This window comes from Streptomyces sp. NPDC000151, assembly GCF_040301705.1.
GTDB lineage: Bacteria > Actinomycetota > Actinomycetes > Streptomycetales > Streptomycetaceae > Streptomyces.
The window spans coordinates 1-44,184 of record NZ_JBEPFC010000049.1 but is presented as its reverse complement, the minus strand read 5'-3'; the positions used below and the strand labels follow the sequence as shown (position 1 = coordinate 44,184).

Below are 44,184 nucleotides of genomic sequence, written 5' to 3'. Positions count from 1 at the left end.
GCGCCTCTGCCGGAGGCGGCGGCGCAGGTGCCGGTGGCGGCGGCGCAGGTGCCGGTGGCGGCGGAGCGTCGGCCGCGGGTGGCGGTGCGGCGGCCGCGGGCGGTGCCGCGACGGCCGGTGCCGGAACGGCGGCGCAGGCCGCGGCGATCGCCGTACAGACCGGTGTGCAGGCAGCCAGCGAAGTCGTCAACTCGCTCGGCGACAACGACGGGAACAAGGGCCACAACGAGTAGCGGGCGCATGACGCGGGCCCGCGCCCACCTCAGTACGTGACGGCGTTTCGTCGACCGCGTCGCAGAAGCAGTGTTCGCCCGGTACGGCCCGGCGCCGCAGGGACACCTTGAAAGGAACTCCATGGCCAGCGAAGTCGCGCGTCCCACGTATGGAAACTGGCGGCGCCCCAGACGTCCGGGGCTGGGGCCGCTCGGTCTGCTGGGCACCGTCGTGACCTTCGGCGGGCTGGTGGTGGTCCTGCTGGCCTCGCTGATCTCCCTGGTAGCGGCGATCACCGTCCTGGTACCGCTCTTCTTGCTCGTCGCCCCCGTAGCCGTCCGCACCGTGGACGGCCGGAACATCTATCAGCTGCTCGCAGTACGGATCGGTTGGATGCGAAGAAAGTCCAAAGGCTCACACATCTATGTCTCCGGCCCGCTGTCGCAGCGGCCGGGCGGACGTTTCTCGCCGCCCGGGCTGCTGGCCCGGGTGAAGATGCGGGAAGGACGGGACGCGTACGACCGTCCGTTCGGAGTGCTGCACCATCCCGGCCGCAATCTCTACACGGTCGTCCTCGGGTGCGAACCCGATGGCGGCTCGCTGATCGATGCCGACCAGATCGACATCTGGGTGGCGTCCTGGGGCGACTGGCTGGCCCGGCTCTCCCACGAGCCGGGGCTGCGCGGCGCGTCCGTGGTGGTGGAGACCGCACCCGACACGGGCACCCGGCTGGCCGCCGAAGTCCTGCCCAGGCTCTCGCCCACCGCTCCGGCCGCCGCCCGCGCCGTGATGGAGGAGGTCGTGCAGCGCTACCCCTCGGCCTCCTCCGAGATGCACACCTACATCACGCTCACGTACGGGACCGTCGGCACTCGCCGCGACCCCGAGGCCGTGATCACCGACCTGGCCATGCGGCTGCCGGGCCTGCTGTCCGGACTGGTGGCGGCCGGCGGTGGCGCGGCCTTCCCGCTCTCCGCCGAGCAGATCGCGGAGACCGTCCGCGTGGCGTACGACCCGGCCATCGCCCCGGACGTGCTGACCGCGCGGGCCGAGAACACCTCCACGGGGCTGGAGTGGGAGGACGCCGGTCCGGCCGCGGCGGTGGAGTCGGTCACCTCCTACCAGCACGACTCGGGCGTCTCCCGCAGCTGGCTGCTCACCCTCGCGCCGCGCGGCACCGTACGGTCCAACGTGCTGCGTGGCCTGCTGGAGCCCGCGCCGGGGACCCGGCGGAAGCGGGTGTGCCTGGTCTACCGTCCGATCGATCCGGCGACCTCCGCCCGCATCGTCGAAGCCGACCGCCGCAACGCCCACTTCACCGCCTCCTCGGGCCGCGGCCTGGTCCAGGCCCGGGCCTCCAACGAGATGCGGGCGGCCGAGCAGACCGCCGCCGAGGAGGCCTCGGGCGCCGGACTCGTGGAGTTCTCCTTGATGCTCACGGTGACGGTCGACAACGAGGAACAGCTCGCGGACGCGGCCACGACCGTACGGAATCTTCAGGCCTCGTCCCGGGTGCTGATGCGCTCCGCCGACCGCATGCAGGCCTCCGCCTTCACCTGCACCCTCCCCGTCGGCATCCTGCCCTGGGAGCACACGCTCATCCCGCGCGAGATCCGGGAGGCGCTGTGAGCAGGAAGAACAAGTCCCAGGCGCGGCAGGCGGCGCCGCGGGTGGCTCCGCCCCGGGGCTGGTTCGGTCCCGGTGGCGGCCAGGTCGCTCACCTCGACCCGCCGTCGCTGTGGCGCGCCACCACGGTGCAGGCGTGCGGGCTGTGGCCGTTCGCGGCCGGTTCCGGCGCGCCCATGACCGGCGTGCCGCTCGGCCAGCACCTGCACACGGGCGCGACCGTCTGCGGCGACCCCATCTCGTGGTTCACCCGGGCCCGTTACATCTCCAACCCCTCCCTCTTCATGCTCGGGATGCCGGGCCTCGGGAAGTCGACGCTCGTCAACCGGATGCTCATCGGGCTGGCCGCGACCGGCGTCGTGCCGCTGGTCCTCGGCGACCTCAAGCCGGACTACGCGGACACGGTGCGGGCCCTGGGCGGCCAGGTGATCTCCATCGGGCGTGGTGTCGGCGGCATCAACGTCCTCGACCCCGGTGCCATGGGCGAGGCGGCGCAGCGGCTGGGCGGCGAGGCCGGGCGGGCGCTGGCCTCGGAGGCCCACGGCCGCGTACTCAACATGGTCGCCGCGCTGATCACCATCGTGCGCGGACAGCCCATGGGCGACCACGAGATGTCCGTGGTGTCCGCCTGCCTGCACCACCTCAGGGAGCGGACCACCGCCGGGCGTCCGCCGCTCCTTCCCGACCTGCTCAGGGTCCTCGACGAGGGGCCGGACCGGGTCCGTGCGGTCACGCTCGACCGCGGTGACATGTCGCGTTACCGGGAGGCCGTCGACCCGCTGCACCGGTCCCTGCTGGGCGTACTGGACGGCCCGCTGGGCAGTACCTTCGCCTCCGAGACCTCGACCCGCATCGACGCCAACTCGCCGGCGGTGTGCATCGACATCTCGCGCATCGGCGAGGCCGACACCCAGCTGACCGCGGCGGCGATGCTCGCGGCCTGGTCGGACGGGCTCGGCACGGTCGCCGCCGCGCACGCGCTGTCCGACGCCGGGCTGGCGCCGCGGCGCTGGTTCTTCACCGTCCTCGACGAGCTGTGGCGGCCGCTGCGCGCGGCGTCCGGCATCGTCGAGCGGATCGACGCGCTGACCCGGCTGAACCGTTCCCTGGGTCTCGGCGACGCCAAGATCACGCATACGTTGAAGGACGCGGAGGCACTGGGGAACGAGGCGGACCGGGCGAAGGCCCGCGGCTTCGTGGAACGTGCCGGAATGGTGGTCTGCGCCGGCCTGCCCAAGGCGGAGATGCAGGACCTCAGCAACATCGTCGGGCTTTCGGAGCGCGAGATCGACCTGGTGTCGTCCTGGTCCTCGCCGCCGGGCTGGGCGGGAACCGGCGGGAACGAGGAGCCGCCGGGGCGCGGCCGCTTCCTGATCAAGGTGGGCGGACGCCCCGGCATCCCGATCCGGGTGGCCATCACCGACACCGAGCGCGAACTGCACAACACCAACACGCGCTGGATCGGCGCCGGGAATCCGGTGGAAGACCTGGGGAGACGGTGATGAGCAAGCCGTACACGGGCGGGCGGAAGAGCGGCGCGGGCGCCGACGACATCCTCCCCTGGGTGATCGTCGCCGTCGCCGCCTTCTGCTTCCTCGCCTTCTTCGGCGCCTGGATCGGCGGCACGCTGGGCGCCGCGGTGTCCGGAGCGGGATGGCACCCGCCGCCCTTCTCCCTGCGGTCCATGGCCGACCTGGTGCAGCAGGGGCCGTCGGCGCTCTGGCCCGACGCACCGGCCGGAGCGGTCATCGCGGGCATCGTGGCGCTCTTCGTCCTCGCGCTCGCCCTGATCGTCGTGGTGCTCATGGCCTTGCGCGGCCGGGCGTCCAGGCCCAAGGGCCTCGCCGGACGAAAGGAGCTGGCGGCGCTGCTGCCCAAGGAGGCGGCGAAGAAAGCACGTTCGCTGCGGCCCTCGCTCGCGAGGACGGCCAAGCTCGATCCCGACGACATCGGCAATCTGCTGGGGAATCTCGAACCGAACGGCCCGGAGCTGCGTTCTTCGTACGAGGACGTGGAGCTGCACCTGATGGCACCTCGCTCCGGAAAGTCCACCGGAATCGCCGCTCCCCGTGCGCTGCGTGCGCGTGGCCCGGTCGTCCTCACCTCCAACAAGGCCGATGTCTACACGGTCACCAAGGCGGAGCGGGAACGGATCGGTACGGTGTGGACATTCGACCCGCAGGGCATCGCCCACACCCCGCGCACCATGTGGTGGGACATGCTGGCGGAGGCGTCCACCATCGAAGGGGCGATGCGGCTGGCCGGTCACTTCGTGGGTGCGGTCAACGACGACGCCTCGAAGAAGGACTTCTGGATCTCCGCGGCCCAGAACACTCTCACCGCCCTCCTGCACGCCGCGAACCGCGGTCAGCGGCAGGTCACCGATCTGCTCGGCTGGCTGGCCGACCCGGCCGACCGTACGCCGATCGACCTGCTCAACGATGCGCAGATGCCGGCCCTCGCCGCGCAGTTGCAGGGCACCATCCAGGGCGCGGTGGAGACCCGCGACGGCATCTACGAGACGGCCCGGCAGTGTGTCGCCTGCCTGCTGGATCCCCGGATCGTGGCGTGGGTGACACCGGACCCGCGGGTCGCGCAGTTCTCACCGCACCGGCACGCGCTCAGCCGCGACACCCTCTACCTGCTCTCCAAGGACGGCGGTGGTTCGGCCGCCGGTGTCATCGCGGCGCTGGCCGACTCGGTGATGCGCGCGGGGGCCATGGCGGCGGAGCGCCAGGGCGGGCGGCTGGACCCGCCGATGACCGCGGTGCTGGACGAGGCGGCCAACGTCTGCCGCATCAGCGATCTTCCCGACCTGTACTCGCACTTCGGCTCGCGCGGCATCAACGTCGTGACGCTGCTGCAGAGTTACCGGCAGGGCAGCCGCGTCTGGGGCGAAGCCGGCATGGACGCCCTGTGGAGCGCGGCGACGATCAAGCTCTTGGGCGCCGGGCTGGACGACGCCGACTTCGTGGAGAAGGTCTCCAAGCTCGTGGGCGAGCACGACGTCAGTACGGTGAGCGTCTCGCGCAGCAAGGACGGGCGTACCCGCTCGACCTCCTACCGGCAGGAGCGCGTGATGCCGGTCGACCGCATCCGCGCCCTTCCGAAGGGCACGGCGCTGCTGCTGGCGACCGGTATCCGGCCGGCCCTGATCCGGCTGCGCCCCTGGTACCAGGAGCCGGGCGCGGACCGTATTCAGGCAGCCGCCCAGGCAGAGGTACAGGCGATGACGGCACGCGCGGCGCGGACAGTGATGGAGAAACCGTGACAGCCCAGACGTTCGACGGCGGCACCGGTGGTGACGTCGACATGCAGGCCCCGCCCTTCATTCTCTACCTGGAGGGTGAGGAGTACGCGGAGGAACTCCGGCAGCTCGCCCTGTGGGTCAACGGCCTGCTGGTGCCGGTGTACGGCCGTGAGCCCCGCTCCCAGGCCCCCTGGTGTCCCCGCTGGTGGGAGCACCAGGAGGCGGTGGCCCGGCTGCACGCCCTCTGGCTCGCGTGGCAGGAGCTCACCGATCCGGCATCGGGGGCCAGCGGGCCCGCGGTGTGGCATCGCGACCACCTCGGCCCGACCATGCTCGAACTCCGCGACCCTGCGGGCCCTTTCGCGGGCTGCAAGGCCGGCGCACACCGGGCGAAGGCCGCACCGGAGGTCGACGCGTACGACGGATGACCGGGTACCGGAGCGAGGGGGCCGGATGGGCCGGACAGACCTGAGCCGGCTGGCCGCGGCCGTCCACAGGATCGTGGGCGGGACTTCGGTCGCCGAGGTACGGGAGGAGCCCGCCGGCGGCGTCGTCATCGAGCTTCGGCTCGGTGGACGCACCGTTGTGGTGGAGCACGCGCAGGGGCTGTGGCGGGTGTCGGTGGGCTTCCCGACGAGCGGGGAGTCCACTCCGCCCAGGACCCTCTTCGCCACGCTGGAGGAAGCGCTCGCCATCGCCGCACAGCTGCTCCACGAGGAAGAACCCGCCCCGAAGAAGGCGGCCGAACCGCCGTCGAGACGTCGGACGGACCCACCCTCCCGTACACCGCAGGGCGTCGCGGCCCGCACCCCCCGTCGGCTCCCACCGGGCCCGGCCCGATCCCGCTGACCAGCCCGTACAGATCCGTACAGAGAAGTGAGGACGTTCGTGCGTAGCGCAAAGGCGCTGTTGAGTGTGGTGTTGGCCGGAGCGTTCCTGGCCGGGTGCGGCGACGGGAGTACCGCCACTCCCAAGGATTCCGGGAAGAACGGCAAGAACGAGCGCGGCGGCGCGACGGCCGAACCGCTCACGGAGATCACCGCGCCCTCCGGTTACCAAGGCCGCGAGGGGTGGCAGCAGAAGCTCACCTGGCTCCCGGAGGAGCCGACCTCCGTACCGGTGGCCGCGTCGGGACCGGCCAACAGGGTCGCCTATCTGACCGCGGTCGACGAGACCGGCTACGCGGTCCAGGTGCGGAACGCCTCGTCCGGTGCCGTCGAGTGGACCGGCAAGCCGTGGAGCCCGCCGACTCCGCTGTCGGAAGTGGCCGACTCGAGCCAGTACCAGAGCGGCGACGCGGAGCTTCCCGGCCTGACGACGGTGCATCAGGACGGCCACGACTACGTGGTCGCCTGGGCTCATGGCGTCCGGGGCAGGGACGAACTGAACAACGGCAGGGAAGTCGTCGAGCTGGAGATCTTTCCCCTCGACGCTGCCGGCAAGAGCGTCGCCCCGACGCACCGTGTCTCCGTGCCCCTCAAGAACGATGACGACAGCGACCCCATCGTCAGCGCCCAGCCCGAGGACCTCCACGTCCGGGACGGCGGTGCGGGACTCGTCGTCACGTGGCACGGCTACGCGACGTTCGGCGCCTCGGTGGACATGGAGAGCGGCAAGGTCACGAGTTACGGCAACGGCAGCAAGCTGGGCGTCGATTGCGACGTCGAGGGGTGTACGGCTCAGGTCGCGGCGATCACGGCCGACGGCCCGGTCGCTACCAGCGAACTGGACGGCGGCTTCGAGGTGCCGGGGCAGTGGAGCAGCCAGGACGTGACCCCGGACGGTGCCGCCACCGGCCCCCTCCGCGCGAGCGGCAACCGCAACGGCGAGGTCGTCGGCACGATCGGTACCCGTCTCGTCGCCGAATGGGCCCCCGAGGGGGAGGACGCGGAGGACGACCGGATCTGGTCCGTGCACGACGCGAAGACCGGCCGGATCCAGGCGAGTACCGCGTGCGGCGGGCCCGATCTCACTTCGCTGGACAGCTCGGACGAGCCCGAGCCCGTGGCATCGCCCGACGGCCGGTACGTGGCGTACGGGACCGTCCTCTTCGACACCCGCGACCGCAAGGGCACCTGCCTCGCGGGCGACGAGAACCGCAAGGGCGTCCTGATCCGCGCGATCCGCGACGACGGCACCGCCTACGGCGCCGTCCCGTCCGCCGACACGGAAGGCACCGTCGCCGAGGTGCGGAGCTCTGACGGAACGGTCAAGGCCCTGCCCATCGGTACGGAGCTCCCCCTGCAGCCCCTGCGGGACTCGGGCCTCTTCGTCACCCGGAACAACGGTGCGGGGCTGCTCGTCTCAGTACTCAAGAACCGCTGAAGCACATCTCTGCAGGAGTACCCATGAATCACGCGTCCGTCCATCGCTTCACAGGCATCGTCCACTGGCGGCATCGCCGGGCCGGAGCCGCTCACTCCCTGGTCCGCGCGGCCCACGACCCGGCGGCCCGGCAGACGGTCGTCGTCGTGTCCGAACTGGCGAGCAACCCCACCGACCGAGGCGTCACCGACGACTTCGGCAGCGTGGCCGACGCCGTGGTGCCCGCGCTGCAGGATCAGCTGGCGCAGGACCTGGGGAATGTCGTCTGGATCGCCCACTTCGGGCAGTTCTCATACAACGATCCCACCGGTCCGGAGACTTTCCACCGCATCAACGTCACCGGCGATGCCGACAGCGGGCACCAGGACGACTTGCGGGGTGACAAGCCGCTGTCCGTACAGGAGGTGGACACGCTGCTCAAGGGGTGGCACCTGGATCCGGTCGCGCAGGTGCTGACCGCTCTGGGCCACCAGGGCTGACGGCTGCAGATGACCGAACACGTATCGGGCAGGGAGGTGCTGGGGCAGGCCCGTTCTCTGTACCAGCACTACAAGGATGTCGTGGAGCCCACCGGCAAGCGGGTGGCGATCATCCGTTTCGAGCCTGCCGCGACCGATCCGCCCGAATGGCAGGCGCGGCTTCAGGCCTCCAGGGTGTCCGCGGAGCAGAAGGTGAAGAGCTTCGAGCATCTGGGCTTCCGAGCGGACCACATAGTCCTGCCTCCGGATACCGACCGTGCCCGGTTCGCCGGCGTTCTGGAGCAGTGCAACCGGGATGCCGACACCCGCGCGATCATTGTGCAGTTCCCCCCGCCGGCCCACCTGATGCCGCTGGTGCAGCGGATGGACCCGCAGAAGGACATCGATGCCCTCCTGAAGGACCGGTCCCCTTACCGGGCCTGTGCCACGGCTGAAGGCATCTGCCGGGTGGTCGAGCCCTTCGCGCAGGACAACCCGACCATCGCGGTCGTGGGCGCCAAGGGGTTCGTGGGCCAGGGCGTGGTGACTCAGCTGAAGGAGAACGGCCACCGTCCCATCGAGCTCGACGCGGGGGACGACCTGACCCGGGTCCGGGACGCCGACATCGTCGTCTCGGTCACCGGCAACCCGGGCATCCTCGGGCCGGAACACCTGCGGCCGCATCACCGGCTGGTGGTCGACTCGGGGTTCGTGCCGCAGCCGGACGGCAGCGTGCGCGGTGACGTGCGCCGCGAGGCCTACGACATCCCGCAACACCTCACGCCGGTGCCCGGAGGTATCGGACCGGTGGAGATGGCCACGCTCATGGAACGGGTGGTGCGCAAGGAGGTGGATCCCCACGTCACACCGTGGCAGGTGGCGGCGAAGCCGTACCTGAACCGCGAACAGTCCGCCCAGGCACAGGCCACGAACAGCGCCGGCGCGGCGCAGGGGCCCAAGGCCCCGGTGGCCCAGGCCGCCAGGCTCAGGAGCCGGTCCATGCAGGGGCCGCAGGCCGCACCGGCGGCCGGGCAGTCGGCGGCGCGTCCGCAAGCCGCGCCGGCGCGCCCGCACATTCCCCGCCCGCCGTCGGGGCCTTCCGGCGGGCATGGCCGCTGATGCACCCGGAAGCGTACGGATCGCTCACCGCCGGTCAGGTCGCCGCGGCCGTGCAGGCGGGAGACCTCAGCGCCCGCGAGGTCGTTTCCGCCGCGCTGGCACGGATCGAGCACGTCGATCCGGATCTCCATGCGTTCACCGAGGTATGGCGGGGCGAGGCGCTCATCCGGGCGCGCGAGGTCGACCGTCTGGTGGCCGCGGGAACACGACTGCCGTTCGCGGGGGTGCCCCTGGGCGTCAAAGGCGTCCGAGGTGTGCGGTCCGTCGCCGCGCGGGCCTTGACGGCGGCGGGCTGCGTGCCGCTCGGGGCGACGTCCGTGCCAGGGCCCGGTACCCCCTGGCAGACCTGGGGGATGGGGCAGGCCGGACGCACCCGCAATCCCTGGCGCTCGGACCGGACCCCCGGCGGCTCCTCGGCCGGCTCCGCCGCCGCGGTGGCGGCCGGGCTGGTGCCGCTGGCAACAGGCAGCGACGGCGCGGGTTCGGTGCGTATCCCGGCCGCCTGGTGCGGGGTGTTCGGCTTGAAGATCACCAACGGCCTGCTCCCCTCACCGGACCGCACGGGGCTCGCCGCTCCCGGAGTGCTCACACGGTCCGCTTTGGACGCCATGGCGTACTGGCGCTGTGTGCGTGGAGACGAGCACGGCGCAGCCGGTACGGAGTTTCCCGCCACCGCCGTATGGTCCGCCGACCTGGGCTTTGCCGAGCCGGACCCGGAGCCGGCCGCGATCGCCCACCGCGCGGCAGGGCGGCTGGCCGAGGCAGGAGTCGTACGGCTGGCCGAGGACGGCACGGTGGATCTTGTCGACCCGGGGCGTGCCTGGCTCTCCCTGCGCGCACCTGGCGAGGCCCCGGCCGCCGCGGCGGCGGTCCGGGCCGACAACGACCTTCGTCTCTCGGCGGTCTTCGCACGGGCCCAGCTCCTGCTGACTCCGGTCACCCCGAATCAGCCGCATGGTCATGATGGGCCGGGTGATCGCTACAGCACGGCACTGACCTGGGCGTTCAACCTCAGTGGGCACCCAGCGGTGAGCATCCCGGCGGGCTTCGGTACGGATGGCTGTCCGGTAGGCCTGCAAGTCGTGGCGGCACACGGATCCGAGCGCCTGCTTCTCGATGTCGCCCATGCGGCGGAGACGCATGCCGGTCTGTGTCCGCGCCTGGCCAAGCCGTGACATCGCAGCTGGATCGGGTGCCGAACGCTGATCACCCAGAGGAATCGCGGCCTCCTGTAAATACCGCAAAGGGGGATATTAAGCCCTTGGGCAGGTGACCCCCATCACTTTTCGTGAACCTCTGCGCATGAGGAACACATAAGGGGGGAGGGGTCGATGTTGCTGGCGTGACCAGCGGGCACAAACGGCAAGTGGAAGTGAAGGGCTGAGCGGACGTGTCGGCAATCGAGACCATTCACGTAGACGGGGTGTGGCGTGGCGCCGCATCCGACGCCACGCGGGAGGTCCTCGACCCCGCCGATGCGACGGTACTGGCAGTCGTGTCGGAAGGCGGCGTCGAGGACGTGGACGCGGCGGTCGCCGCCGCGTCCCGGGCATTCGGCGGCGGGGCCGGTGAGTGGCCGCGCACGGCTGCCGCCGAGCGGGCCGCGCTGCTGCGCCGCGTCGCGGATCTCCTGCAGCGGGACCGCGAGGAGATCGCGCTGATCGAGAGCCGGGACACCGGCAAGACCCTGGAAGAGGGCCGGGTCGACGTCGACGACGTCACCAACGCCTTCCGGTACTTCGCCGACCTCGTGATGAACGAGAGCGGCGGGCGGGTCGTGGACGCGGGCAGCGAGGACGTGCACAGCGTCGTCGTGTACGAGCCGGTGGGCGTGTGCGCGATGATCACGCCCTGGAACTACCCGCTGCTGCAGGCCAGCTGGAAGGTCGCCCCCGCGCTGGCGGCCGGCAACACCTTCGTGATCAAGCCCAGCGAGGTCACGCCGATGTCCACCGTGCATCTGGTGAAGCTGCTGGTGGAGGCCGGGCTGCCGGCCGGTGTCGCGAACATCGTCACGGGCGCGGGCGTGCCCGTGGGGCAGCGGCTCGCCGAGCACCCGGACGTGGACCTGTTCTCGTTCACCGGTGGGCTGGTCAGCGGTACGAAGGCGGGCGCGGCCGCGATCTCCGGCGCCAAGAAGGTCGCGCTGGAGCTGGGCGGCAAGAACCCCAACGTGGTCTTCGCGGACGCCTGCTCCACGGACGAGGAGTTCGACACCGCCGTCGACCAGGCGCTGAACGCCGCCTTCATCCACAGCGGCCAGGTCTGCTCGGCCGGTGCCCGGCTGATCGTCCAGGCCTCGGTCAAGGACCGCTTCGTCGCCGAGCTGGCCCGCCGCGCCGAGCGCATCAAGCTCGGCCGGGGCACCGAAGAGGGCGTCGAGTGCGGCCCGCTCGTCTCCCAGCAGCAGCTGGACAAGGTCGAGGCGTACGTCGAGTCCGCGATGGAGGAGGGCGCACGGCTGCGCTGCGGCGGTTCCCGCCCCAAGCCGTCCGATGTCCGCCCCGAGGGCGGCTACTTCTACCTGCCGACCGTCCTGGACAACTGCCACCGCGGCATGAAGGTCGTCCGCGAGGAGACCTTCGGGCCGATCCTGACGGTGGAGACCTTCACCACCGAGGACGAGGCCGTCGAGCTCGCCAACGACACTGAGTACGGCCTGGCCGGTGCGGTGTGGTCCGGCGACACCGCGCGCGCCCGCCGCGTCGCGGCGCGGCTGCGCCACGGCACCGTCTGGATCAACGACTACCACCCCTACCTCCCGCAGGCGGAGTGGGGCGGCATGGGCAAGTCCGGCGTCGGCCGCGAGCTGGGCCCGGCCGGCCTGGACGAGTACCGCGAGAGCAAGCACATCTACGAGAACCTGCGCCCGGAGCCGGTGCGCTGGTTCGCGGGCTGACGAGTCCGCGGTGACCGGGCGGGCGGCGGCACCCCGCAGCCCGCCCGGCCACCCGCTGTCCGCCCCTCCGAAGCGGGCCCGGCCACCCCATCTCCCGAAGGCCCGGCCCGCCCCCCGTACTTCCCCGGCCGCGACGAAGCGGCCCAGCGGATCCGCAGCCCCGCCGAGCGCACCCGCTCCCAAGCACTGCGCAGCCGCTCGAACTTTGGAAAACACAAGGAGCTACCCATGTCTCCCGCAGCAGCGAAGAAGATGTCCGCGGACTATGTGATCGTCGGCGGTGGCACCGCAGGATCGGTGATCGCCTCCCGCCTGACCGAGGACCCCGACGTCACCGTCGCCGTCATCGAGGGCGGCCCCTCCGACATCGACCGCGAGGACGTGCTGACGCTGCGCAAGTGGCTCGGCCTGCTCGGCGGCGAGCTGGACTACGAGTACACGACCACCGAGCAGCCGCGCGGCAACTCGCACATCCTGCACAGCCGCGCCAAGGTCCTCGGCGGCTGCTCGTCGCACAACACCCTGATCTCCTTCAAGCCGCTGCCGTCCGACTGGGACGAGTGGGAGGAGGCGGGCGCCGCCGGCTGGAACGCCAAGGCGATGGACCCGTACTTCGGCAAGCTCCGCAACAACATCGTGCGGGTGGCGAAGAAGGACCAGAACCAGATCGCGACGGACTGGATCGAGGCCGTCAAGGACGCCCTGGATGTTCCCGAGGTCGTGGGCTTCAACGATCAGCCGTTCGAGGAGGGTGTCGGGTTCTTCGATCTCTCCTACCACCCGGAGAACAACAAGCGGTCGTCCGCTTCGGTCGCCTACCTGCACCCGCACATGGAGGCCGGTGACCGGCCGAACCTGACGCTGCTGCTGGAGACCTGGGCGTACAAGCTGGAGCTGGACGGTACGACGGCGCGCGGCGTGCACGTCCGTACCAAGGACGGCGAGGAGATCTACCTGGAGGCCGGGCGCGAGGTGCTGGTCTGCGCCGGCGCGGTGGACACCCCGCGGCTGCTGCTGCACTCCGGCATCGGTCCGAAGAAGGACCTGGAGGCGCTGGGCATCGAGTGCGTGCTCGACCTGCCGGGCGTCGGCGAGAACCTGATCGACCACCCCGAGTCGGTCATCGTCTGGGAGACCAATGGTCCGCTCCCCGGCAACTCCGCGATGGACTCCGACGCGGGCCTGTTCGTGAAGCGGGACCCGGACCACAAGGGCCCGGACCTGATGTTCCACTTCTACCAGATCCCCTTCACCGACAACCCCGAGCGGATGGGCTACGAACGCCCCGAGCACGGCGTGTCGATGACCCCGAACATCCCCAAGTCCCGCGCGCGCGGCCGTCTTTACCTGACCTCCGCCGACCCCGAGGTCAAGCCCGCGCTGGACTTCAAGTACTTCGAGGACGAGGGCGACTACGACGGGCAGACCCTCGTCGACGGCATCAAGCTGGCGCGGAAGGTCGCGCAGGCCGAGCCGTTCGCCAAGTGGCTCAAGCGCGAGGTCTTCCCCGGCCCCGACGTCACCGACGACGCGGAGATCAGCGAACTGGTCCGCAAGGCCGCACACACCGTGTACCACCCGGCCGGTACCTGCAAGATGGGTGCCATCGACGACGAACTGGCTGTCGTCGACCCGCAGTTGAAGATCCGCGGTCTGAACGGTATCCGTATCGCGGACGCGTCCGTCTTCCCGACGATGCCCGCCGTGAACCCGATGATCGGCGTGCTGATGGTGGGGGAGAAGTGCGCCGAAATCCTCACCGAGACCCCGACCCAGGGAGGTGATGCGTGATGGCCAGCACCGTCGTCGACGCATCCGGCACCGAGAAGTCCCCCACCACGCCCACCGGTTCGCAGGCGGAGCAGGACGCGGTCTTCGCGGTCCGTCACCTGTGGAAGGTCTTCGGGCCCAAGGCCGAGAAGGTGCCGGAGGACGCCTCCCTCACCGAGCTCTCCGCGCAGGAGCTGCGCGAGCAGACCGGCTGCACCGCCGCCGTCCGTGACGTCTCCTTCGACGTCAGGAAGGGCGAGGTCTTCGTCGTCATGGGCCTCTCCGGGTCCGGCAAGTCCACCCTGGTCCGCTGCCTGACCCGGCTCATCGAGCCGACCAGCGGCGACCTGGAGATGGACGGCGAGGACGTGCGCGGCATGGACCGGTCCGCGCTGCGCGAGCTGCGCCGGCACCGCGCCGCCATGGTCTTCCAGCACTTCGGCCTGCTCCCGCACCGCTCGGTGCTGGACAACGTCGCGTACGGCCTGGAGATCCAGGGCGTCGGCAAGGCCGAACGCCGCGCCAAGGCCATGGAGACGATCGAGAAGGTCGGCCTCGACGGCCTGGAGCAGCGCAAGCCCGGCCAGCTCTCCGGCGGTCAGCAGCAGCGCGTCGGCCTGGCCCGCGCGCTCACCGTCGACCCCGAGATCCTGCTCTTCGACGAGCCCTTCAGCGCGCTGGACCCGCTCATCCGGCGCGACATGCAGGAGGAGGTCATCCGCCTGCACAAGGAGGAGGGCCGCACGATGGTCTTCATCACCCACGACCTCGCCGAGGCCCTGCTGCTCGGCGACCGCATCGCCCTGATGCGGGACGGGAAGATCGTCCAGCTCGGCACCCCCGAGGAGATCGTCGGCTCGCCGGCCGACGAGTACGTACGCGACTTCGTCCGCGACGTGCCCCGCGAGCAGGTGCTGACCGTGCGCCGCGCCATGCGGCCCGCCGAGTCCGGCGAGGCCGAGGACGGCGCCGCGCTCGCCCCCGACACGCTGATCTCCGACGCCATCGAGGCCGTGGTCCGCTCCGGCGGCGCGGCGCGCGTCGTCGAGGACGGCCGCTGCCTGGGCATCGTGGACCACGAGTGCCTGCTCAACGTCGTGGCCCGGCTCGACGAGGACGCGCCCGACAAGGGCGTCGCCGACCACGGGAAGGCGGTCGCCTGATGCACCCCCGTACCGTCCCCACGGTCCCCGTGACGCTGAACCTCAGAGCCCGCCCCGCGGCCGCCCGGCCGCTGACCCTGCGAGGGCTGCGTGCAGTGGCCCGCCGGTACTGGCACGAAGCGCAGCGCGCCGCCGCGCTGAACGTGCCCACCGGTACCGCGAAGCGGGGGCGCGTGTGAGTGCCGCCACGACCAGCCCCGCGACCACCGCACCGGCCGCCGCCTCGCCGCGCGCGGCCCGCCTCACCGCCTCCCTGCGCCACGGCGCCCTCGGCAAGCTGCTGATCCTCGCCGTCGCCGCGGCCGTCCTCGCCCCCCTCGTCAACGCCAAGTGGGCGAGCGGCGTCTGGCCGCACGCGCTGACCGTCGACCTCACCGGTCCGTTCGGCGACGCCAGCACCTGGATCGTGGACAACCGCGATTCTCACTGGCTCTTCGTCTACTTCCTCGGCCACCTCAGCAACGCCGCGGTCATCTCCGTACGCGCTGTCTACCTCCTCCTGCTCACCCTGGGCTGGACCGGCGTGACCGCCCTCGTCACCCTCGTCGCCTGGCGCGTCGCCGGCCTGCGCATCGCCGCGACCGCGCTGATCTCCCTGCTGGTCAGTGGCGTCCTCGGGATGTGGGTGCCGACCATGCAGACCATCGCGCTGATGGCCGTCTCGGTGCTCGCCTCGATCGCCGTGGGCGCGCTGCTCGGCCTCATCGGCGGCCTCTCGGACCGGATGTTCCGCATCCTGCGGCCGGTCCTGGACACCATGCAGGTGCTGCCCGCGTTCGCGTATCTGCTGCCGTTCGTCATGGTCTTCGGCATGGGCGTCCCCGCGGCGCTGCTCGCCACCGTGATCTACGCGGCCCCGCCGATGGCCCGGCTCACCGCCCTCGGCCTGCGCGGCGCCGACGCCGGTGTGCTGGAGGCCGTCGCCTCGCTCGGCGCGACCGGCCGGCAGCGGCTGCTGACCGCCCGGCTGCCGCTGGCCCGCAAGGAACTGCTGCTCGGCATCAACCAGACGATCATGATGGCGCTGTCCATGGTCGTGATCGCCTCGATGATCGGCGCGGCCGGTCTCGGTGACCGCGTGTACCAGGCGCTGGCCTCCGTCGACGTCGGTGCCGCGCTCGCCGCCTCCATCCCGATCGTCCTGCTGGCCGTCGTCATGGACCGCACCACCGCGAAGGCCGGCGAGCGGCTCGGCGCCGATCAGGGCAGCGGCCCCGCCTGGCTGCGCGGCCGGTTCGTCTGGCCCGCCGTCGCCGTCGTCACCGCGCTCGCGGCCGTCGTGGGCCGGGTCACCGGCTCGCTGGTCTGGCCGACCGCCTCGGTGGTCGACATCGCCCCGCCGGTGAACAACTTCAAGGAGTGGATGGTCGACCACCTCTACTCCGGCATCCCCGTCATCGGCGGCACCGCCGACTGGGCCGCGGCCTTCACCTCCTGGGTGCTCAACCCGCTGCGCGACGGCCTCACGGCGCTGCCCTGGTGGGGCGCGCTGCTGATCGTCGCCGCGCTGGCCTGGCTGATCGGTACCTGGCGTACGGCGCTGACCGCGACGCTCGCCCTGGCAGTCATCGGCGTCCTGGGCGTCTGGGTGCCGTCCATGAACACCCTCTCGCAGGTGCTGGCCGCCCTGGTCGTCACGCTCGTCGTCGGTGTCGGCGTGGGTGTACTGGCCGCCGGCAGCGCCCGTATGGAGGCGATCCTGCGCCCGGTCCTGGACGTCTGCCAGACCATGCCGCAGTTCGTGTATCTGATCCCGGTGGTCGCGCTGTTCGGCGTGGGCCGCGCCCCGGCCTCCGCGGCGGCCGTCGTCTACGCGCTGCCCGCCGTCATCCGCATCACCACCCAGGGCCTGCGCCAGGTCAGCCCGGCCGCCATGGAGTCCGCGCGCTCGCTCGGCGCCACCCGCTGGCAGCAGCTGCGCCAGGTCCAGCTCCCGCTGGCCCGCCCCGCGCTGCTCCTGGCGGTCAACCAGGGCGTCGTGCTCGTCCTCGCCGTCGTCATCATCGGCGGCCTGGTGGGCGGTGGCGCGCTCGGTTACGACGTGGTCGCCGGTCTGGCCAAGGGCGACCTGGGCCTCGGCATGATCGCCGGTATCGCGATCGTCGGCCTGGGCCTGATGGTCGACCGGGTCACCCAGCCGACCGAACGCCGCGCGCAGAAGGGAGCCTGAGCCATGTTCCGTACGGGCACCATGCGTCCGCGGACGCTCACGAAGGCCGCCGGCGCGACCGCGCTGGCCGGGGCGCTGCTGCTGTCCCTCAGCGGCTGCGGCAAGGCCGACATGACCAAGCAGACCTCCCCGTTCGCGGCGGCGGCCGGCACCAAGACGGTCACGCTGTCGGTGCAGACGTGGGTGGGCGCGCAGTCCAATGTGGCGGTCGCCAAGTACCTGCTGGAGCACGAGCTGGGCTACCGGGTCGACACCGTGCAGGTGGACGAGACCCCGGCCTGGGACGCGCTCAGCCAGGGCCGCGTCGACGCCATCATGGAGGACTGGGGCCACCCCGACCAGGAGAAGCTGTACATCGACGACAAGAAGACCGTCGCCCGCGGCGGCGATCTGGGCGTCGAAGGACACATCGGCTGGTGGGTCCCCAAGTACTGGGCGGACAAGCACCCGGACGTACTGAACTGGAAGAACCTCAACAAGTACGCCAAGCAGCTGAAGACCGCCGAGAGCGGCGACAAGGGCCAGCTGATGGACGGCTCGCCGTCCTATGTCACCAATGACAAGGCCCTGGTGAAGAACCTCAAGCTGGATTACGAGGTGGTCTTCGCCGGGTCCGAGGCGGCCCAGATCACGCAGATGCAGCAGTTCGCCAAGGAGAAGAAGCCCTTCCTGACGTACTGGTACGAGCCGCACTGGCTCTTCAACCAGCTGCCGCTGAAGGAAGTCAAGCTTCCGAAGTACACGAAGGACTGCGCGGACAAGGGCACGAAGGATCCGACCACGATCGACTGTGCCTATCCGAAGACTCCGCTGAAGAAGTTCTTCAACGCGGACTTCGCCAAGGGCAACAGCTCGGCCGCGAAGTTCCTGAAGAACTTCAAGTGGACGGTGGACGACCAGAATTACGTCTCGGAGCTCATCGCCGACAAGCACATGCCCGCGGACGAAGCGGCCGCGAGCTGGGTGAAGAAGAACCCGGACATCTGGAAGAAGTGGATTCCGCGGAAGTGACCCGTTGAGAAGCGGCGCTGCCGCGAGTATGCGGTGAGCGAGTGCGCGGTAAGCGGCCGGGCGTCCCTCATGGGGTGCCCGGCCGTCGCCATTCCGCGGCGGTCAGCGCGTATTCGACATCACCGTGTTCGGCACCCGGCAGCGGGTCGGCCCATTCCTCGTGGAACGTACGGACATACCGCAGCCCGCATTTCTCCATCACCCGCCGGGACCCGGTGTTCACCGCCATCGTTGTGGCCGTCACGCGCTCGACGCCCAGCTCCGCGAAGCCCTTGCGGAGCAGCGCCCGGGAGCCCTCCGTCGCGTAACCCCGCCCCCAGGCGGCGCGCCGGAGCCGGTATCCCAGCTCGACCTCGTCCGTACGGCCGTCCCGCACGGGCCGGAATTCGAACCAGCCGAGAAATGCCGCGGTGGTCCGTTCCTCGGCGACCCAGTATCCGAAAGGAGCGGGGCGCGCATACTGCGCGACGAGCACCTCGGGCGCCGGCTGACCGCTGTCCAGAAATCGCATGACTTCGGGATCTGCGTGCAGCTCACGCAGATTGTCCAGGTCCGCCCCGGTGAAAGCGCGCAAACGCAGCCGTTCCGTCTCCAGTAAGACGTGCATCACAGTCCCCTACTCGCGCGTCAACCACTCCTTGGCGGCATAGTAGGGGCCCGCCCCTGAATGGGGGCATGACAAAACAGTGGTTACCAGGGGGAGCACAACTCCATGCCATCCATACGCCGTACCGCAGCAGCCGCCGTGGCGGTCGCCGCGCTGCTCGTCACCGCCACCGCCTGCGGGCCCGAGGACACCAAGGCCGCGGGCCAGGACAGCGCGGCGGAGAACGGCGGCACGTCCGGGGGGCCCAAGCTCCCCAACGGCCTGCCCCACAGCCTGGACTCGCTGAAGAAGTGGGAACAGGGCGGCTGGAAGGACTGGGACAAGGACACCTGGGCCCGCAAGGCGTCCGAGTTCGCCAACCCGGTCATCAAGGACCTGTGGAAGCCGTCCCGGATGGCGAAGGCCGCGGACGCCCCCGCGGTGACCTCGCAGAGCACCGGCACGGGCAGCGGTCCGAGCTCCACCGACCCCGAGCCGCGCCCGGTGACCGCGCAGCAGGTCGAGCGCCCGTACCACCAGCACATGGCGCCCATCGGGAAGATCTTCTTCGACAGCCCCGACGGCCCGATGGTCTGCTCCGGCACCGTCGTCGCCGACCCGGCCAACCCGGGGAAGTCCAACCTGGTGTGGACCGCGGGCCACTGCGTGCACTCCGGCAGGGACGGCGGCTGGATGCGCAACATCGTCTTCGTGCCCTCGTACAACGACAACGGGCTGCCCGCGAAGCAGGTCTCCGCCTCCTCGCAGCAGAACGTCACCCCGTACGGCACCTGGTGGGCGGACTGGTCGCAGACCTCCTCGCAGTGGATCGACGGTGGCGGCCACAGCGGCAACGCCGCGTCCGCCTACGACTTCGCCGTGCTGCACGTGAAGCCGGAGGACGGCGGCGGCAAGTCCCTGGAGGAGACCGTCGGCGCCTCCGTACCGGTCTGGTTCGGCGCCCCCTCGGGCAGCGGCGTGACCGGCCTCGGCTCCACGAAGGCCATCGGCTACCCGGCGGCGCCCCCGTACGACGGCGCGAAGATGATGAACTGCCTCGACCGCCCGGTGCGGCTGACGATGGCCCAGGGCACCCCCGCCATGCACTGGATCGGCTGCACCATGACGGGCGGCACCTCCGGCGGCGGCTGGCTCACCGACCACAACGGCGAACTCTCCCTGGTCTCCAACAGCTCCATCGGCTCCCTGGACCACACCTGGCTGGCCGGCCCGCACCTCGGCGCGGAAGCGAAGGGCGTCTTCGACGCGATCAGCAAGAAGTACGCGGGACAGTGACGGGCCGCGGGGCGCGGTAGGCACGAGACGCGGCCGCCTCCGTACGGACTCGTACGGAGGCGGCCGCGCCTTGCGTTCAGCTGCCCGACCGCAGCTCCGTCGCCACCGCGCGCAGTGTCTCCATGGCCCGGTGCTGGAGTCCGCCGCCGAAGGTGACGCGGGAGGCGCCGGCGGCGCCCAGGGCGCGGGGGGACGGGCCGTTCGGCACCGCGAGGGCGTTGACCGGTGCGCCGATGGCGTCGGCCAGCTCGGCCAGCAGCTCCGGCGGGGCGAGGATCGGGTACACGCAGTCGGCGCCCGCGGCGACGTACCGCAGACCGCGCGCCACGGCCGGTGCGGCCCCGGTCTCCCCGCGCAGGAAGGTGTCGATACGGGCGTTGATCACCAGCGCGTCCCCGGCGGCGGACCGCACCTCGGCCAGCCACTCGGCCTGCCGCTCGGGATCGCGCAGGGTGCCGGTCGCCGCGTCCGAGTCCTCCAGATTGCAGCCCACCGCGCCCGCGTCCAGCAGCCGTTCGACCAGCTCCTTGGCGGGCAGGCCGTACCCGGCCTCCACGTCTGCGGTGACCGGCACGTCGACGGCCCGGGTGATCCGGGCGATCGCCGCGAACATCTCGTCCGGCGGGGTGTGCCCGTCCCCGTACCCCAGCGACTCGCCGATCCCCGCGCTCGGCGTGGCCAGCGCCTCGAACCCGGCCTCAGCGAAGACCCGCGCGCTCGCCGCGTCCCACGGGCCGGGCAGTACGAGCGGGTTCTCCGGCGCCCGGCGCAGGTGCAGGGCGCGCAGCGCCGCGGCGCTCACGCGAGGGACTCGGGGGTCAGCCGGCAGGTCACGCCGAAGCGGTTCCAGGCGTTGATGGTGGTGATCAGGGCGAGCAGCCGGGCCAGTTCGGCCTCCTCGAAGTGCGCGGCGGCCCGCTCGTACACCTCGTCCGGCACGTATCCGTCGGTGAGCACGGTGACGGCCTCGGTGAGCGCGAGCGCCGCCCGCTCCTTCTCCGTGTACGCGCCGGCGGCCTCCTCCCAGGCGCTCAGGAAGTAGATCCGCTGCTCGGTCTCGCCTGCCTTGCGGGCGTCCGTGATGTGCATGTCGATGCAGTACGCGCAGTGGTTGAGCTGCGAGGCGCGGATCTTGACCAGCTCGACCAGCGTGGGGTCGAGGCCCTTCCTGGCGGCCGTCTCCAGGCGGACCATGGCCTGGAAGACATCGGGGGCGAGCTCCGCCCAGTTCAGGCGGGGGCCGGACGCGCCGGCGCCCCCGCCCGTCGTCGTGTTCGTCGTCATGGGCCCGACCGTACGACGCTCCTGGCCGCTGGGTAGGGTCCTTCCCGGCCTTCGCCGGGGAATTCGCCCTGTCGGGGCGATCGCCCGCCGCCCGCCGAGGAGTTCACCATGACCGTGCGCCCCGTCACCCTCGTCACCGGCGGCAGCCGCGGCATCGGTGCCGCCACCTGCATTCGGCTGGCCGCCGCGGGCCACGACCTGGCGCTGTCCTACGTACAGGACGCCGGGGCCGCCGAGCGTACCGCCGAGGGGGTACGCGCCGCCGGGGCCCGCTGCGTCGTCGTGCGGACCGACACCGCCGAAGAGGCCGACGTGGACCGGCTGTTCGACGCGGCGGCCGAGCGGCTCGGCCCGGTCACCGGGCTGGTGAACAACGCGGGCGTGACCGGACCGCTCGGCAGGCTCGCCGACGCCGACACCGCCGTGCTCCGCCGCGTCCTGGACGTCAACGTCCTCGGCGCGCTGCTCTGCTGCCGCCGCGCCGCCCAGGTCATGGCCCCGCGCCGGACCGGCGCCATCGTCAACGTCTCCTCGGCCGCCGCCACCCTCGGCAGCCCCGGCGACTACGTCCACTACGCCGCCTCGAAGGCGGCCCTCGACGCGCTGACCGTCGGGCTCGCCAAGGAACTCGGCCCCGACGGCATCCGCGTCAACGCCGTGGCCCCCGGCATCACCGACACCGACATGCACGCCGCCATGGGCGCCCCCGACCGCGCCGCCCAGGCGGCCCCCGGCATCCCCCTCGGCCGCGCCGGCGCCCCCGACGAGATCGCCGCCGCCATCACCTGGCTGCTCTCCCCGGACGCCTCGTACACCACGGGCACGGTCCTGCGGGTGGCCGGCGGGCGGTGAGCCTGGAGGCCGTCGCGGACCGAGGCCGGGATGGGGATCAGTTGTTGATCATGTCCCGGGTCTGGGCGTACACCGTCGCGTCGCTGAGCAGCTCGGTGTGGCCGAGGCAGGCGGTCTCGGTGTTGGACGCTCCGGACAGCGCCACGGAACTGTCCGGATTGATCACCGTGTCGCACGGTGACCACCAGGTCGCGTACCGGGGCGACCCGGGGGTTTCGTCGCCCGAGTTGAGGGTGTTCAGGAAGCCGGAGCCGATGCGCATCTCGGTACAGGAAGTGTCGAAGCAGCTGTTGGCGCTGTCGGTCCCGTGGTTCGGACCGCCCAGTGACACCCAGGCGTCGGTCTTGGATGCCCCGCCGAGGTTCTTCAGGTAGTAGCGCGAGGCAAGCCCTCCCATGGAGTGGCTGACGATGTCGACCTTGGCGGCACCGGTGGCGGCGAGCAAATGATCGACTTCAGTGGCGAGTTGCTGGGCGGTGGTGGCGTTCGACTGCCGAGAGTCGTACGACCACTGGTCCAGGTAGGAGGACGGCCAGCCGTCGGTTCTGAAGCGGTCGGCCATGGTGTTCCAGTTGCTGCCGTTGCCGCTGTAACCGTGCACGAAGAGGACCGGGTTGCTGGAGGAGCCGAAGGCGGAGGCGCTCGACGCCGCGGCGGGACCGGCTGCCTGGAGGGCGACGAGGGCGCCGGTCGCGGCGACAGCCATGGCCACGAGGGATTTCTTCACGGGGAGTCTCCCGGAGTGGGTGCGGAAAGCGCTCAGGAGCGCATCAGGCGCGGAGGGGGACAGCGCTGGGCAATCGCAATTTCCCGGGTCACGGGAGATTCCTGCGGGACACGCGGGGGCATTCCGTGGGGACGGTTCGCCGCAGCCGCGTGGGGAGGACACCGGTGCCGTTCGAGGGGTGGCGTGAGCCTACTGGCGCGTAGGGAACAACCGTCAAGACGCGCGCGCCGAGTTCTTCTCGTCGGCCGGCCGGGCGGACTACGGCCACTGAGTACATCGGACTCGATCATCTAGGCTGGCGGGAGCACGACAATCGCTTCTACGGGGGACGACGCACCATGGCGGAAAAGGCACGGCGGAGGCTGCGGTCGAGCACGGTGATCCTGGGTGGGATGGGCGCGCTGGCCGCGGCCCTCACCTCCTGCGGTTCCGAGCCCGACAAGCGCTGCGTGGACCGCAGCAGTTACGACGCGCTCAACGGATACCGCATCGTCGATTCCAAGAACTGCACGAGCCACGGCAGCACGGGCGGCAAGGGCGGATCCTCGGGCGGCATGAAGAGCGGCGGGTACGGCTCCGGCCGCCCGGTCGACGGGCAGTGGTACTACGACGCCGACGTGGACGGCCGGCGGGCCGACTACGGGACGTTCAGCCGGAGCCAGGCCGTGGACCGGGGCGGTTTCGGCTGCTCGGGCTCCGGCGGCTCGCACAGCGGCGGTTACCACGGCTCCTTCGGCGGCTGAGCGGGCGAGCGGACGAGCGGACCAGGACCATGCGACGCCACCTCATCGACCCCCGCCCCGACTGGCAGGAGACGGTCGAAGCGCAAGGGGTGATCTACCCCCTGACCCGGTTCCCGGACGACTCGCTGCGTCCGTACTGGGACGAGAGCGCGTACTACGAGTTCGACCTCCCCGAGGTCGAGGCCCTGGAAGAGGTCGTCGAGGAGCTGCACGGCATGTGCCTGGCCGCGGCCGCGCACATCGTCGAGCACCGGCGCTTCGCCGACCTCGGCATCACCGACCCGCGGCTGTGCGCCCTGATCGCCGAGTCCTGGTACCGCCGAGCCGAACTCCCTTCCGTGTACGGGCGGTTCGACCTGCGCTACGACGGGCGTGGACAGCCGGCGAAGATGCTGGAGTACAACGCCGACACCCCCACCTCCCTCGTCGAGGCGGCCAGTGCCCAGTGGTTCTGGATGGAGGACCGCTTCCCCGGCGCCGACCAGTGGAACTCGCTGCATGAACGGCTGGTGGAGGCATGGCGGCGGCAGGCGAAGCTGCTGCCGCCGGGCGCCCCCGTGCACTTCGCGCACTCGGCCGGTGACGAGCTGGGCGAGGACCTGATGACCGTCGCCTATCTGGAGGAGACCGCCCAGCAGGCCGGCCTGGAAACGGTCGCGATCTCCATGGAGGAGATCGGCTGGGACCCGCTCTCGGGCCGCTTCGTCGACCAGCGGCTGAAGTTCATCCGCTCCTGCTTCAAGCTCTACCCGTGGGAGTGGCTGGCCGCCGACCGCTTCGGCCCGCAGGTCCTGGACACCCTCGACAACGGCGGCGGAACCGGCTCCACCCTCTGGATCGAGCCGGCCTGGAAGATGCTCCTCTCCAACAAGGCGCTGCTGGCCGTCCTGTGGGAGCTGTTCCCCGGCCACCCGAATCTGCTGCCCGCCTACCTCGACGGCCCGCGCGACATGGCCGGTACGACGGGGTACGTCGCCAAGCCGCTGCTCGGCCGCGAGGGCGCGGGCGTCACCGTCCACGGACCGGGCGCCGAGGACACCGCCGTCCGGGAGGAGCCGGTCTGTTACCAGGAACTGGCCCCGCTGCCCGACTTCGACGGCAACCGTGTCGTGCTCGGCGCGTGGGTCGTCGAGGACGAGGCGGCGGGCCTGGGCATCCGCGAGTCGTCGGGGCTGGTCACGGACGAGTACGCCCGCTTCCTGCCGCACGTGATCCGCTAGGGGTGTCTTACGGAGCAGGCCGGACTCTCCGTGGCAGTGGCCGCTGCGCTCCGTGACGCCAGCCGGTCGCCCGCCGCGTACGTGCCGTCGTCCACCCTGTACCCGCCGGTCGTCCGCCCCGTACCTGCCGGTATTCCCACCGGCGGCCAGGACGGGCCGGGGACCTGAGAGAATGAGTGGCATGGCTCTCGATCGTCCGCGTGTGCTCTCCGGTATCCAGCCCACCGCCGGCTCCTTCCACCTCGGCAACTACCTCGGCGCTGTCCGCCAGTGGGTAGCGCTCCAGGAGTCCCACGACGCCTTCTACATGGTCGTGGACCTGCACGCGATCACCGTGCCTCAGGACCCGAAGGAGCTGCGCGCGAACACCCGCGTCGCGGTCGCCCAGCTGCTCGCCGCCGGTCTGGACCCCGAGCGCTGCACCCTCTTCGTCCAGAGCCACGTGCCGGAGCACGCGCAGCTCGGCTGGGTGCTGAACTGCCTCACCGGCTTCGGCGAGGCGTCCCGGATGACCCAGTTCAAGGACAAGTCGGCCAAGCAGGGCCAGGACCGCACGACGGTCGGCCTCTTCACATACCCCGTGCTGATGGTCGCGGACATCCTGCTGTACCAGGCCAACCAGGTCCCGGTCGGCGAGGACCAGCGCCAGCACCTGGAGCTGACCCGCGACCTCGCGGACCGCTTCAACACGCGCTTCGGTGACACCTTCACGATTCCGAATCCGTACATCGTGAAGGAGACCGCGAAGATCCAGGATCTTCAGGACCCGCTGATCAAGATGAGCAAGTCGGCGTCCTCGCCGAAGGGCATCATCGACCTGCTCGACGAGCCCAAGGCCACGGCCAAGAAGATCAAGAGCGCGGTGACCGACACGGACACGGTGATCCGCTTCGACCGCGAGGCCAAGCCCGGCGTGTCCAACCTCCTGACCATCCTCTCCACCCTCACCGGCACGGACATCCCGCAGCTGGAGAAGGACTACGAGGGCAAGATGTACGGCGCGCTCAAGACCGACCTGGCCGAGGTGATGGTCGACTTCGTCACACCCTTCCGGGACCGTACGAAGGAATACCTCGACGACCCCGAGACGCTGGACTCGATCCTGGCCAAGGGTGCCGAGAAGGCCCGCGCGGTGGCCGCCGAGACGCTGGCCACCACGTACGACCGGATCGGCTTCCTGCCCGCCAAGCACTGACAGCACGCCGGGACGCGCCGCGGCCCCCGCACAGGGGGCCAAGGTCCCGCCGACGGCAGGACCGACGCCGCTCGCCGTAAAGGCGGCGCACCCGGCACACTGGCATCCGGGGACACCATCCGTTTCAGGGAGGAGAACGCAGTGGGGACCGTAACGCTCGGCGTTTCGATCGCGGTCCCGGAGCCGTACGGCCGCTTCCTCCAGGAGCAGCGCGCGCGCTTCGGGGATCCGGCCGCGCACGCCATCCCCACTCATGTCACCCTCCTGCCGCCCACCGAGGCCGACCCCGCCGATCTGCCGCGGGTCGAGAAGTACCTCGCCGAGGTCGCGGCGGACTTCCGGCCCTTCACGCTGCGCCTGAAGGGCACGGACACCTTCCGGCCGCTCTCGCCCGTCGTCTTCGTCAAGCTCGTCGACGGCATGGCGGGCTGCACGGCGCTGCAGGAGCGCATCCGCGCCGCGTCCGGGCCGTGCGCCCGTGAGCTGCAGTTCCCGTACCACCCGCACGTCACCGTCGCGCACGGCACGTCCGAGGAGGAGATGGACCGGGCCCAGCGGGAGCTGGCGGACTTCGAGGCCGCGTGGACGATCGGCGGCTTCGCGCTGTACCAGCAGGGCGCGGACGGCGTGTGGCGGCTGGAGCGCGAGTACCCTTTCGGCGCGCCGGTCGGCGGCGTGCCGCGGCAGGCCGACCTCACCCGGCCGCCGGCGCCCTCCCGGTAATCCCGGCCCTGGCGCGTCTGCGCCGTACGCGGCGATCCGGAAGCTAGGGTTCCGCCGGATGGGGGACAACGGCACGGGAAGGGGTACCCGCGGCTCATGGAGTGGCTGACCAGGCTGCCGCTGATCGGACCCGCGGTGGTGTGGCTGATGCGCACCCACCTGTGGCGGGCGTACCAGCGGATGGACCGCGTGCACTGGACCCGGCTGGCAGCGGCCCTCACCTTCACCAGCTTCGTGGCGCTCTTTCCGCTGCTCACGGTGGCGGCGGCCATCGGTGCCGCGCTGCTCAGCGACGCGCAGCTGCGCGAGTTCCAGGGCCGGCTCGCCGACCAGGTCCCCGGCATCGCCGGGCAGCTGGACATCGGCTCGCTGGTGGACAACGCGGGCACGGTCGGGGTGATCGCCGGTGCCGCGCTGCTCTTCACCGGCGTGAGCTGGGTCCAGTCGCTGCGGGACTGCCTGCGGGCGGTGTGGGAGAACGACGACGAGGACGGCAATTTCTTCCTCGCCAAGGCCCGGGACGGCGCGCTGCTGCTGGGCCTGGGCGGGGTGGCGCTGGTCTCGCTGGCCTGCTCGGTCTTCGCCTCGGCGGCGGTGGGCCGGGTGGCGCAGGCCATCGGCATCCCCGAGGACGGCGCGGGCAGCGTCCTGCTGAAGCTGGCGGGCTTCCTGATCGCCGTGCTCGCGGACTTCCTGCTGCTGGCGTACGTCCTGACCCAGCTGCCCGGCGCGGAGCCGCCGCGGCGCGCCGTGGCCGTCGCGGCACTGATCGGCGCGGTCGGCTTCGAGGTACTGAAGTACGCCCTCAGCGGCTATCTGCAGGGCGTCGCGTCGAAGAACATGTACGGCGCGTTCGGCACGCCGATCGCGCTGCTGCTGTGGATCAACTTCACCGCGAAGCTGCTGGTCTTCTGCGCAGCCTGGACGGCCACCCAGAAACCGGCCGACGAGCCGGTGGAGGTGCCTGCCGCCACCCCGGGCGGGTCCGGCGGGGCCGCGGAGGACGCCGCGTAGCGCCTCCCGGGCCGCCGCGCCGCCGCGCCGGCCTCGGCGGTTACCGGCGGAGCCGGCGGGACTGGCCGCGCAGCTTGGGCATCCAGCTCGGCCCCCAGGTCATGATGGCCGCCGTCGCGGCCAAACTGCCGAGTACCACGAGGAAGGCGCCCGGATAGAGGTGGTTCACCCAGCATGGCGCCCACTCGCTGGTGCAGGGCTTCGAGGAGGTCCTCCTTCCGGGGATCGCGCGGGAGACGGCCATCCCGCTCACCACGGCCACGGCCGCCCACGCGATGCCGGCCACGGCCCATCGAGGCGAGCGCTCACCCTCGGCCGGGTTGACCCGGCGGAAGGAGCGCTTGGCGGCCGTGAACGTGATCGGCAGCAGCACGCCGACGGTGACGCCGAATCCGATGCCGGTAGCCGGCCAGTACACGGCCAGATCCCACAGCTCGTCACCGAGCCACAGCGATACCGCAAGGAATCCGACGAGGGCGATGACCGCAGCGACCTGCTTGACGTTCTTCTTCCGGCTCGCCTCGGAACGGTTCATCAGCGGATCCTCTCGGTGGTCCTGTGCGTGCGGTCGGTGCATGGCCGTGGCCTCGGGGGGACGGCTCAGCGCCCCCGGCGTCGTACCAGGTCCGGGAGGGGCCAGCGGCGGTGGACCGTGAGGGCTACGGCGCCGAGGACGATCAGTGCGCCGCCCGCGATGCCCAGCGCGGCCCACGCGCCGCTCCGCCCGTCGCCCTCCGTGGCGGCCAGGTGCGCCGCGCCCTGCTTGCCGTGCTGCTTGGCGGTGCTGTGCTTGCCGGCGTCGCCCTCCTCGCTCTTCGGGCCGACCAGCCGCCCCACCGGCTCGACCTTGTCCCGCGCGGCGAACCCCCAGTCGAACAGCGCGGCGGTCTCCTTGTAGACCTCGTTGAGGTCCTTCTTGGCCGGGTTCATGACCGTGACGAGGAGGACCTTGTCGCCGCGCTGCGCGACGCCGGTGAAGGTCGAGCCCGCGTTCGTGGTGTTGCCGTTCTTCACTCCCGCGATGCCCTTGTACGGCTTCATGCCGAACGCGCCGGTCAGCAGCCGGTTGGTGTTCTGTATGCCGAAGGTCTCGCGCTTCTTGCCCTTCTTCTGCTCGCCGGGGAACTGCGTGAACGCCGTCGAGCAGTACTCCCGGAAGTCGGCGTTCTGCAGCCCGGAGCGGGCGAACAGGCTCAGGTCGTACGCGCTGGAGACCTGCCCCTTCGCGTCGTAGCCGTCCGGGGTGACGACGTGCGTGTCGTGCGCGTTGAGCTGGTCCGCGTGCGCCTGCATGTCGCGGACGGTCTGCGGCACGCCGTGGTTCATCGCGGCGAGGGTGTGCACCGCGTCGTTGCCGGAGCGCAGGAAGACGCCCAGCCACAGGTCGTGGACCGTGTAGGTCTGGTTCTCCTTTATGCCCACCAGGCTGCTGCCCTCGCCCATGCCCGCCAGGTCCTCCGGCGCGACCTTGTGCTTCTCGGTCTTGGGGAACTTCGGCAGCAGGGTGTCGGCGAAGAGCATCTTCAGCGTGGAGGCGGGCGGCAGCCGCCAGTGCGCGTTGTGCGCGGCGAGCACGTCACCGGTCTCCGGGTCGGAGACGATCCAGGAGCGCGCGGAGAGGCCCTTGGGCAGCTTCGGGGCGCCGTCTTTCAGCCGGACCTGCGTGCCGGGCTTCGCCAGCAGGTCGCCGCCGACCGCGGACATCGCGGCGGGCGGCGTGGGCGTCTTCGAGGGCTTCGCGTCGTCGGCGTGGGCAGGTGCGGCCACGGCCAGCGGTGCGGTCAGCGCGGCGCACACCAGGGCGGCGGCCGCGGTCGTACGGGCGGTGCGGCGGCGGGTGGGGGACGGGGTGGCGGAGGGAGAGATCGTCGGCACGACGGTGAACGTACCCGCCGTGCCCGGCGCTGCCGTCGCCGCCCCGCGCGACACGGCCCCTGACGACAGCCCTACGGACCCGCCGCTCATACTGGAAGGCATGAAGCTCTCGCGCCCCGTCTCCTGGTTCCTGCTCGCCTTCGGGGTCTGGAGCTGGTTCATCTGGATCACTTTCGTCAAGAATCTGGTCAAGGACGGAAGTGGTCTCGCCTTCGATGACGCAGGTGACCCGACTGCCTATTTCTGGGTGCATCTGGCGCTCGCCGTGACGTCCTTTCTCTTGGGGACGGCAATCGGAGTGATCGGGTTCCGTGGCGTACGGGCCCTGCGGCGCGGCGCCGCGGCCCCGGCGGGCGAGAAGTCCGGTACGTGATCTTCCTCCTGGTCGTCGCGGCGATCTTCGCGCTGCTCGGCGCGGTCCACTGGTACCTGTGGCGCCGCCTGGTCCGCGACACGACCGCCCGCGGCGGGGCCGCGCGCCGGACCGGCACCGTGCTCGCCGTGCTGCTGCCGCTGCTCACCGTCGGCGCGCTGGTCGCGCCCCGCGCGGGCGCGCCGTTCCGCCTCCAGCAGCTCCTCGCCTGGCCGGGCTACCTCTGGCTCGCCCTGGTGCTCTACCTGACCCTCGCCCTGCTGGCGGGCGAGGTGGTACGCGCGGTGTGGCTGCGGGTGCGGGTGCGCGAGGCGGTGCCGAAGCCGGTAAGAGTGCCGGAGCCAGTACGAGAGTCGGAGCCGGTGCCCGCAGGCGCGGGCGGCGACGTGGCGGCCGGGAGCGCGCCTCCCGCCGTCGCCCCCGCCGCCCCCTCCCGGCGGCTCTTCGTCGCCCGTTCGGTGGCCGTCGGGGCGTCGGCCGCCGCCGCCGCGACGGTCGGGTACGGCACGTACAGCGTGCTCAGCGGGCCGCGCCTGAAGCGGGTGACCGTGCCCCTCGCCAAGCTGCCGCGCGCCGCGCACGGCTTCCGCATCGCCGTCGTCAGCGACATCCACCTCGGCCCGGTCCTGGGCCGCGCGCACACCCAGCGGGTCGTGGACACGGTCAACCGCGCGAACCCCGACCTGATCGCGATCGTCGGCGACCTCGTCGACGGCAGCGTGGCGGACCTGGGCCCGGCCGCGGAGCCGCTGCGCGCGCTGACCGCCCGGCACGGCGCGTACTTCGTCACCGGCAACCACGAGTACTTCTCCGGCGCGCACGCGTGGGTGGACCACGTACGCGAGCTGGGCGTCCACCCGCTGGAGAACGCCCGCGTGGAGCTGCCCGGCTTCGACCTCGCCGGCGTCAACGACATCTCCGGCGAGAATCACGCCGACGGGCCGGACTACGACCGCGCCCTGGGCGACCGCGACCGGTCCCGTGCCTCCGTGCTGCTCGCCCACCAGCCGGTGATGATCCACGAGGCGGTACGGCACGGCGTCGACCTCCAGCTCTCCGGGCACACCCACGGAGGCCAGCTCTGGCCCGGCAACCTGATCGCGGCGACCGCCAACCCCACCGTCGCGGGCCTGGACCGCTACGGCGACACCCAGCTCTACGTCACCCGCGGCGCGGGCGCCTGGGGTCCGCCGGTCCGCGTCGGCGCCCCGCCGGACGTCACGGTCGTCCAGCTCGCGTCCCTGCACGCGTAGCAGAAAAACCGGGCGACGCCCGTCCGTACCGCCTGTTAGCTTCAGGATCATGGACCCGCTGGCAGAACCCGACATCCGCGCATCCTTCGTGAACTGTTCGAAGGGCGAGGCGCAGCGGCTGAACCTCCCCGCAGGGCTCGCCGCACTGCCGTGGGCCGACCTGGACTTCCTCGGCTGGCGGGACCCCCAGGCGCCCGACCGGGCCTATCTCGTCGTGCCGCGCGCGGACGGCCCGCTCGGCGTCACGCTGCGCCGCCCCACGAACGTCCGCCGCACCTTCACCAAGACCACGGTCTGCTCCTTCTGCCTCACCGGGCACGGCGGCTCGGGCGTCAGCCTCCTCGCCGCCCGCCGCGCGGGCGCCGCGGGCCGGCAGGGCAACACCGTCGGCGCCTACGTCTGCGCCGACCTCGCCTGCTCCCTCTACCTGCGCGGCAAGAAGCAGCCGGACCTGGCGAGCCGCTACGAGGAGCACCTCACGGTCGAGGACAAGGTGGCCAGGATGACCCTGAACCTCGACGCGTTCCTCGACAAGGTCACCGAGACGGAGGCCGGTCGGGGCCGGGCGTGAGGAAGTCGTCCAGCAGATCGGTCAGTTCGCGCACCAGCGGGCGCAGCAGCCGGTAGCGGGACGCGGCGACGGCGCGGGCGATCAGCGGCGCCGTACGGGCGGCCAGCGCGCGGCTGCGGGCGCAGTCCGGCGACCGGTCGTACACCCAGAACAGCACTAGGCCCATCTGGTGCAGCCACAGCAGCCGCGGGAGCTGCTCGGCCAGCTCGGGCGCCGCCTTCACGCCCGCGCCCGCCAGCACCTCGCGGTGCAGCGCGACGGCGGCCTCGCGGGGGCCGCGGGACGCCTCGGAGAAGGGGCTGAGCGGGCTGTCGGGGTCGGCGGCGTTCTTGAAGAACTGCGCGGCGAACCGGTGGTACGGCGCCGCCACGTCCAGCCAGGCCAGCAGCACCCCGCGGATCCGGTCGGCGAGCCCGTCCTCGGTGGCCAGCACCTCGCGGGCCGCCGCCGCGTGCTCCTCGGCGATCCGGTCGTAGAACCCCTGGATCAGGTGTTCCTTGGAGGCGAAGTAGTAGTACGCGTTGCCGGTGGAGACGCCCGCCTCCTGGGCGATGGCCCGCATCGTCGTCCGGTCGTAACCGCGTTCCTCGAAGAGCCGCATCGCGGTGGCCAGAATCAGCGCCCGCGTCTGCTCTCCCCGGGATACCTGCTTCGCGTCGTCCACGCCCCGACCCTAAGTGAGCGGCCGGGACGCGGGGGACCGCAGGGGCTGCTTAGAGGCCGTGCGCGGCGAGGAAGCCGGTGATCAGCCGCTCCCACTCCTCGGGGCACTCGTACATCGGCACGTGGCCGGCCGCGAGCTCGGCGTACTGCGCGCCGGGTATGTGCTCGGCCAGATAGCGGGAGTGTGCGGGGTCGACGAGCTGGTCGTGGAGGGTGGCGATGACGAGCGTCGGGACGGCGATCCGCGGCAGGTCGGCGCGGGTGTCCAGGGTCCGTACGAGCGCCGCCTGGTCCGCCGAGCCGTCGGGCACCAGCTCCGGGCAGGGGTCCAGCAGTGCGTCCAGGTCGGCGTGCGGCAGGTCCTGGAGGCGGCCGGGGGACCAGCCGCTGAGCGTGCGGGCCAGCGCGAGGCCCGCGTAGTCGTCCTGCGCCAGCAGGCGTTGCCAGAGCGCGAGCCAGAGGTCGATGCGGCGGTCCGGGACGGCCAGCCCCGCGGTCAGCACGAGGCCGCTGACGCGCTGCGGGTAGCGGGTGGCGGTGCGGACGGCGACGGCCGCGCCGAGCGAGTACCCGACCAGGGTGAAGGTCTCCAGGCCCGCGGCGACCGCGCCGTCCACGACCGCGTCGGTGAGGCCGTCCAGGGTGAGCGGCCCGGCCGCGCGCGGGGTGCGGCCCGAGCCGGGGTAGTCGGGCGCGACGACGGTGTGGGAGGCGGCGAGCGCCGGTAACAGGCGGGCGTAGTTGTCGTCGATGCTGCCGGTGGCGCCGTGGGCCAGGACGATGCCCGGGCCGGAACCGGTGACGGTGGCGGAGAGCGGAGGCAGGGGCCGGTGCGGGGAGAGGGGGGCGGTGTCGTTCGTCATACGACTGAGCATTCCCCGGCACGGCGGGCGTACCTACGCGAAGAGCCCCTGTCCGGTACGAAAACCGGACAGGGGCTCTTCACAGGCTCAGGCCGAGATCAGAAGCGCCGGGTGATCAGCGCTCGCTTGACCTCCTGGATCGCCTTGGTGACCTCGATACCGCGCGGGCAGGCGTCCGTGCAGTTGAAGGTCGTACGGCAGCGCCAGACGCCGTCCTTGTCGTTCAGGATCTCCAGGCGCTGCTCACCGCCCTCGTCACGCGAGTCGAAGATGAAGCGGTGCGCGTTGACGATCGCCGCCGGGCCGAAGTACTGGCCGTCGTTCCAGAACACCGGGCACGAAGAGGTGCACGCGGCGCACAGGATGCACTTGGTGGTGTCGTCGAAGCGCTCGCGGTCCTCGGCGGTCTGCAGCCGCTCGCGGGTCGGCTCGTTGGTGTCCTTCGTGATCAGGAAGGGCATCACGTCGCGGTACGCCTGGAAGAACGGCTCCATGTCCACGACCAGGTCCTTCAGGACCGTCAGGCCCTTGATGGCCTCGACCGTGATGGGCTTCTCAGGGTTGATGTCCTTGATCAGCGTCTTGCAGGCCAGCCGGTTCTTGCCGTTGATCCGCATGGCGTCGGAGCCGCAGATGCCGTGCGCGCAGGAGCGGCGGAAGGTCAGCGTGCCGTCCTGCTCCCACTTGATCTTGTGCAGACCGTCGAGCACGCGCTCCTTCGGGTCCAGCTCCAGCTGGAAGTCCTGCCAGCTCGCGTCCGCCGAGACCTCCGGGTTGAACCGGCGGATGCGGAAGGTGACGGTGATCTTCTGGGCGGCGGTGCTCTCGGCCGCGTCCAGCGCCGCCGAGTGCTTGTCAAGCGTGGGGGTGCTCATCAGTACTTACGCTCCATCGGCTGGTAGCGGGTCTGGACGACCGGCTTGTAGTCGAGGCGGATCGACTCCTTGCCGTCTGCGCCGACCTCGCGGTACGCCATGGTGTGCCGCATGAAGTTGACGTCGTCGCGGTTCGGGTAGTCCTCGCGGTAGTGACCGCCGCGGGACTCCTTGCGAGCCAGCGCCGAGACCGCCATGACCTCGGCCAGGTCGAGCAGGTTGCCCAGCTCGATGGCCTCCAGCAGGTCGGTGTTGAAGCGCTTGCCCTTGTCCTGGACGGACACGTTCAGGTACCGCTCGCGCAGCTCGCCGATCTTCTCGACCGCCGTCTTGATCGTCTGCTCGGTGCGGAACACCATCACGTTGGCGTCCATGCACTCCTGCAGCTCGGTACGGAGCTTGGTCACGCTCTCCGTGCCGTTGGAGTCGCGCAGCCGCTCGACCTGGTCCTGGACCTGCTTGGCCGGGTTCTCGGGCAGCTCGACGAACTCGTTGGCGTGCGCGTACTCCGCGGCGGCGATGCCCGCGCGGCGGCCGAACACGTTGATGTCCAGCAGCGAGTTCGTGCCGAGGCGGTTGGCGCCGTGCACGGAGACACAGGCGACCTCGCCGGCGGCGTACAGGCCCGGCACGACGGTGGTGTTGTCGGCCAGCACCTCGCCCTCGACGTTGGTCGGGATGCCGCCCATGGCGTAGTGCGCGGTCGGCTGGATCGGGATCGGGTCCGTGTAGGGCTCGATGCCGAGGTAGGTCCGCGCGAACTCGGTGATGTCGGGCAGCTTGGCGTCCAGCTGCTCCGGCGGCAGGTGGGTCAGGTCGAGGTAGACGTGGTCGCCCTCGGGACCGCAGCCGCGGCCCTCGCGGATCTCCGTGTAGATGGAGCGCGAGACGACGTCACGGGACGCGAGGTCCTTCATGACCGGCGCGTACTTCTCCATGAAGCGCTCGCCGTCCTTGTTGCGGAGGATGCCGCCCTCACCACGGGCGCCCTCCGTCAGCAGGATGCCCATGCGCCAGATGCCGGTCGGGTGGAACTGGAAGAACTCCATGTCCTCCAGCGGCAGCCCGCGGCGGTAGGCCGCGGCCTGGCCGTCACCGGTCAGCGTGTGTGCGTTGGAGGTCACCTTGAAGAACTTGCCGGTGCCGCCGGACGCGAAGATGATCGACTTCGCCTGGAAGACGTGGATCTCGCCGGTGGCCAGCTCGTACGCCACGACGCCCGCGGACTTCTTGACGCCGTCGACCTCCTGCAGGAGCAGGTCGAGCACGTAGAACTCGTTGAAGAATTCCACGCCCTCCTTGACGCAGTTCTGGTACAGCGTCTGGAGGATCATGTGGCCTGTGCGGTCCGAGGCGTAGCAGGACCGGCGGACCGGGGCCTCACCGTGGTTACGGGAGTGACCGCCGAAGCGGCGCTGGTCGATCGTGCCGTTCGGGGTGCGGTTGAACGGCAGGCCCATCTTCTCGAGGTCCAGGACCGAGTCGATGGCCTCCTTCGCCAGGATCTCGGCGGCGTCCTGGTCGACCAGGTAGTCGCCGCCCTTGATCGTGTCGAAGGTGTGCCACTCCCAGTTGTCCTCCTCGACGTTGGCGAGGGCGGCGGCCATGCCGCCCTGCGCCGCGCCGGTGTGGGAGCGGGTCGGGTAGAGCTTCGTCAGGACGGCGGTGCGGCTGCGCTTGGTCGACTCGATGGCCGCGCGCATGCCGGCGCCACCCGCGCCGACGATGACGGTGTCGTACTTGTGGATCTTCATTGTTCCAGTCAGCCCCGGCTTTAGCGGATGTTCGGGTCGAAGGTGAAGATCACCAGCGTGCCCAGAAGGACGGTGAACACCGTGGCGGCGTACAGCAGCATCTTCAGCCAGAAGCGGGTGTTGTCCCGCTGCGCGTAGTCGTTGATGACCGTACGCAGGCCGTTGGCGCCGTGCAGCATCGCCAGCCACAGCATGATCAGGTCCCATGCCTGCCAGAACGGCGAGGCCCAGCGACCGGCCACGAAGGCGAAGCCGATCTTGCTCACGCCGCCGTCCAGCACCAGCTGGAGCAGCAGATGGCCGAGGACCAGGACGACCAGCACGATGCCGGACAGCCGCATGAACAGCCAGCCGTACAGCTCGAAGTTGGTCCGGGTCGACCGCGGGGTCTTCTTGGTACGGGCGCGGGGCGGCTCGATGACGGGAGCCGGGTTGTCCACGTCGTACAGGGACACGGAGTCGTTCACAGGAGTCGTCTCAGCAGAGGACATCGCGCTTCATCAGCTCCCGAACAGCGTGCGCAGGGTGTGCTGCAGCACGGGGTAGAAGGCGCCGGCCATCAGGACAAGCCAGACACCGACAACGGTCCACAGCAGCTGCTTCTGGTACTTCGTGCCCTTGGACCAGAAGTCCACGGCCACGACGCGCAGGCCGTTGAGCGCGTGGAAGAGGATGGCGGCCACGAGGCCGTACTCCATCACGTTGACGAGAGGCGTCTTGTACGTGGCGACGACGTCGTCGTAGGCCTCCGGGGAGACACGGACGAGAGCGGTGTCGAGCACGTGCACGAACAGGAAGAAGAAAATGAGGACGCCGGTGACTCGATGAGCCACCCAGGACCACATACCTTCCCGGCCGCGATACAGCGTTCCAGCCGGCACGGAAAAACCCTCCGGGAGCGGGGACTGGGGCCTGCCGGCTTCACTGTCGGTCTGGCCCGGCCGGGTACGGTCCACCGGCCCTGGCCATCGTAGCGACGACTTGTCGGTTCCTCCCGCCGGGGTCCTCAGGTGTGATCAAACAAGCACGGACGGGCTATCGGACGGGCCGACGGACAGGGAGGAATACGGAAATCACGGACCTTCGCCCGCAACACCCGCAAGATGGGCGAGCCGCCCCCGCGCGATCCGGCGCAGCTCGTCGGCGGCGATGGCGCGCTCCTCGTCCGGCTCGTGCCCCAGCCGGTCCCTGATCCCGCTCAGCACGCGGTCCAGCAGCTCCTCCTCGCGCAGCCCGTCCAGGCAGATCACGAAGGCGTGCCGGAAGCGGCGCTCGTACTCGGCGTGCGCGGCGCGCAGCGCGGTGTGCGCCGCGAGGGTGCCTCGGCCGCGGGCGCCCGCGAGCGGCTGCGGGGAGAGGGACTCCTCGGCGAGTGCTTCGGCGAGGTCGCCCGGGCTGAGGTCGTAGCTGGCCTCGTCGGCGGCGGCCAGCAGCGCTTCCAGGTCGGGGTACGGGCGGTGCGCGGCGATCCGGCGGGCCCAGCGGCGGCTGCCGCAGCAGGCCAGCAGCGCGGCCTCGGCGGCGCCGGCGGCGGCCGAATTGAAGCGGTCGAGTCCGGACGCGCCGTCGGGAGGCGTCCGGCGCGGCCGGCACTTCTGCGAAGGTATGCCGGAGGGGGGAGCGTGCAGCGTGGTCGGCGGGGCGGCCGGGGGCTCACTGGACAGCGTGATCTCCTCGGGCAGCAGGGACAGCGCGCGCGGCGCGCGGGACCGGGACGACTCCGGCGGGGCCGGCACGCCGTCGGGGGCGGCGAGGGCCCTGGGAAAGGAGGGCCTGTCGGCGCTCGCGCCGTCTTCCGGGGATGGAGGTGGGTGACGGGCGGGCGAGACGTCACCGTAACGACGCAAGTCGCCTTCTGTCCGACGGATGCGCGAATTTCACCCGGATGAGAGAGCTTTCGCGCGCGTAGTGGACGGGACATTTCTCTAGCTGGCCATACTTCGCCCTGGAAAGGGAGGTTTGCGTAGATGAGGAAGCTGACGGCATGGGTGGCACTGGCCGCCTCGGCCCTGACCATCACCGGCTGCTCGGACAGCTCCGCGCAGCACGGCGGCGGCAGCGGTACCGGAAACCAGGATTCCAAGTCGCCCACGTCCGCCGCGTCCTCCGCAGCGCCCACGCCCCGCTGGGCCGCGGTCAAGGGACCCCCGCGCACGATCCCCGCGGTCCGCGGCTTCAAGGCCGCCGACGGCACCGGCTGGCGCGTCTCGAAGAACGCCCGCGTGGTCGTGCCCGCCGGCCGGAACAGCCCGGTCGCCGACGAGGCCCGCCGGCTCGCCGCCGACCTGGGCGGCCTGAAGCTGTCCTGGAAGGACGACGCGCGCCCCGGCGACGTCGAGCTGACGCTCTCGGGCAAGGGCAAGGCGGCGGACCAGAACAACGCGGCCCCCGCGAGCACCGCCGACGAGGCGTACACGCTCACCGCCCGCGACACCCGCCTCACCCTGTCCGCGCCCACCGACACCGGGATCTTCAACGCCACCCGCACGGTCGTGCAGTCCGTACGGGCCTCCGGCGGCGTCCCCGAGGGCACGATCCAGGACCGGCCCGACCGTGCCCAGCGCGGCCTGCTCGTCGACACCGCGCGCAAGCACTTCAGCGCGGACTGGCTGGAAAAGCGCGTCCGGGAGATGGCCGACCTCAAGCTCAACCAGCTCCAGCTGCACTTCTCCGACGACCAGGCGTTCCGCATCGAGAGCTCCAGTCACCCGGAGATCGTCTCCCCGGACCACCTGACCAAGGCCCAGGTCCGCCACCTGGTGAAGCTCGCCCGCGAGCTGCACATCACCGTCATCCCCGAGATCGACTCCCCGGGCCACCTCGGCGCCGTGATCGACAAGCACCCCTCGCTCCAGCTGCGCAGCGCCGCCGGTACCAGTCAGCGCGGCGCCATCGACATCTCGCAGCCCAAGGCCGCGCAGATCGTCGACGACCTGCTGCGCGAGTACGCCAAGCTGTTCGCCGAGGAGGGCGTGCCCGGGCCGCGCTGGCACCTGGGCGGCGACGAGTACCGCGCCCTGACCGTGAAGTCGCCCGGCACCACCTATCCGCAGCTCGCGCGCGCCGCCACCAAGAAGTACGGCGCCAAGGCCACTGTGCAGGACCTGACGACCGGCTGGCTCAACGACCGCGAGAAGACCCTGCGCAAGGCGGGCGTGCGGCACGTCGAGGCCTGGAACGACGGCTTCCACGACAGCAAGGTCGTCACCCCCGACAAGGACCGCACGGTGGCGTACTGGACCGGCAAGGAGATCGGCGCGAACGACCCGGCCGCGTTCCTGAAGGAGGGCCGCACGGTCGTCAACCTCAACGACGAGTACCTCTACTACGTCCTCGGCCAGCCGAACGACTTCACGTACCCGACCGGCGAGCGCATCTACAAGGAGTGGACCCCGGCCGTGCTGCGCGGCAGCAAGGCGGTCCCGGCCTCGCTGGCCGGGCCCGACCGCGTCCCCGGCGCCCGCTTCGGCGTCTGGTGCGACCTCGCCCAGTCCCAGACCACCGAGCAGGTCGCCCGCGGCATCCGGCTGCCGCTCGCCGCGCTGGCCCAAAAGGTCTGGGACCCGCGCAAGCCGTCGCTGTCCTGGACGGACTTCAAGGCCCGGGCGGCGACGGTGGCACCCACGCGCTGAAAAGCCCGGACGTACGCCTTCATGCCGCTTCGTCCCGGTCCGCTGTGACGTTCCCGCGCCCCGGCACGCAGTACTCCCAGCAAGGAAGTGCCGGGTGCGGAGGGAAGGCGTACGTCATGAGCCTGGTGGAACTGCTCGCGCGGGCCGATGCGCGCGGGCTCGCGGCGAGCGGCCTCGCCTGCCTGGACCGCTGCCTGCCGCTGCTCGGCGCGGACGACGACGCGCTGCGCCCGCTGTGGGCGAGCCTGACGGCGGACGGCGCCGAGTGGGGCACCCAGCTCGCGGCGGTACGGGCCGTGCTGCCGCCGGGCCCCGCGGACGGGGCGCCGGACGGGACCGAGCCGGCCGTACTGGCCCGCCGGATGCTCGACGCCGCACCGGCCACGGGCTCCGACGAGGAGGCGCTCCGCGCCTGGGCCGACGCCTGCTCCGGCACGGCGCTCCACCTCCACCACCTGCTGGATGCCGCCGGCAAGCCGTACGAGGGCGCGGACACCCTGGAGGACCGGCGCGCGGGCCGTACGGACGGCATGACCCCGCTGGTCGAGGCCGAGGTCCGGCGCCAGACGACCATCCTGGAACTGCTGGCCGGGCACGGCTCGGCGGGCCTGCGGCAGGCGGTGGAGGTCTCCGCAGAGGGGCGCCGCGTGCTGCGCGCGGTGGTCTCGCGACAGGCACGCGGCGCCGTCTGAGCCGCAGGCTTCCGGGGCCGGTACCGGATCAGGGCGTCAGCTGTTGCCCCAGCCGGGCGCCCGTCGGCGTACCGAGCTGGGTCAGGCCGAAGTAGACGGCCTGCGACGGGCTGACGCCCGTGCTGTTGCTCGGGATGTGCAGCAGCGTGCCGTTGCCCGCGTCCTCGCCCTCGGCGCCGAGGGTCAGGTCGGCGCGGCCGTAGCCGGAGAGGTCCGTCAGCGAGGCGGCGGAGCCCAGCTTGTCGTCGGTCTCGGTCGCGCCGGACACCCCGCTGGTGTCCTGGTGGAGGGAGAGCGCGCCGGTTCCGGTGAGGCCGGTCGAGGTGCCGCGCAGCAGGAGCGAGGTGCCCGAGTTGCTGCGGTTGGTCCCGTCCCGGGTGGTGTCCTCATTCGGGGCGCCCGCCAGCACGTCCGCGAACCCGTCGGCGTCGTAGTCGCCCACCGAGACCGACCAGCCCAGCGCGTCGCCCGACTCGGCGGCGCCCGGGACCCCGGTGGTGTCCTGGTGGACGGTCTTCATGCCGGTGGTGGTGAAGCCGGTGGCGGTGCCGGGGACCACGGTGACCTGGCCGCCCGCGTACGCGCCGGACTCCGAGGTGTACGGCTGGCCGATGGCGATGTCGTCGTAACCGTTGCCGTTGACGTCGCCCGCGGCGATCGAACGCCCGCCCTTCACGGAGAGCGTGCCCACCTTGGTCAGGCCGTTCGCGCCGCCCTTGAACCACACGACGCGGCCGATGAGGCCCGTGTCGCGGTAGTTGAGCGCCACGTCCGCGTAGCCGTCGCGGTTGAAGTCGCCGGAGGCGGCGTCCGCGTACGCCAGCGCGCCGGACGCCGTGCTGATCGTCGAGGCGTCCTCACCGCCCTTGCTGTACCGCGCTGCCCACGTGCCGCCGGTGCCGGTGGACGCCGCGAAGACGTCCGCCTTGCCGTCGGCGTCGAAGTCGCCGACCGCGACCGCGGAGCCGAACTTGGCCCCGGTGTACGAGAAGCCGTCACCGAGCTGCATGGTCGTGCCGGTGTTCAGGGCCGGGCCGTACAGCAGGGTGACCGCGCCGCGGTCCGCGTGGGAGGAGTCGTCCTCGCCGGGGGAGCCGACCGAGAGGTCCGCGTAGCCGTCGCCGTTCAGGTCGCCCCAGGCGGTCGCGGCGCCCCACTGGTCGCCGGACTCGTTCGCGCCGGGCACGCCCGCGCTGGACTGGGTGAGCGCGGTCTTCTTGGCGGCCACCGGGCCGTTGATGCCGCCCGGCAGCACGGTGACCCGCCCGCCCGAGGACGCCTTCGGGGTGCCGGCGACCAGGTCGCTGATGCCGTCCCGGTCGACGTCGGAGGTGGCCAGGGCGTGCGAGACGCCGGGGTTCGCCGCCAGGTCGGCGATCAGGCCCAGCTTGTCGTTGAGGTAGTCGCCGGGGCACAGGGTGGTGTTGGTGGCGCGGTGGCCGAAGACCCGCGGCAGCTCGACGGACTGACCCTTGGGGATCTTGTTGCCGTCGACGTCCTTGTCGGAGCCCGAGGTCAGCGTGACCTTGCCCCGCGGGTCGATCCCGTACATCCCGAACTTCCAGGCGACGACCCGGGCGATGGCGTCCAGCGCGGCCCGGCTCGGCTTGGCGCTCATGTAGTTGCCGATGTAGGAGATACCGACCGTGTTGGTGTTGAAGCCGATGTCATGGGCGCCCGTGACGGGCAGCTCCATGCCGCCGCTGCGGCCCTCGAAGATCTGCCCGCACTTGTCGACGACGAAGTTGTAGCCGATGTCGTAGTAGCCGCGGGTGAAGTGCTCCTGCTGGATGGTCCGCATCCGCTGCCGGGACTCGGCGCAGGAGATCTTGTTGTCGCTGTCGACACCGGTGTGGTGGATGACGGCGGCCTTGATCTCGGTGCCGTACGAGGGCGTGCCGTCGTAGTCCGTGGAGGCGCCCCACTCCTGCTGCGTGATGACCGGCGGCTTCACCACCGTCGACGGGCGCGGCGCGGGAACCGTCGAGGTGGGCGCGGGCGAGGGCGTCGCGGTGGCCGTCTCCGTCGGGGTGGCGGAGGGCGTGCCGGTGGCCGGTGCCGTGGGGGAGGGCGAGGGGGCGGCGGTGCCGTCCGCCGGGGCGGTGGGGGTGGCCGTGGGGTCCTCGGCGTACGCCGCCGGAGCCGCGTACGCCGCCGGGGCCGCGTACGCCGCCGTCGCCGGCCCGGAACCGGTACCGGGGTCGAGGAGGTTCACCTCCAGGCCGGCCGGCTGCCCGGGGGCCGCCGAGCCGTCCGCGCGCACCAGCCGCACCTCGACGCCGTCCGCGTCACCGGTCCACACCGAGGTGGTGCCGCCGCGCGTCCCCGCCCGCTCGGCCTCCGCGCCGTCCGCGGAGTACGGGTCGTCCGGCAGCTTCGTCCAGCCCGACCACTCGTCGGTCCCGGCGGCGCGGTAGCGCACCTCGGGCACGCCCTTCACCTTGGCGTGCGGGTCGTTCCAGGACACCATCACGGCGCTGAACCGGTCGGTGTCCCGCTTCGGCAGGCCCTTGCGGCCCGAGCCGAGGTCGGCCAGCCGTACGTCGTGGACCGCGGGCTTGCGGGCCTTCCCGTCGGGGCCCGCGGGACCGGCGACGGCGTACGTCGCCACCCCCGCGCCGCCCAGCAGGACGGCACCGGCCGTCACCCACACCCTGCTGCTCAGGCTCATCGGCCGGTACGCGTGCGACGTGCGCGGCAAGCGCGACGTGCGCGGTCTTCGAGGGCTCACGTGCCCACTCCTCAGTGATCGGCGAGAAAACCGGCTGGTTATACCGCAGGGCACGATGTCCACTCCAGTGAGCGGACTTTGCGGGGCAAAACGCACTATGGAGGCGTGTCCTGTGATGATTCGCGGTCCGCGTCCGCTGGGTCTTGTGGGAAACCGGACCGGGCCTCCCGGTATCCGGTCCAGCCGAGGGGGAGCAGATGGACGAGGCCGCGAGACAGGTGCCGGCGGCGGAGATGCGCGGCCGGGCGGCGGCGTTCGTCGCCCGGGTGACGGCGCGGAACCGGCTGCCGCTCGACTACACCGTGGCCAGCCTGCGGGTGGCCGACTTCCTCGTCGACGGGCTGCGCAAGGGCGGTACGGGGCGGGCGCGGCCCGCGGACGCGCTCTTCGGACTCGGCGCGTACGTCGGCGAGGTGCTGGTCCGCCAGGCCGGTGCCGTGTGGGTCGACCTCGACGAGGCGCAGCGCGCGCACTTCGGGCAGCCGGTCGGCGTACGGATGCCCGACGGGCGGGTGTGGAACCCGCTGGGGCGGGTGGTGAACCGCTTCGAATTCGGCACCGAGGACTCGCTGCGGACCTTCTATCTCCAGCTGCACGGCCGGGGCCGCGCCGGCGCGGCACTGTGACATTTCCGTCCGCTCGGACGCTGATGACTATGGAGGCACAGGTGCCCTGATCCGTACCGCGCCGCCGCGGACGCCGCGGATCCGCCGAGAAGGGGACAACGGGGTTGGGCCGGGGAGGGGAACCCCGTCGCGTGCAGGCGCACGACGGGGAGCTGGGCGCGGCAGTGGCACGGGCGCAGCAGGGGGACGAGGCCGCCTTCGCGGCCGCGTACCGCCTGGTGCAGCCGGGGCTGCTGGGCTACTTGCGCGGCCTCGTCGGCGACGAGGCCGAGGACGTGGCCGCCGAGGCGTGGCTGGAGATCGCCCGCGACCTCGGGCGGTTCAGCGGGGACGGCGCGGGATTCCGCGGCTGGACCGCGACCATCGCCCGGCACCGGGCGCTGGACCTGCTGCGCCGCCAGAAGGTACGGCCGCGCGCTGCCGCGTTCGAGCCGGACCTGGTCGAGCTCCCGGGCCCGCACAGCACCTCCGAGCAGGCCCTGGAGACACTCTCGACCGAACGGGTGCTGGCCCTGATCGCGGGACTGCCGCGCGACCAGGGCGAGGCGGTGCTGCTGCGCGTCGTGGTCGGCCTCGACGGCCCGGCCGCCGCCCGCGTACTGGGCAAGCGGCCCGGCGCCGTCCGCACGTCG

General features: G+C 71.5%; 43 protein-coding genes and 1 pseudogene. 30 read left to right on the top strand and 14 right to left on the bottom strand.

The window, feature by feature from the left end; genetic code table 11:
• The 16 genes and pseudogenes from ABT381_RS16475 to ABT381_RS16400 form a co-directional block, all read left to right on the top strand.
• Positions 1 to 233, top strand: a pseudogene (locus ABT381_RS16475) (hypothetical protein); the annotation flags it as partial.
• Between the two features lie 121 nt (positions 234 to 354).
• Positions 355 to 1,842, top strand: coding sequence for an SCO6880 family protein (locus ABT381_RS16470; protein WP_351593921.1), 1,488 nt, complete (start codon positions 355 to 357; stop codon positions 1,840 to 1,842).
• Positions 1,839 to 3,341: a putative type IV secretion/conjugal transfer ATPase gene (locus ABT381_RS16465; RefSeq protein ID WP_351593919.1), complete on the top strand. Its 1,503-nt coding sequence runs from the start codon at positions 1,839 to 1,841 to the stop codon at positions 3,339 to 3,341. The genes ABT381_RS16470 and ABT381_RS16465 overlap by 4 nt, the downstream gene beginning before the upstream one ends.
• Positions 3,341 to 5,110 (top strand): type IV secretory system conjugative DNA transfer family protein, encoded by a 1,770-nt coding sequence (locus tag ABT381_RS16460; RefSeq protein WP_351593916.1) that lies wholly within the window; start codon positions 3,341 to 3,343, stop codon positions 5,108 to 5,110. Before ABT381_RS16465 ends, ABT381_RS16460 begins: the two co-directional genes overlap by 1 nt.
• 41 nt (positions 5,111 to 5,151) lie before the next feature.
• Positions 5,152 to 5,517 carry a DUF4913 domain-containing protein gene (locus ABT381_RS16455; RefSeq protein ID WP_351593928.1) on the top strand — a complete coding sequence of 122 codons (366 nt, stop codon included), beginning with the start codon at positions 5,152 to 5,154 and terminating at the stop codon, positions 5,515 to 5,517.
• A gap of 25 nt (positions 5,518 to 5,542) precedes the next feature.
• Positions 5,543 to 5,938, top strand: coding sequence for a hypothetical protein (locus ABT381_RS16450; RefSeq protein ID WP_351593913.1), 396 nt, complete (start codon positions 5,543 to 5,545; stop codon positions 5,936 to 5,938).
• Between the two features lie 39 nt (positions 5,939 to 5,977).
• Positions 5,978 to 7,414 carry a hypothetical protein gene (locus tag ABT381_RS16445; RefSeq protein WP_351593909.1) on the top strand — a complete coding sequence of 479 codons (1,437 nt, stop codon included), beginning with the start codon at positions 5,978 to 5,980 and terminating at the stop codon, positions 7,412 to 7,414.
• Between the two features lie 23 nt (positions 7,415 to 7,437).
• Positions 7,438 to 7,893: a hypothetical protein gene (locus ABT381_RS16440; protein WP_351593906.1), complete on the top strand. Its 456-nt coding sequence runs from the start codon at positions 7,438 to 7,440 to the stop codon at positions 7,891 to 7,893.
• Positions 7,894 to 7,902: 9 nt separating this feature from the next.
• Positions 7,903 to 8,991, top strand: a complete 1,089-nt coding sequence (locus ABT381_RS16435; RefSeq protein WP_351593903.1) for a tetrahydrofolate dehydrogenase/cyclohydrolase catalytic domain-containing protein — start codon at positions 7,903 to 7,905, stop codon at positions 8,989 to 8,991.
• Positions 8,991 to 10,166, top strand: a complete 1,176-nt coding sequence (locus ABT381_RS16430; protein ID WP_351593900.1) for an amidase — start codon at positions 8,991 to 8,993, stop codon at positions 10,164 to 10,166. The genes ABT381_RS16435 and ABT381_RS16430 overlap by 1 nt, the downstream gene beginning before the upstream one ends.
• Before the next feature lie 215 nt (positions 10,167 to 10,381).
• Positions 10,382 to 11,890: an aldehyde dehydrogenase family protein gene (locus tag ABT381_RS16425; RefSeq protein WP_351593897.1), complete on the top strand. Its 1,509-nt coding sequence runs from the start codon at positions 10,382 to 10,384 to the stop codon at positions 11,888 to 11,890.
• Positions 11,891 to 12,118: 228 nt separating this feature from the next.
• The gene (locus ABT381_RS16420) at positions 12,119 to 13,681 is read left to right on the top strand and encodes a GMC family oxidoreductase (RefSeq protein ID WP_351593894.1); all 1,563 of its coding nucleotides are present in this window, start codon (positions 12,119 to 12,121) and stop codon (positions 13,679 to 13,681) included.
• Positions 13,681 to 14,823, top strand: a complete 1,143-nt coding sequence (locus ABT381_RS16415) for a quaternary amine ABC transporter ATP-binding protein (protein ID WP_351593892.1) — start codon at positions 13,681 to 13,683, stop codon at positions 14,821 to 14,823. Before ABT381_RS16420 ends, ABT381_RS16415 begins: the two co-directional genes overlap by 1 nt.
• Complete coding sequence (locus ABT381_RS16410; RefSeq protein WP_351593889.1) at positions 14,823 to 15,002, top strand: hypothetical protein; 180 nt, start codon at positions 14,823 to 14,825, stop codon at positions 15,000 to 15,002. The genes ABT381_RS16415 and ABT381_RS16410 overlap by 1 nt, the downstream gene beginning before the upstream one ends.
• Positions 14,999 to 16,993, top strand: coding sequence for an ABC transporter permease (locus ABT381_RS16405; RefSeq protein WP_467754451.1), 1,995 nt, complete (start codon positions 14,999 to 15,001; stop codon positions 16,991 to 16,993). The genes ABT381_RS16410 and ABT381_RS16405 overlap by 4 nt, the downstream gene beginning before the upstream one ends.
• 3 nt (positions 16,994 to 16,996) lie before the next feature.
• Positions 16,997 to 18,004 carry an ABC transporter substrate-binding protein gene (locus ABT381_RS16400; RefSeq protein ID WP_351593886.1) on the top strand — a complete coding sequence of 336 codons (1,008 nt, stop codon included), beginning with the start codon at positions 16,997 to 16,999 and terminating at the stop codon, positions 18,002 to 18,004.
• 67 nt (positions 18,005 to 18,071) lie between these two features.
• Here ABT381_RS16400 and ABT381_RS16395 read toward each other — a convergent pair whose 3' ends face one another.
• A complete protein-coding gene (locus ABT381_RS16395) occupies positions 18,072 to 18,611 on the bottom strand; it encodes a GNAT family N-acetyltransferase (protein WP_351593883.1) in 540 nt (179 codons plus the stop codon).
• Positions 18,612 to 18,716: 105 nt separating this feature from the next.
• Here ABT381_RS16395 and ABT381_RS16390 point away from each other — a divergent pair, with 105 nt between their 5' ends.
• Positions 18,717 to 19,886, top strand: coding sequence for a trypsin-like serine peptidase (locus ABT381_RS16390; RefSeq protein WP_351593880.1), 1,170 nt, complete (start codon positions 18,717 to 18,719; stop codon positions 19,884 to 19,886).
• A gap of 76 nt (positions 19,887 to 19,962) precedes the next feature.
• Here the strand turns inward: ABT381_RS16390 and ABT381_RS16385 are convergent, their stop codons facing one another.
• Together ABT381_RS16385 and ABT381_RS16380 are read right to left on the bottom strand one after the other, a co-directional pair.
• A complete protein-coding gene (locus tag ABT381_RS16385) occupies positions 19,963 to 20,688 on the bottom strand; it encodes an isocitrate lyase/PEP mutase family protein (protein WP_351593877.1) in 726 nt (241 codons plus the stop codon).
• Positions 20,685 to 21,170 (bottom strand): carboxymuconolactone decarboxylase family protein, encoded by a 486-nt coding sequence (locus tag ABT381_RS16380; protein WP_351593874.1) that lies wholly within the window; start codon positions 21,168 to 21,170, stop codon positions 20,685 to 20,687. The genes ABT381_RS16385 and ABT381_RS16380 overlap by 4 nt, the downstream gene beginning before the upstream one ends.
• A gap of 108 nt (positions 21,171 to 21,278) precedes the next feature.
• Here ABT381_RS16380 and ABT381_RS16375 point away from each other — a divergent pair, with 108 nt between their 5' ends.
• Entirely contained in the window at positions 21,279 to 22,022 is a 744-nt protein-coding gene (locus tag ABT381_RS16375; protein ID WP_351593871.1) for an SDR family oxidoreductase, read from the top strand.
• A 37-nt stretch (positions 22,023 to 22,059) separates the two neighbouring features.
• Here the strand turns inward: ABT381_RS16375 and ABT381_RS16370 are convergent, their stop codons facing one another.
• Complete coding sequence (locus tag ABT381_RS16370) at positions 22,060 to 22,749, bottom strand: esterase/lipase family protein (protein ID WP_351593868.1); 690 nt, start codon at positions 22,747 to 22,749, stop codon at positions 22,060 to 22,062.
• Positions 22,750 to 23,087: 338 nt separating this feature from the next.
• On the opposite strand from ABT381_RS16370, the gene ABT381_RS16365 reads away from it, so the two are divergent.
• From ABT381_RS16365 to ABT381_RS16345, 5 genes are all read left to right on the top strand, one after another.
• Positions 23,088 to 23,492, top strand: a complete 405-nt coding sequence (locus tag ABT381_RS16365; RefSeq protein WP_351593865.1) for a hypothetical protein — start codon at positions 23,088 to 23,090, stop codon at positions 23,490 to 23,492.
• 29 nt (positions 23,493 to 23,521) lie between these two features.
• On the top strand, positions 23,522 to 24,712 hold the full coding sequence (locus tag ABT381_RS16360) for a glutathionylspermidine synthase family protein (RefSeq protein WP_351593862.1): 1,191 nt from the start codon (positions 23,522 to 23,524) through the stop codon (positions 24,710 to 24,712).
• A 181-nt stretch (positions 24,713 to 24,893) separates the two neighbouring features.
• The gene (gene trpS / locus ABT381_RS16355) at positions 24,894 to 25,907 is read left to right on the top strand and encodes a tryptophan--tRNA ligase (protein ID WP_351593859.1); all 1,014 of its coding nucleotides are present in this window, start codon (positions 24,894 to 24,896) and stop codon (positions 25,905 to 25,907) included.
• A 141-nt stretch (positions 25,908 to 26,048) separates the two neighbouring features.
• On the top strand, positions 26,049 to 26,630 hold the full coding sequence (locus ABT381_RS16350; protein WP_351593856.1) for a 2'-5' RNA ligase family protein: 582 nt from the start codon (positions 26,049 to 26,051) through the stop codon (positions 26,628 to 26,630).
• A gap of 96 nt (positions 26,631 to 26,726) precedes the next feature.
• Positions 26,727 to 27,644: a YihY/virulence factor BrkB family protein gene (locus ABT381_RS16345; protein WP_351593853.1), complete on the top strand. Its 918-nt coding sequence runs from the start codon at positions 26,727 to 26,729 to the stop codon at positions 27,642 to 27,644.
• Positions 27,645 to 27,684: 40 nt separating this feature from the next.
• Here ABT381_RS16345 and ABT381_RS16340 read toward each other — a convergent pair whose 3' ends face one another.
• Entirely contained in the window at positions 27,685 to 28,179 is a 495-nt protein-coding gene (locus ABT381_RS16340; protein ID WP_351593850.1) for a hypothetical protein, read from the bottom strand.
• A gap of 65 nt (positions 28,180 to 28,244) precedes the next feature.
• A complete protein-coding gene (locus ABT381_RS16335) occupies positions 28,245 to 29,519 on the bottom strand; it encodes a D-alanyl-D-alanine carboxypeptidase family protein (RefSeq protein ID WP_351593847.1) in 1,275 nt (424 codons plus the stop codon).
• Between the two features lie 100 nt (positions 29,520 to 29,619).
• Here ABT381_RS16335 and ABT381_RS16330 point away from each other — a divergent pair, with 100 nt between their 5' ends.
• The 3 genes from ABT381_RS16330 to ABT381_RS16320 are packed head-to-tail and all read left to right on the top strand — an operon-like array spanning position 29,620 to position 31,716.
• Positions 29,620 to 29,892, top strand: a complete 273-nt coding sequence (locus ABT381_RS16330) for an SCO4848 family membrane protein (protein WP_351593844.1) — start codon at positions 29,620 to 29,622, stop codon at positions 29,890 to 29,892.
• Entirely contained in the window at positions 29,889 to 31,145 is a 1,257-nt protein-coding gene (locus ABT381_RS16325) for a metallophosphoesterase (protein WP_351593841.1), read from the top strand. Before ABT381_RS16330 ends, ABT381_RS16325 begins: the two co-directional genes overlap by 4 nt.
• Positions 31,146 to 31,194: 49 nt before the next feature.
• The gene (locus tag ABT381_RS16320; protein ID WP_351593838.1) at positions 31,195 to 31,716 is read left to right on the top strand and encodes an FBP domain-containing protein; all 522 of its coding nucleotides are present in this window, start codon (positions 31,195 to 31,197) and stop codon (positions 31,714 to 31,716) included.
• Here the strand turns inward: ABT381_RS16320 and ABT381_RS16315 are convergent.
• The 7 genes from ABT381_RS16315 to ABT381_RS16285 form a co-directional block, all read right to left on the bottom strand.
• Entirely contained in the window at positions 31,682 to 32,380 is a 699-nt protein-coding gene (locus ABT381_RS16315) for a TetR/AcrR family transcriptional regulator (RefSeq protein WP_351593836.1), read from the bottom strand. The genes ABT381_RS16320 and ABT381_RS16315 overlap by 35 nt on opposite strands.
• 49 nt (positions 32,381 to 32,429) lie before the next feature.
• Positions 32,430 to 33,242, bottom strand: coding sequence for an alpha/beta fold hydrolase (locus ABT381_RS16310; protein ID WP_351593833.1), 813 nt, complete (start codon positions 33,240 to 33,242; stop codon positions 32,430 to 32,432).
• A gap of 98 nt (positions 33,243 to 33,340) precedes the next feature.
• Entirely contained in the window at positions 33,341 to 34,117 is a 777-nt protein-coding gene (locus ABT381_RS16305) for a succinate dehydrogenase iron-sulfur subunit (RefSeq protein ID WP_351593831.1), read from the bottom strand.
• Positions 34,117 to 35,871, bottom strand: coding sequence for a succinate dehydrogenase flavoprotein subunit (gene sdhA / locus ABT381_RS16300; RefSeq protein ID WP_351593828.1), 1,755 nt, complete (start codon positions 35,869 to 35,871; stop codon positions 34,117 to 34,119). The genes ABT381_RS16305 and sdhA overlap by 1 nt, the downstream gene beginning before the upstream one ends.
• A gap of 20 nt (positions 35,872 to 35,891) precedes the next feature.
• Entirely contained in the window at positions 35,892 to 36,362 is a 471-nt protein-coding gene (locus tag ABT381_RS16295; RefSeq protein WP_031060017.1) for a succinate dehydrogenase hydrophobic membrane anchor subunit, read from the bottom strand.
• 9 nt (positions 36,363 to 36,371) lie between these two features.
• Positions 36,372 to 36,752 carry a succinate dehydrogenase, cytochrome b556 subunit gene (gene sdhC / locus ABT381_RS16290; protein WP_030609578.1) on the bottom strand — a complete coding sequence of 127 codons (381 nt, stop codon included), beginning with the start codon at positions 36,750 to 36,752 and terminating at the stop codon, positions 36,372 to 36,374.
• 192 nt (positions 36,753 to 36,944) lie between these two features.
• Complete coding sequence (locus tag ABT381_RS16285; protein ID WP_467754450.1) at positions 36,945 to 37,607, bottom strand: 2-oxo-4-hydroxy-4-carboxy-5-ureidoimidazoline decarboxylase; 663 nt, start codon at positions 37,605 to 37,607, stop codon at positions 36,945 to 36,947.
• Between the two features lie 231 nt (positions 37,608 to 37,838).
• Between ABT381_RS16285 and ABT381_RS16280 the strand changes: the two genes are divergently transcribed.
• Together ABT381_RS16280 and ABT381_RS16275 are read left to right on the top strand one after the other, a co-directional pair.
• A complete protein-coding gene (locus ABT381_RS16280; RefSeq protein WP_351593824.1) occupies positions 37,839 to 39,503 on the top strand; it encodes a beta-N-acetylhexosaminidase in 1,665 nt (554 codons plus the stop codon).
• Between the two features lie 116 nt (positions 39,504 to 39,619).
• On the top strand, positions 39,620 to 40,195 hold the full coding sequence (locus tag ABT381_RS16275) for a hypothetical protein (protein WP_351593822.1): 576 nt from the start codon (positions 39,620 to 39,622) through the stop codon (positions 40,193 to 40,195).
• Positions 40,196 to 40,223: 28 nt separating this feature from the next.
• On the opposite strand, the gene ABT381_RS16270 is transcribed toward ABT381_RS16275, so the two are convergent.
• Positions 40,224 to 42,926, bottom strand: coding sequence for an FG-GAP-like repeat-containing protein (locus tag ABT381_RS16270; protein WP_351593820.1), 2,703 nt, complete (start codon positions 42,924 to 42,926; stop codon positions 40,224 to 40,226).
• A 197-nt stretch (positions 42,927 to 43,123) separates the two neighbouring features.
• Here ABT381_RS16270 and ABT381_RS16265 point away from each other — a divergent pair, with 197 nt between their 5' ends.
• Positions 43,124 to 43,552 carry a hypothetical protein gene (locus ABT381_RS16265; RefSeq protein WP_351593818.1) on the top strand — a complete coding sequence of 143 codons (429 nt, stop codon included), beginning with the start codon at positions 43,124 to 43,126 and terminating at the stop codon, positions 43,550 to 43,552.
• 104 nt (positions 43,553 to 43,656) lie between these two features.
• On the top strand, positions 43,657 to 44,184 hold a 528-nt coding region (locus ABT381_RS16260; protein ID WP_351593815.1), incomplete at its 3' end, for an RNA polymerase sigma factor.

Excerpts from the sequence above, each read along its gene's own strand:
- ABT381_RS16265 (WP_351593818.1), top strand. The coding sequence starts at position 43,124 with ATGGACGAGGCCGCGAGACAGGTGCCGGCGGCGGAGATGCGCGGCCGG.
- ABT381_RS16275 (WP_351593822.1), top strand. The coding sequence starts at position 39,620 with ATGAGCCTGGTGGAACTGCTCGCGCGGGCCGATGCGCGCGGGCTCGCG.
- ABT381_RS16450 (WP_351593913.1), top strand. The coding sequence starts at position 5,543 with ATGGGCCGGACAGACCTGAGCCGGCTGGCCGCGGCCGTCCACAGGATC.
- ABT381_RS16295 (WP_031060017.1), bottom strand. The coding sequence starts at position 36,362 with ATGTCCTCTGCTGAGACGACTCCTGTGAACGACTCCGTGTCCCTGTAC.
- ABT381_RS16280 (WP_351593824.1), top strand. The coding sequence starts at position 37,839 with ATGAGGAAGCTGACGGCATGGGTGGCACTGGCCGCCTCGGCCCTGACC.
- ABT381_RS16415 (WP_351593892.1), top strand. The coding sequence starts at position 13,681 with ATGGCCAGCACCGTCGTCGACGCATCCGGCACCGAGAAGTCCCCCACC.
- ABT381_RS16460 (WP_351593916.1), top strand. The coding sequence starts at position 3,341 with ATGAGCAAGCCGTACACGGGCGGGCGGAAGAGCGGCGCGGGCGCCGAC.
- ABT381_RS16320 (WP_351593838.1), top strand. The coding sequence starts at position 31,195 with ATGGACCCGCTGGCAGAACCCGACATCCGCGCATCCTTCGTGAACTGT.
- ABT381_RS16470 (WP_351593921.1), top strand. The coding sequence starts at position 355 with ATGGCCAGCGAAGTCGCGCGTCCCACGTATGGAAACTGGCGGCGCCCC.
- ABT381_RS16345 (WP_351593853.1), top strand. The coding sequence starts at position 26,727 with ATGGAGTGGCTGACCAGGCTGCCGCTGATCGGACCCGCGGTGGTGTGG.
- ABT381_RS16330 (WP_351593844.1), top strand. The coding sequence starts at position 29,620 with ATGAAGCTCTCGCGCCCCGTCTCCTGGTTCCTGCTCGCCTTCGGGGTC.
- ABT381_RS16365 (WP_351593865.1), top strand. The coding sequence starts at position 23,088 with ATGGCGGAAAAGGCACGGCGGAGGCTGCGGTCGAGCACGGTGATCCTG.
- trpS (WP_351593859.1), top strand. The coding sequence starts at position 24,894 with ATGGCTCTCGATCGTCCGCGTGTGCTCTCCGGTATCCAGCCCACCGCC.
- ABT381_RS16440 (WP_351593906.1), top strand. The coding sequence starts at position 7,438 with ATGAATCACGCGTCCGTCCATCGCTTCACAGGCATCGTCCACTGGCGG.
- ABT381_RS16375 (WP_351593871.1), top strand. The coding sequence starts at position 21,279 with ATGACCGTGCGCCCCGTCACCCTCGTCACCGGCGGCAGCCGCGGCATC.
- ABT381_RS16455 (WP_351593928.1), top strand. The coding sequence starts at position 5,152 with ATGCAGGCCCCGCCCTTCATTCTCTACCTGGAGGGTGAGGAGTACGCG.
- ABT381_RS16395 (WP_351593883.1), bottom strand. The coding sequence starts at position 18,611 with ATGCACGTCTTACTGGAGACGGAACGGCTGCGTTTGCGCGCTTTCACC.
- ABT381_RS16340 (WP_351593850.1), bottom strand. The coding sequence starts at position 28,179 with ATGAACCGTTCCGAGGCGAGCCGGAAGAAGAACGTCAAGCAGGTCGCT.
- ABT381_RS16400 (WP_351593886.1), top strand. The coding sequence starts at position 16,997 with ATGTTCCGTACGGGCACCATGCGTCCGCGGACGCTCACGAAGGCCGCC.
- ABT381_RS16430 (WP_351593900.1), top strand. The coding sequence starts at position 8,991 with ATGCACCCGGAAGCGTACGGATCGCTCACCGCCGGTCAGGTCGCCGCG.
- ABT381_RS16390 (WP_351593880.1), top strand. The coding sequence starts at position 18,717 with ATGCCATCCATACGCCGTACCGCAGCAGCCGCCGTGGCGGTCGCCGCG.
- ABT381_RS16305 (WP_351593831.1), bottom strand. The coding sequence starts at position 34,117 with ATGAGCACCCCCACGCTTGACAAGCACTCGGCGGCGCTGGACGCGGCC.
- ABT381_RS16360 (WP_351593862.1), top strand. The coding sequence starts at position 23,522 with ATGCGACGCCACCTCATCGACCCCCGCCCCGACTGGCAGGAGACGGTC.
- sdhA (WP_351593828.1), bottom strand. The coding sequence starts at position 35,871 with ATGAAGATCCACAAGTACGACACCGTCATCGTCGGCGCGGGTGGCGCC.
- ABT381_RS16380 (WP_351593874.1), bottom strand. The coding sequence starts at position 21,170 with ATGACGACGAACACGACGACGGGCGGGGGCGCCGGCGCGTCCGGCCCC.
- ABT381_RS16420 (WP_351593894.1), top strand. The coding sequence starts at position 12,119 with ATGTCTCCCGCAGCAGCGAAGAAGATGTCCGCGGACTATGTGATCGTC.
- ABT381_RS16310 (WP_351593833.1), bottom strand. The coding sequence starts at position 33,242 with ATGACGAACGACACCGCCCCCCTCTCCCCGCACCGGCCCCTGCCTCCG.
- ABT381_RS16435 (WP_351593903.1), top strand. The coding sequence starts at position 7,903 with ATGACCGAACACGTATCGGGCAGGGAGGTGCTGGGGCAGGCCCGTTCT.
- ABT381_RS16410 (WP_351593889.1), top strand. The coding sequence starts at position 14,823 with ATGCACCCCCGTACCGTCCCCACGGTCCCCGTGACGCTGAACCTCAGA.